General features: G+C 62.5%; 58 protein-coding genes, 1 tRNA gene and 1 pseudogene (2 of these 60 only partly in view). 34 read left to right on the top strand and 26 right to left on the bottom strand.

What is annotated here, in order from left to right; translation table 11 throughout:
* The 7 genes from HBJ55_RS00775 to HBJ55_RS00745 form a co-directional block, all read left to right on the top strand.
* Positions 1-734 carry the 3' end of an inactive transglutaminase family protein gene (locus HBJ55_RS00775; RefSeq protein ID WP_167110046.1) on the top strand. Its footprint begins 772 nt before the window's first position, so only the last 734 of its 1,506 coding nucleotides appear in the window; the start codon falls outside the window, past its left edge; the stop codon is at positions 732-734.
* A gap of 5 nt (positions 735-739) precedes the next feature.
* The gene (locus HBJ55_RS00770; RefSeq protein ID WP_167110044.1) at positions 740-1,735 is read left to right on the top strand and encodes an alpha-L-glutamate ligase-like protein; all 996 of its coding nucleotides are present in this window, start codon (positions 740-742) and stop codon (positions 1,733-1,735) included.
* A gap of 33 nt (positions 1,736-1,768) precedes the next feature.
* Entirely contained in the window at positions 1,769-2,221 is a 453-nt protein-coding gene (locus HBJ55_RS00765; protein ID WP_167110042.1) for a transcriptional repressor, read from the top strand.
* A 21-nt stretch (positions 2,222-2,242) separates the two neighbouring features.
* Positions 2,243-2,695 (top strand): phosphoribosyl-AMP cyclohydrolase, encoded by a 453-nt coding sequence (gene hisI / locus HBJ55_RS00760; RefSeq protein WP_167110039.1) that lies wholly within the window; start codon positions 2,243-2,245, stop codon positions 2,693-2,695.
* Between the two features lie 12 nt (positions 2,696-2,707).
* Entirely contained in the window at positions 2,708-3,049 is a 342-nt protein-coding gene (gene yidD / locus HBJ55_RS00755) for a membrane protein insertion efficiency factor YidD (RefSeq protein WP_240935935.1), read from the top strand.
* A gap of 138 nt (positions 3,050-3,187) precedes the next feature.
* Positions 3,188-3,769 carry a DJ-1/PfpI family protein gene (locus HBJ55_RS00750; RefSeq protein WP_167110037.1) on the top strand — a complete coding sequence of 194 codons (582 nt, stop codon included), beginning with the start codon at positions 3,188-3,190 and terminating at the stop codon, positions 3,767-3,769.
* A gap of 101 nt (positions 3,770-3,870) precedes the next feature.
* Entirely contained in the window at positions 3,871-4,278 is a 408-nt protein-coding gene (locus HBJ55_RS00745) for a ribbon-helix-helix domain-containing protein (RefSeq protein ID WP_167110035.1), read from the top strand.
* On the opposite strand, the gene HBJ55_RS00740 is transcribed toward HBJ55_RS00745, so the two are convergent.
* Positions 4,242-4,673: a SufE family protein gene (locus HBJ55_RS00740; protein ID WP_167110033.1), complete on the bottom strand. Its 432-nt coding sequence runs from the start codon at positions 4,671-4,673 to the stop codon at positions 4,242-4,244. The two genes, HBJ55_RS00745 and HBJ55_RS00740, sit on opposite strands and share 37 nt — an antisense overlap.
* Before the next feature lie 28 nt (positions 4,674-4,701).
* The gene (locus tag HBJ55_RS00735) at positions 4,702-5,832 is read right to left on the bottom strand and encodes a tyrosine-type recombinase/integrase (protein ID WP_167110118.1); all 1,131 of its coding nucleotides are present in this window, start codon (positions 5,830-5,832) and stop codon (positions 4,702-4,704) included.
* Positions 5,833-6,154: 322 nt separating this feature from the next.
* Here HBJ55_RS00735 and HBJ55_RS00730 point away from each other — a divergent pair, with 322 nt between their 5' ends.
* Positions 6,155-7,198 (top strand): DNA-binding protein, encoded by a 1,044-nt coding sequence (locus HBJ55_RS00730; RefSeq protein ID WP_167110031.1) that lies wholly within the window; start codon positions 6,155-6,157, stop codon positions 7,196-7,198.
* Between the two features lie 94 nt (positions 7,199-7,292).
* On the opposite strand, the gene nfuA is transcribed toward HBJ55_RS00730, so the two are convergent.
* Positions 7,293-7,883 (bottom strand): Fe-S biogenesis protein NfuA, encoded by a 591-nt coding sequence (gene nfuA / locus HBJ55_RS00725; RefSeq protein WP_167110029.1) that lies wholly within the window; start codon positions 7,881-7,883, stop codon positions 7,293-7,295.
* Positions 7,884-8,129: 246 nt separating this feature from the next.
* Between nfuA and metH the strand changes: the two genes are divergently transcribed.
* From metH to HBJ55_RS00705, 4 genes are all read left to right on the top strand, one after another.
* Positions 8,130-11,831 carry a methionine synthase gene (gene metH / locus HBJ55_RS00720; RefSeq protein ID WP_167110027.1) on the top strand — a complete coding sequence of 1,234 codons (3,702 nt, stop codon included), beginning with the start codon at positions 8,130-8,132 and terminating at the stop codon, positions 11,829-11,831.
* 62 nt (positions 11,832-11,893) lie between these two features.
* Positions 11,894-13,222, top strand: coding sequence for an MATE family efflux transporter (locus HBJ55_RS00715; protein WP_167110025.1), 1,329 nt, complete (start codon positions 11,894-11,896; stop codon positions 13,220-13,222).
* 137 nt (positions 13,223-13,359) lie between these two features.
* Positions 13,360-15,012: a nitrite/sulfite reductase gene (locus HBJ55_RS00710; protein ID WP_167110023.1), complete on the top strand. Its 1,653-nt coding sequence runs from the start codon at positions 13,360-13,362 to the stop codon at positions 15,010-15,012.
* The gene (locus tag HBJ55_RS00705; RefSeq protein WP_167110021.1) at positions 15,005-15,535 is read left to right on the top strand and encodes a DUF934 domain-containing protein; all 531 of its coding nucleotides are present in this window, start codon (positions 15,005-15,007) and stop codon (positions 15,533-15,535) included. Before HBJ55_RS00710 ends, HBJ55_RS00705 begins: the two co-directional genes overlap by 8 nt.
* A gap of 61 nt (positions 15,536-15,596) precedes the next feature.
* Here the strand turns inward: HBJ55_RS00705 and smrA are convergent, their stop codons facing one another.
* Positions 15,597-16,190 (bottom strand): DNA endonuclease SmrA, encoded by a 594-nt coding sequence (gene smrA, locus HBJ55_RS00700; RefSeq protein ID WP_167110019.1) that lies wholly within the window; start codon positions 16,188-16,190, stop codon positions 15,597-15,599.
* Positions 16,191-16,312: 122 nt separating this feature from the next.
* On the opposite strand from smrA, the gene HBJ55_RS00695 reads away from it, so the two are divergent.
* The 5 genes from HBJ55_RS00695 (at position 16,313) to pdxH (ending at position 19,030) form a co-directional block, all read left to right on the top strand.
* Complete coding sequence (locus HBJ55_RS00695) at positions 16,313-16,768, top strand: gamma-glutamylcyclotransferase family protein (RefSeq protein WP_167110016.1); 456 nt, start codon at positions 16,313-16,315, stop codon at positions 16,766-16,768.
* A 93-nt stretch (positions 16,769-16,861) separates the two neighbouring features.
* Positions 16,862-17,218, top strand: a complete 357-nt coding sequence (gene arsC / locus HBJ55_RS00690; protein WP_167110014.1) for an arsenate reductase (glutaredoxin) — start codon at positions 16,862-16,864, stop codon at positions 17,216-17,218.
* A gap of 30 nt (positions 17,219-17,248) precedes the next feature.
* A complete protein-coding gene (gene wrbA / locus HBJ55_RS00685) occupies positions 17,249-17,872 on the top strand; it encodes an NAD(P)H:quinone oxidoreductase (RefSeq protein ID WP_167110012.1) in 624 nt (207 codons plus the stop codon).
* A complete protein-coding gene (locus tag HBJ55_RS00680) occupies positions 17,869-18,270 on the top strand; it encodes a DUF2069 domain-containing protein (protein WP_167110010.1) in 402 nt (133 codons plus the stop codon). The genes wrbA and HBJ55_RS00680 overlap by 4 nt, the downstream gene beginning before the upstream one ends.
* 118 nt (positions 18,271-18,388) lie before the next feature.
* The gene (gene pdxH, locus HBJ55_RS00675) at positions 18,389-19,030 is read left to right on the top strand and encodes a pyridoxamine 5'-phosphate oxidase (RefSeq protein ID WP_167110008.1); all 642 of its coding nucleotides are present in this window, start codon (positions 18,389-18,391) and stop codon (positions 19,028-19,030) included.
* Between the two features lie 51 nt (positions 19,031-19,081).
* Here pdxH and HBJ55_RS00670 read toward each other — a convergent pair whose 3' ends face one another.
* On the bottom strand, positions 19,082-21,829 hold the full coding sequence (locus HBJ55_RS00670; protein ID WP_167110006.1) for a bifunctional acetate--CoA ligase family protein/GNAT family N-acetyltransferase: 2,748 nt from the start codon (positions 21,827-21,829) through the stop codon (positions 19,082-19,084).
* 108 nt (positions 21,830-21,937) lie between these two features.
* Here HBJ55_RS00670 and HBJ55_RS00665 point away from each other — a divergent pair, with 108 nt between their 5' ends.
* The 5 genes from HBJ55_RS00665 to HBJ55_RS00645 all read left to right on the top strand — a co-directional run bounded on the left by HBJ55_RS00665 (position 21,938) and on the right by HBJ55_RS00645 (position 25,727).
* On the top strand, positions 21,938-22,873 hold the full coding sequence (locus HBJ55_RS00665; RefSeq protein WP_167110004.1) for a histone deacetylase family protein: 936 nt from the start codon (positions 21,938-21,940) through the stop codon (positions 22,871-22,873).
* A gap of 113 nt (positions 22,874-22,986) precedes the next feature.
* The gene (locus HBJ55_RS00660) at positions 22,987-23,619 is read left to right on the top strand and encodes a helix-turn-helix domain-containing protein (protein WP_167110002.1); all 633 of its coding nucleotides are present in this window, start codon (positions 22,987-22,989) and stop codon (positions 23,617-23,619) included.
* A 68-nt stretch (positions 23,620-23,687) separates the two neighbouring features.
* A complete protein-coding gene (locus tag HBJ55_RS00655; protein ID WP_167110000.1) occupies positions 23,688-24,008 on the top strand; it encodes a DUF1244 domain-containing protein in 321 nt (106 codons plus the stop codon).
* Positions 24,005-24,526 carry a molybdenum cofactor biosynthesis protein B gene (moaB, locus tag HBJ55_RS00650; protein ID WP_167109998.1) on the top strand — a complete coding sequence of 174 codons (522 nt, stop codon included), beginning with the start codon at positions 24,005-24,007 and terminating at the stop codon, positions 24,524-24,526. The genes HBJ55_RS00655 and moaB overlap by 4 nt, the downstream gene beginning before the upstream one ends.
* Entirely contained in the window at positions 24,519-25,727 is a 1,209-nt protein-coding gene (locus tag HBJ55_RS00645; protein WP_167109996.1) for a molybdopterin molybdotransferase MoeA, read from the top strand. Before moaB ends, HBJ55_RS00645 begins: the two co-directional genes overlap by 8 nt.
* Before the next feature lie 9 nt (positions 25,728-25,736).
* On the opposite strand, the gene HBJ55_RS00640 is transcribed toward HBJ55_RS00645, so the two are convergent.
* From HBJ55_RS00640 to HBJ55_RS00610, 7 genes are all read right to left on the bottom strand, one after another.
* Positions 25,737-26,312: an acyl carrier protein phosphodiesterase gene (locus HBJ55_RS00640; protein WP_167109994.1), complete on the bottom strand. Its 576-nt coding sequence runs from the start codon at positions 26,310-26,312 to the stop codon at positions 25,737-25,739.
* A gap of 10 nt (positions 26,313-26,322) precedes the next feature.
* Positions 26,323-26,676 (bottom strand): TusE/DsrC/DsvC family sulfur relay protein, encoded by a 354-nt coding sequence (locus HBJ55_RS00635; protein ID WP_167109992.1) that lies wholly within the window; start codon positions 26,674-26,676, stop codon positions 26,323-26,325.
* Complete coding sequence (gene tusB / locus HBJ55_RS00630; protein ID WP_167109991.1) at positions 26,676-26,966, bottom strand: sulfurtransferase complex subunit TusB; 291 nt, start codon at positions 26,964-26,966, stop codon at positions 26,676-26,678. Before tusB ends, HBJ55_RS00635 begins: the two co-directional genes overlap by 1 nt.
* A 29-nt stretch (positions 26,967-26,995) precedes the next feature.
* Complete coding sequence (gene tusC, locus HBJ55_RS00625; RefSeq protein ID WP_167109989.1) at positions 26,996-27,373, bottom strand: sulfurtransferase complex subunit TusC; 378 nt, start codon at positions 27,371-27,373, stop codon at positions 26,996-26,998.
* A gap of 12 nt (positions 27,374-27,385) precedes the next feature.
* The gene (gene tusD / locus HBJ55_RS00620; protein ID WP_167109987.1) at positions 27,386-27,778 is read right to left on the bottom strand and encodes a sulfurtransferase complex subunit TusD; all 393 of its coding nucleotides are present in this window, start codon (positions 27,776-27,778) and stop codon (positions 27,386-27,388) included.
* 70 nt (positions 27,779-27,848) lie between these two features.
* On the bottom strand, positions 27,849-28,517 hold the full coding sequence (locus HBJ55_RS00615) for a Bax inhibitor-1/YccA family protein (protein ID WP_167109985.1): 669 nt from the start codon (positions 28,515-28,517) through the stop codon (positions 27,849-27,851).
* 110 nt (positions 28,518-28,627) lie between these two features.
* Positions 28,628-29,071 (bottom strand): NUDIX hydrolase, encoded by a 444-nt coding sequence (locus tag HBJ55_RS00610; protein WP_167109983.1) that lies wholly within the window; start codon positions 29,069-29,071, stop codon positions 28,628-28,630.
* 76 nt (positions 29,072-29,147) lie between these two features.
* Between HBJ55_RS00610 and HBJ55_RS00605 the strand changes: the two genes are divergently transcribed.
* A tRNA-Ser gene (locus HBJ55_RS00605) sits at positions 29,148-29,237 on the top strand.
* Positions 29,238-29,450: 213 nt separating this feature from the next.
* Positions 29,451-30,896, top strand: a complete 1,446-nt coding sequence (gene nhaD, locus HBJ55_RS00600; protein ID WP_167109981.1) for a sodium:proton antiporter NhaD — start codon at positions 29,451-29,453, stop codon at positions 30,894-30,896.
* A gap of 60 nt (positions 30,897-30,956) precedes the next feature.
* Here nhaD and HBJ55_RS00595 read toward each other — a convergent pair whose 3' ends face one another.
* The 4 genes from HBJ55_RS00595 to HBJ55_RS00585 form a co-directional block, all read right to left on the bottom strand.
* Positions 30,957-31,217 carry a hypothetical protein gene (locus tag HBJ55_RS00595; RefSeq protein WP_167109979.1) on the bottom strand — a complete coding sequence of 87 codons (261 nt, stop codon included), beginning with the start codon at positions 31,215-31,217 and terminating at the stop codon, positions 30,957-30,959.
* A gap of 130 nt (positions 31,218-31,347) precedes the next feature.
* The gene (locus HBJ55_RS22755) at positions 31,348-31,452 is read right to left on the bottom strand and encodes a small membrane protein YohP (protein WP_479688604.1); all 105 of its coding nucleotides are present in this window, start codon (positions 31,450-31,452) and stop codon (positions 31,348-31,350) included.
* 38 nt (positions 31,453-31,490) lie between these two features.
* Positions 31,491-31,697: a DUF2795 domain-containing protein gene (locus tag HBJ55_RS00590; RefSeq protein ID WP_167109977.1), complete on the bottom strand. Its 207-nt coding sequence runs from the start codon at positions 31,695-31,697 to the stop codon at positions 31,491-31,493.
* A gap of 156 nt (positions 31,698-31,853) precedes the next feature.
* Positions 31,854-33,560, bottom strand: a complete 1,707-nt coding sequence (locus HBJ55_RS00585) for a potassium/proton antiporter (RefSeq protein WP_167109975.1) — start codon at positions 33,558-33,560, stop codon at positions 31,854-31,856.
* A 141-nt stretch (positions 33,561-33,701) separates the two neighbouring features.
* On the opposite strand from HBJ55_RS00585, the gene HBJ55_RS00580 reads away from it, so the two are divergent.
* Entirely contained in the window at positions 33,702-34,970 is a 1,269-nt protein-coding gene (locus HBJ55_RS00580; protein WP_167109973.1) for an ABC transporter substrate-binding protein, read from the top strand.
* Between the two features lie 6 nt (positions 34,971-34,976).
* Here HBJ55_RS00580 and HBJ55_RS00575 read toward each other — a convergent pair whose 3' ends face one another.
* The 3 genes and pseudogenes from HBJ55_RS00575 to HBJ55_RS00565 form a co-directional block, all read right to left on the bottom strand.
* Positions 34,977-35,759 carry an alpha/beta fold hydrolase gene (locus HBJ55_RS00575; protein ID WP_167109970.1) on the bottom strand — a complete coding sequence of 261 codons (783 nt, stop codon included), beginning with the start codon at positions 35,757-35,759 and terminating at the stop codon, positions 34,977-34,979.
* Positions 35,760-35,808: 49 nt separating this feature from the next.
* A complete protein-coding gene (locus tag HBJ55_RS00570; RefSeq protein WP_167109968.1) occupies positions 35,809-36,480 on the bottom strand; it encodes a 7-cyano-7-deazaguanine/7-aminomethyl-7-deazaguanine transporter in 672 nt (223 codons plus the stop codon).
* Between the two features lie 206 nt (positions 36,481-36,686).
* A pseudogene (locus tag HBJ55_RS00565) lies at positions 36,687-38,621 on the bottom strand (propionyl-CoA synthetase); the annotation flags it as partial.
* Between the two features lie 341 nt (positions 38,622-38,962).
* Between HBJ55_RS00565 and HBJ55_RS00560 the strand changes: the two are divergent.
* Positions 38,963-39,283: an ArsR/SmtB family transcription factor gene (locus HBJ55_RS00560; protein ID WP_167110116.1), complete on the top strand. Its 321-nt coding sequence runs from the start codon at positions 38,963-38,965 to the stop codon at positions 39,281-39,283.
* A gap of 19 nt (positions 39,284-39,302) precedes the next feature.
* Here HBJ55_RS00560 and sohB read toward each other — a convergent pair whose 3' ends face one another.
* Positions 39,303-40,343, bottom strand: a complete 1,041-nt coding sequence (sohB, locus tag HBJ55_RS00555; RefSeq protein WP_167109964.1) for a protease SohB — start codon at positions 40,341-40,343, stop codon at positions 39,303-39,305.
* 144 nt (positions 40,344-40,487) lie between these two features.
* Between sohB and HBJ55_RS00550 the strand changes: the two genes are divergently transcribed.
* Positions 40,488-40,799, top strand: coding sequence for an SCP2 sterol-binding domain-containing protein (locus tag HBJ55_RS00550; protein ID WP_167109962.1), 312 nt, complete (start codon positions 40,488-40,490; stop codon positions 40,797-40,799).
* A gap of 46 nt (positions 40,800-40,845) precedes the next feature.
* Here HBJ55_RS00550 and nudC read toward each other — a convergent pair whose 3' ends face one another.
* Genes nudC through HBJ55_RS00530 form a run of 4 tightly spaced genes read right to left on the bottom strand, consistent with a single transcriptional unit; the run spans position 40,846 to position 43,670 of the window.
* Positions 40,846-41,640: an NAD(+) diphosphatase gene (nudC, locus tag HBJ55_RS00545; RefSeq protein WP_167110114.1), complete on the bottom strand. Its 795-nt coding sequence runs from the start codon at positions 41,638-41,640 to the stop codon at positions 40,846-40,848.
* Positions 41,627-42,391, bottom strand: coding sequence for a DNA polymerase III subunit epsilon (gene dnaQ, locus HBJ55_RS00540; protein ID WP_167109960.1), 765 nt, complete (start codon positions 42,389-42,391; stop codon positions 41,627-41,629). The genes nudC and dnaQ overlap by 14 nt, the downstream gene beginning before the upstream one ends.
* Positions 42,392-42,394: 3 nt before the next feature.
* Complete coding sequence (gene rnhA / locus HBJ55_RS00535) at positions 42,395-42,892, bottom strand: ribonuclease HI (RefSeq protein WP_240935929.1); 498 nt, start codon at positions 42,890-42,892, stop codon at positions 42,395-42,397.
* Positions 42,879-43,670 (bottom strand): class I SAM-dependent methyltransferase, encoded by a 792-nt coding sequence (locus HBJ55_RS00530; protein ID WP_167109955.1) that lies wholly within the window; start codon positions 43,668-43,670, stop codon positions 42,879-42,881. Before HBJ55_RS00530 ends, rnhA begins: the two co-directional genes overlap by 14 nt.
* Before the next feature lie 176 nt (positions 43,671-43,846).
* Here HBJ55_RS00530 and gloB point away from each other — a divergent pair, with 176 nt between their 5' ends.
* The 7 genes from gloB to HBJ55_RS00495 all read left to right on the top strand — a co-directional run bounded on the left by gloB (position 43,847) and on the right by HBJ55_RS00495 (position 53,448).
* Entirely contained in the window at positions 43,847-44,614 is a 768-nt protein-coding gene (gene gloB / locus HBJ55_RS00525) for a hydroxyacylglutathione hydrolase (protein ID WP_167109953.1), read from the top strand.
* 53 nt (positions 44,615-44,667) lie between these two features.
* Complete coding sequence (locus tag HBJ55_RS00520; protein WP_167109951.1) at positions 44,668-45,825, top strand: transglycosylase SLT domain-containing protein; 1,158 nt, start codon at positions 44,668-44,670, stop codon at positions 45,823-45,825.
* Positions 45,826-45,937: 112 nt separating this feature from the next.
* Positions 45,938-47,773, top strand: coding sequence for an extracellular solute-binding protein (locus HBJ55_RS00515; RefSeq protein ID WP_167109949.1), 1,836 nt, complete (start codon positions 45,938-45,940; stop codon positions 47,771-47,773).
* Positions 47,774-47,800: 27 nt separating this feature from the next.
* Positions 47,801-48,874 (top strand): microcin C ABC transporter permease YejB, encoded by a 1,074-nt coding sequence (locus HBJ55_RS00510; protein WP_167109947.1) that lies wholly within the window; start codon positions 47,801-47,803, stop codon positions 48,872-48,874.
* 4 nt (positions 48,875-48,878) lie between these two features.
* Positions 48,879-49,964 (top strand): ABC transporter permease, encoded by a 1,086-nt coding sequence (locus HBJ55_RS00505; RefSeq protein ID WP_167109945.1) that lies wholly within the window; start codon positions 48,879-48,881, stop codon positions 49,962-49,964.
* Positions 49,957-51,555, top strand: a complete 1,599-nt coding sequence (locus tag HBJ55_RS00500; protein WP_167109943.1) for an ABC transporter ATP-binding protein — start codon at positions 49,957-49,959, stop codon at positions 51,553-51,555. Before HBJ55_RS00505 ends, HBJ55_RS00500 begins: the two co-directional genes overlap by 8 nt.
* Positions 51,556-51,702: 147 nt before the next feature.
* Entirely contained in the window at positions 51,703-53,448 is a 1,746-nt protein-coding gene (locus tag HBJ55_RS00495) for a GGDEF domain-containing protein (protein WP_167109941.1), read from the top strand.
* Between the two features lies 1 nt (position 53,449).
* Here the strand turns inward: HBJ55_RS00495 and HBJ55_RS00490 are convergent, their stop codons facing one another.
* Both HBJ55_RS00490 and HBJ55_RS00485 read right to left on the bottom strand, forming a co-directional pair.
* Positions 53,450-54,151 (bottom strand): pseudouridine synthase, encoded by a 702-nt coding sequence (locus tag HBJ55_RS00490; protein WP_167109939.1) that lies wholly within the window; start codon positions 54,149-54,151, stop codon positions 53,450-53,452.
* Positions 54,151-54,753: the 3' portion of an amidohydrolase gene (locus tag HBJ55_RS00485; protein ID WP_167109937.1), read on the bottom strand. 213 nt of this gene lie beyond the right edge of the window; the window shows 603 of its 816 coding nt (coding positions 214-816); its start codon lies off the right edge, out of view; it ends in the stop codon at positions 54,151-54,153. The genes HBJ55_RS00490 and HBJ55_RS00485 overlap by 1 nt, the downstream gene beginning before the upstream one ends.

Genomic DNA, 54,753 nt, shown 5'->3' with positions numbered 1-54,753 from the left:
AGGTGCAGGGTGGTACCAACTCCCGGGTCACCTTCTCCATGCTGTCGCGCAGCCAGCCTGCAGCGGCCGCCGTACGCAGCCAGCTGGCTGACGATACCCTGCTCAACTTCTCGATACACAGCCTGCCGCTCGAGGAGCAGGCGCTGTTCCAGACCATCCTGTTGATTCCCATCGGCGCGCTGGTGGTCGTGTTCCTGCGCATTCTCGTCGGGATCAAGACCTCGGGTACCTTCATGCCCGTGCTGATTGCGCTGGCCTTCATCCAGACGACCCTTCCAACCGGACTGATCGGCTTCCTGCTGGTCGTTTCGGTAGGCCTGGTGATACGCAACTACCTCTCCTACCTCAACCTGCTTCTCGTAGCTCGAGTCTCGGCGGTGATCATCACGGTCATCGCCATCATTTCGATATTTTCGGTATTGTCCTATCGTTTTGGACTCAATGCAGGCCTGACGATCACCTTCTTCCCGATGATCATTCTGGCCTGGACCATCGAGCGCATGTCCATCCTGTGGGAGGAAGAGGGACCCAAGCAGGTCTTGATACAGGGTGGTGGAAGCCTCATTACGGCCGTACTGGCCTATCTCGCCATGAACAATCCCTGGATACGCCACATCACCTTCAACTTCCTGGGCGTACAGCTCATCATCATGGCGCTGATCCTGCTGTTGGGTAACTACACGGGGTACCGCCTGCTCGAGCTGCGGCGCTTCAAACCGGTCACCGAGGACTGAACACCATGTGGGCAAGGCCAAGCCAGCTTCTGCGACGCGGTATCATCGGCATGAACCGGCGCAACATACGCTACATCGGGCGCTACAACAGCCGGCGGCTCTATCCGTTGGTGGATGATAAGCTCAAGACCAAGCTGCTCGCCGAGCAGTACGGCATCACCACCCCGGCGCTGATCGGCACCGTGACCACCCAGTTCGAGGTCAAGCGGGTGGGCAACATGATCGCGGGGCACGACGGCTTTGCCATCAAGCCGGCCAAGGGCAGCGGTGGCAAGGGCATCCTGGTCATCGAGCGGGTCGACCACGACGGTTTCGTCAAGCCCAGCGGGGCCAAGCTGAGCCTCGAGGATCTGCATCGCCACATCTCCAATATCCTGTCGGGGCTATATTCCCTCGGCGGCGCTCCCGACGTGGCGATGATCGAGGCGCTGATCAACTTCGACGAGAAGCTCTCCGAGTATACCTACGAAGGCGTACCCGATATCCGCGTGATCGTTTTCCGCGGCTATCCGGTGATGGCCATGATGCGCCTCTCGACTGCTGCCTCCGACGGCAAGGCCAATCTGCACCAGGGCGCAGTGGGCGTGGGGCTCGACATTGCCACGGGAACTGCGGTGCGTGGCGTCCAGTTCGACCGTTCGCGACGCGACCACCCCGATACCGGTCACGAGCTGGCCAGCCTGCGCATTCCCGACTGGACGAATCTGCTCGAGCTGGCGGCGAGCTGCTACGAAATGACCGGGCTTGGCTACCTGGGTACCGACATGGTGATCGACCGCAACCGGGGCCCCATGCTGCTCGAGCTCAACGCCCGTCCGGGGCTTGCCATCCAGATGGCCAATGGCGAAGGACTGCGCTCGCGCCTCGATCTGGTGGAGAAGCAGTCCGACCGCTTGAGCGTCAAGGAGCGAGTCACCTTTGCCCAGCGTCACTTCGCCCGTCGTGGCGAGCTCAAGGACCTGCCCGAACCCGAGCTGGCCCCGACTTGTGTCAACACGTAGAATGAACGCTGTTCCTGAGACACCGGGTCACACATGACCGACGCTACTGCCCTGCTCGCGCAGGCCGAAAGACAATGCCAACTCCGCGGGGTGCGCTTTACCCCGATCCGCCGGCGCGTACTCGAGATGATTGCCGCGGCCAGCGGTGGCCTCAAGGCCTATGAGCTACTCGATCGCCTTGCCGTCGAGCATGCGGCTGCACGCCCGCCTACCGTCTATCGAGCCCTCGACTTCCTGATCGAACAGGGACTGGTGCATCGCATCGAGTCGCTGAATGCCTATGTAGCCTGCCCGTGCCCCGAGCACGCGCATGGCTTCCAGCTGTTGATCTGCCGCCACTGCGGGCGAGTCGAGGAGCTGCATCTGGATGACGTGAATGCCCAGCTCAGCGCCCAGGCACGTGACCTGGGGTTTCGCGTCGAACGCCAGACCATCGAGCTATTGGGTAGCTGTGACCTGTGCCTGAATGCGGCGGCGCGGGCCTGAGCCAGCCATAATGGAAATGCCATGACCGATACCTTCAAGCAACTCGAGCGTGCCGAGCTCGATGCCCGCCTGCCGCTCTCGCCGGTTCTCGATGCGGTGCGCTTCAACGATGATGGCTTGATTCCCGCCATCGCCCAGCAGCACGACAGCGGCGAAGTGTTGATGATGGCCTGGATGAACCGCGAGGCGCTGGAAGAGACCCTTTCAACCGGACGCGTCTGCTACTGGTCACGCTCGCGGGGCAAGCTGTGGCGCAAGGGGGAATCCTCCGGCCAGCAGCAGCACCTGCGCGGTGCATGCCTCGATTGCGATGGCGACACCCTGCTGCTTCAGGTCGAACAGACCGGGCCGGCCTGCCATACCGGTCGGCGCAGCTGTTTCTACGTGGCGCTGGAAGACGGTGAGGCGCGTATCGCCAGCGAGCCGCTGATCGATCCCGAAATCCTCTATCGCCAGCAGCCGGAGAGGCGCTAAAGCGTGCCTTGCCTGGCAGCTTGGATAGCAAGCCTGGGTCGGCTCCTGCGGCATACACTGGGGCTGGCGTTGATCGCCCTGGTCCGGCTCTACCAGATGGTGGTGAGCCCCTTGCTGGGGCCGCGCTGCCGTTACTGGCCTAGCTGTTCTCACTACGCCATGGAAGCCATTCAGGTCCACGGTCCGCTGCATGGTGGCTGGCTTGCCGCCAAACGTATCGTACGTTGCCACCCCGGCAGCGCCGGCGGTATCGATCCGGTGCCCGGGGGGCCGAGTGAGCGGCTGTGTCTGAACGATCCCGAGCTAGACGAGCACTTCCGCTGTCGCCATGGTCAGCATACCTCCGGGCACTGAAGTCGCCATGCCGGCGCTCCTCTCACAACGGGTCGCTTGCTGGCCGGTGTAGTAGCCCACTACCACCCTCCTCCGGTTTGCTTGTGCCAGACTGATCCGTGGCACACCTACCATAACGAGCCGATGAGGAGAAACGCCATGTCCGCCAAGCGTCTGCTCTTGCTGTGCGGCGATTTTGCCGAAGACTACGAGACCATGGTTCCGTTCCAGGCCCTGCAGGCAGTGGGCCACCGTGTTGACGCCGTCTGTCCCGACAAGCGGGCCGGCGAGAGCATTGCCACCGCCATTCACGACTTCGAGGGTGACCAGACCTATAGCGAAAAGCCGGGCCATCGATTCACCCTCAACGCGGATTTCGCCACCGTAAAGCCGGAGGAGTACGACGGCCTGGTGATTGCTGGCGGGCGCGCACCGGAGTACCTGCGCCTGAACGAAAAGGTCATCGAGCTGGTGCGTCACTTCTTCAGTGCCGACAAGCCGGTGGCGGCGATCTGTCACGCTGCGCAATTGCTGGCTGCCGCCCGGGTGCTGGAAGGCCGTACCTGCTCGGCCTACCCTGCCTGCCGCCCCGAGGTGGAGCTGGCCGGCGGTCGCTACGCCGACATCGCGGTGGACGATGCCGTGACTGACGGCAAGCTGGTCACCGCCCCGGCCTGGCCCGCCCATCCGGCATGGCTCGCCCAGTTCCTGGCCGTACTCGAGACACGCATCGAGCTCTAGCTAGCGTTCCGGTGGCAGACCACTTTCCGCGAGCGCCTTGCCCTGGTCCGCGCCCGGCGCCATGATAATGGCGTCGGGCAGGTAGCAAGGGAGGGAATGGCATGTGCAGGCTTTTCATCGGCGCCGAGCCGGGCCTCTGGGAGCCCCAGACGCGCTCAATGCGCCTCGATGGTATCTCGACCAGCGTACGCCTGGAGAGGTTCTTCTGGACGGTACTCGAGGAGATCGGCAGACGCGACGACCTCTCTCTCAGCCAGCTGGTAGCGAAGCTCTCCCGCGAGTGCGCCGAAGCCGGCCACGACCCCGCAAACTTCGCCTCCTTCCTGCGCGTTTGCTGCGGACGTTATCAGGCGCTGCAGATGGCGGGAGAGATCCCCACGGCACCGGACGTTGCCATTGCCAGCCTGGATGCCGAAGGCATTCTCATGCGGGAGCGTCAGCGCCAGGCGGCCACGCAACCCGCAGAGCGACGTCAGGTTGAAGGTGCCTCTTCCGCGGCAATTTCGTAGATCTTGCCGAGCATGGCGTGCAGACCATTGCTGCGCGTGGGGGAAAGATGCTTGTCGAGCCCCAGGTCTTCGAGGAAGTGCGGGCTGGTATCGCGAATCTCGCCGGCCGGACGGTCGTTGTAAATGCGCAGCAGCACTGCGATCAGGCCGGAGACGATAGCGGCATCCGACACCGCATCGAAGTGCAGCACCTCGCCATCGCGGCGATGGTGGATCCAGACGTTCGACTGGCAGCCCTGGATCTTGCGCTCGGGAGTTTTCCACTCCTCCGGAAACGCCGGCAGCTGCTTGCCCATGTCGATGATGTACTGGTAGCGATCCATCCAGTTGTCGAACATCTCGAACTCTTCCCGCAGGGCCTGCTGGGCCTGTTCGGCCGTGGCTTCGGTGGTCATGTCGTCTCCCTGGTTGGCTTGAACGCCATTATACCGGCTCCTCCACCCGACCGGGCAAGCCATGGGCGGACTGTTGGCGATGCCACTCCTCGTCTTCGGCATGCAGGTACTGGGCGGTGGTGTCCAGCCGCGAATGACGCGCGGTGCTGGCGAGGTAGCGCAGCTCTACGCCGGCCTGAGCCTGATGAGTGAGTGCAGTATGGCGCAGCCAGTGTGGCGTCGCTTCACGCAGCCGGGTCACCTGCGACATCGCCTTCTCTCCTGCCTCGGCTTCCAGGGCATCGGCCGCCTGGTGAAAGGCGTCGCGGATCAGGCGGTAGAGCTGGTTGTCGCCCAGGCCGCGCTGGCCATCCAGGCCGCGCAGTACGGCGCCCTCCTCGCCCGGGCGCGGGGCGGGTGCCAGGCCCAGCACTTCCCGCCAGTTGCCCAGCAGGACCAGCATGTCGTCGGGTACCGGGATACGTGCCGTCTTGCCGCCCTTGCCCACCACGCGCCACCACCAGCGGCCTTCGCGCCGGAAGAAGTCGCCCATCCTGGCGGCGGCCATCTCGCTGATTCGCGGCGCCAACAAGTAGGCGAAGCCGAAGATCATGATCCGCCGATGCCTCAGGTAGCGCTCGCGGGCACTGACGTTCACCTGCTGCGGTCGTGTCAGCCACTGCCATAGCCACTCCCAAAGCGTTCGTTCCAGATAGCGCTCGATGCCGGCCTGGCGATTGTCGAGTCGGCGGCGCTTGTCGCGCATCAGGCGAAACGGATTGTGATTGACCCATCCCGCTTCCACCAGCCAGGTGAACATGCCCTGCAGGATGATCAGGCTCTGCCGTCGGCTGGCCGGCGACAGCGGCCCGCGAAACGGTCGCCAGTCCGGCGCGTGGCGCGGCCGAGGCGGCCCCACCCAGAGCTGGCGCGGCGTAGGAGACGCCAGGAAAGCCTCGTAGGCATCCAGGTCGTGCCGACGCAGCTCACCGAGGCTGCGCCGTTGATGCTCCAGCCACAGCAGCAGGCGCTCTGCCTCGCGGCGGTAGGCACGTAGCGTCTGCGGGCTGGCGCGAAACTCGGCGAGCCACTGCGCCACCGCCTCGGCGTCGCTTCCGGCGGCAATGCGTGCTGTCCTGCTTGCCACGGGCAGTGCCAGATCATGTGCCGGAGCAGGCATGCTCGCTCCCTGCTGCTGGCCGGGGAGAATGGCGCCGCCGCCCTCCTCGCTGGGTGCCCTCATCTTGCCTCTCCCCGCTTTTTCGCTATCGAGTGGCTCGAGTCTCTCCTGTAGCGGTAATTTATTCAAGATAAGGCGGGTAATCTTGAATTTTATAAAATTATGTAATGTAAATTACGTAATATCTGTAACGTAATTTTCTTTCTGGATTGGACGAAAGTCGCTATGCTTAGTCATCTAGGCGGGCGCACTGCAACAGAAGAACAAGCGACGCCCTGCCGCGTGAGCAAGGATCAGCCGCCACACCACCAAGGAGATCGTCATGGCACGCAGCGGTGTGCAGTACGAGGATGTTCAGCAGGCCATCGAGACCCTGCTGGCCAAGGGGGATGCCCCCAGCGTCCAGAAGATTCGAGACGTGCTGGGAACCGGCAGTTTCACTACCATCAGCGATCACCTGCGCGAGTGGCGATTCCAGCGCGAGGCTAACCGTGACCTGCCCGCCTCGCACGCCATGCCGGAACCGGTGCTGAGGCTGGCGGAAAGCCTGTGGCAAAAGGCTCAGGAGTCAGCCGGCGAGGCCCTGGCAAGTTATCGCGAGGAGGCCGACCGACGCGTGGCCGAGACCGAGGCCGCCATACAGGAAGCGCGGCGCCAGGTAGAGGATGCCGAGCAGCGCGAAGCCGCCCTGTCGTCGCACTTGGCGGGGACGGAGCAGCGTCTCGAGCAGCGCAGTGCCGCCTTGGCACGGGTGGAAGCCGAGCGCGACCAGTGGCAGGAGCGCGCCCGCCAGTTGGAGGAGCGGCTAACCCGCTCCTTGCAGCAGCTCGACAAGCTGCAGAAGGAGAACGAGCAGCAGGGCCAGGCCCACCAGCAGGCGTTGGCCGACCGCGACGCTCAGCAGTTGGCGCGCCTGAATCAGGAAGAGCAACGCCACGAGGCGGCCGAGGCGCGCCTCATGAGCCTGCTCGACGAGTCTCGGCAGGAGCGGGTGTCGGCCGAGAAGCGGCATGACGCTACCGTCCAGCAGCTGGAGAAGCGCCAGGACAACCTGCAGCGACAGCTCCACGAGACCCAGGTTGCGCTGGGGCGCGAGGAGAAACAGCACCGCGAGACCCAATGGGCCAGAAGCCGGGCCGAGGAACGCATCGATACCCTGCGCCACGAGCAGTCGCTGCTGCAGGCGCGCATCGATGACCAGAAGCGTCATATCGACGAGCAGGCGGCACGCCTGCGCACACTCGATGCCGAGCTGATGCGGCGTATCTGGCAACCGGGTGAGGATGGCGTGGTGTCGCGCTCCACGGAGGGCGGAGTTGAAACGCAGGAAGGCTCCGCAGCGGAGCCTTCCGAGAGCATTCGCTGAAGCTTCCCGGCCGCGCCCTGGAGCGCGGCCGGGAAGCTCTCGATAGTATGTATCCGACAGTATCAGCGAAGCGTGAGAGGCTGCTGAAGAGAGATCAGCGGTAGTAGGCGTTGGTGGTGTCGGTGTGGTCGGTTACGTCACGAATGCCGGCAAGCTCCGGGATGCGCTCCATCAGGGTTCTTTCCACACCCTCCTTGAGGGTCAGGTCGACTGCTGCACAACCCTGGCAACCACCGCCGAAGGCGAGCACCGCCACCTGATCCGCGGTCAACTCGACCAGCTTGATTTCGCCGCCGTGGGCGGCAAGCCCTGGGTTGATCTCGCTGTAGAGAATATAATTGACGCGATCCTCGATCGGGCTATCGGCGTTGACCTTGGGCATCTTGGCGTTGGGCGCCTTGATGGTCAGCTGGCCGCCCATGCGGTCGGCATTGAAGTCGACCACCGCTTCCTCGAGGAAGGGAATGCTGTTCTTGTCGATCAGCGCCGTAATCTTCTCGAGTTCCAGGCGCTCGTCGCTGGGCTCTTCCTCGCCAGGCCGGCAATAGGCCAGGCAGGTCTCGGCATAAGGCGTACCCGGCTGGGTGATGAAGATGCGCACCGCGATCCCTTCGACGTTCTGCTTCTCGAGCAGCTCGGCGAGGTAGTCCTGGGCGCTGTCGGTAATCCGGATGATCTCACTCATGGTGTTCTCGCTGGTCGGGCCTGGCCTCGTCGGGCCGGCCGTATGTGACATACCATTATGGTATGCAAAAGCATGCCGCGAGACAATCCCGACTATTTTGCTCGGTTTTTGACCAGCCCTGCCCTCAAGCGGCTGGTTTTGCTACCATGTCGGGCTGACACGACCGACCCTGCCCAGTAGCCGAGAAGAATCAGCAGGGCGGCATAGACTCATAGACGTGACTTTCGCTGGAGACCGACCCAACCCATGGCCGCCCTACCCTCTGCACTGACCGCCACCCTCACCGAACGGCTCGGCGAGCGCATCCTCATGCTGGATGGCGGCATGGGTACCATGTTGCAGAATGCCCGACTCGACGAAGACGATTTCCGCGGCGAGCGCTTCCGCGACTGGCCCTCCGAGCTCAAGGGCAACAACGACCTGCTGGCGCTGACCTGCCCCGATCTGGTGGCGCGCATCCATCGCGACTACCTCGAAGCCGGCGCCGACATCGTCGAGACCAACACCTTCAACAGTACCCGCCTCTCGCAGGCCGACTATGGCATGGAGGAACTGGTACCCGAACTCAATCGAGAATCAGCACGCCTGGCGCGTGAAGTGTGCGACGCCGTGGCGGCCGAAACCGGCGTGCCGCGCTATGTGGCCGGCGTGCTGGGGCCGACTTCGCGTACTGCCTCGCTGTCCCCCGACGTCAACGACCCGGCCAAGCGAAACGTCACCTTCGACCAGTTGCGCGACAACTACTACGAGGCCGCCGAAGCGCTGATCGAGGGCGGCGCCGACCTGATCCTGATCGAGACCATCTTCGACACGCTCAATGCCAAGGCCGCCATCTTCGCCCTCGAGACGCTGTTCGATGACCGTGGCGAGCGGTTGCCGGTGATGATTTCCGGCACCATTACTGATGCCTCCGGCCGCACCCTCTCGGGCCAGACCACCGAGGCGTTCTGGAATTCGGTGCGTCATGCCCGGCCGCTCTCCATCGGCCTGAACTGTGCGCTGGGTGCCGAGGAGCTTCGCCCCTATCTGGAAGAGCTCTCGACCAAGGCCGACACCTTCGTCTCCGCGCACCCCAACGCCGGGCTGCCCAATGAATTCGGCGAGTACGACCAGACGCCGGAAGAGATGGCCGCCATCGTTGCCGAGTTCGCCGAGAGCGGCCTGGTCAACATCATCGGTGGCTGCTGCGGCTCGACGCCCGAACACATCGCTGCGATTCACGCCGCCATCCAGGGCCTGGCGCCGCGCCAGGTGCCCGAGCGCCCCCGTGCGTGTCGTCTGTCGGGTCTGGAGCCGTTCAACATCGAGAAGGACTCGCTGTTCGTCAACGTCGGCGAGCGCACCAACGTCACCGGCTCGGCGCGCTTCAAGCGCCTGATCGTCGATGAAGACTACACCACGGCGCTGGAGGTGGCGCTGGAGCAGGTGGAGAACGGCGCGCAGGTCATCGACATCAACATGGACGAGGGCATGCTCGAGTCCCAGGAAGCGATGGTGCGCTTCCTCAACCTGATCGCCGGAGAGCCCGACATCGCCCGCGTGCCGATCATGATCGACTCCTCCAAGTGGGAGATCATCGAGGCCGGGCTCAAGTGCGTGCAGGGCAAGGCGGTGGTCAACTCCATCTCGCTCAAGGAGGGCGAGGCGGCCTTCCGCGAGCAGGCGACGCTGTGCCGCCGCTATGGTGCCGCCGTGGTGGTGATGGCGTTCGACGAGGCCGGCCAGGCCGACACCTTCGCGCGCAAGACGGAGATCTGTCAGCGCGCCTATGAGCTGCTGGTGGAGGAGATCGGCTTCCCGCCGGAAGATATTATCTTCGATCCCAATATCTTCGCCATTGCCACCGGCATCGAGGAGCACGACAACTACGCCGTCGACTTCATCGAAGCCACACGCTGGATCCGGGAGCACCTGCCCCATGCCATGGTGTCGGGCGGCGTCTCCAACGTATCGTTCTCGTTTCGCGGCAACGACCCGGTGCGCGAGGCGATCCATTCGGTATTTCTCTACCACGCCATCCGCGCCGGACTGACCATGGGCATCGTCAACGCCGGTCAGTTGGCGGTCTACGACAGCCTGCCGGCCGAACTGCGCGAAGCGGTCGAGGATGTAGTGCTCAATCGTCGCAGCGACGGTACCGAGCGACTGGTCGACCTGGCCGACAAGTACAAGGGTGACGGTAGCGGCGCGGCCAAGAAGGAAGACCTCGAGTGGCGCAGCTGGCCGGTGGAAAAGCGCATCGAGCATGCCCTGGTCAAAGGCATAACGACATTTATAGAGGAAGATACCGAGCTTGCCCGTCAGCGCGCCGCGCGTCCCATCGAGGTGATCGAAGGGCCGTTGATGGATGGCATGAACGTGGTCGGCGACCTGTTCGGTGCCGGCAAGATGTTCCTGCCCCAGGTGGTAAAGTCGGCGCGCGTCATGAAGCAGGCGGTGGCTTACCTCATTCCCTACATCGAAGCCGAGAAGAGCGAAGGTACCCAGGCCAAGGGCAAGATCGTCATGGCCACGGTCAAGGGCGATGTGCACGATATCGGCAAGAACATCGTCGGCGTTGTCCTGCAATGCAACAACTACGACGTTGTGGACCTCGGCGTGATGGTGCCGGCCGAAAAGATCCTGCAGACGGCCCGCCAGGAGAACGCCGACATCATTGGCCTGTCGGGCCTGATCACCCCTTCGCTGGACGAAATGGTGCACGTGGCCAAGGAGATGAAGCGCCAGGGGTTCACGCTGCCGCTGCTGATCGGCGGTGCCACCACCTCCAAGGCACATACCGCGGTGAAGGTCGAGCCCCAGTACGACGAGCCGGTCATCTACGTGACCGATGCCTCGCGTGCGGTAGGCGTGGCTGGCAAGCTGCTCTCGCCGGCGCTCAAGCCTGCCTATACGGCCGAGATCAAGGCCGAGTACGAACAGGCGCGGGACCGTAATGCCAAGCGTCGACCCAAGGCCGCCGACCTGAGCTACGCCGAAGCCCGCCAGCGCAAGCTGCCCATCGATTGGGACGGCTATACCCCACCCAGGCCCACCCTTGCCGGACTCAAGATATTCGACGGCTACGATATCGAGGAACTGGTCGAGCGCATCGACTGGACGCCCTTCTTCATGAGCTGGGAACTGGCGGGTAAATATCCCAAGATCCTCGACGATGCGGTGGTCGGCGAGGCGGCGCGCAGCCTGTTCGTCGATGCCCAGCAGATGCTGCGCAAGCTGATCGACGAGAAACACATCGAGGCGCGCGGTGTAATCGGCCTGTGGCCGGCCAACAGCGTCGACGACGATGTCATCGAGGTGTATGCCGACGAAGCGCGCACCCAGGTCATCGAGCGGCTGCACCACATTCGTCAGCAGACCACCAAGAACCGCGACGGCGTGTGCTATAGCCTGGCGGATTTCATTGCGCCCAAGGAGAGCGGCAAACCCGACTGGATCGGTGGTTTCGCCGTAACCACCGGGCACGGTGTCGAGGCCTTGGCCGAGCGCTACAAGGCAGCCGGAGACGATTACAGCGCGATCATGGTCCAGGCGCTTACCGACCGCCTGGCCGAGGCTTTCGCCGAGCGCATGCACGAGCGCGTGCGCAAGGAGTACTGGGGCTATGTACCCGACGAGACGCTGGACAACGACGCCCTGATCGCCGAGAAGTACCAGGGCATCCGACCGGCGCCGGGCTACCCCGCCTGCCCCGACCATACCGAGAAGCGCACGCTGTTCCGCTTGCTCGAGGCCACCGAGAATGCCGGCATCGAGCTGACCGAGAACTTCGCCATGTGGCCGGCCGCGGCGGTATCGGGTTGGTACTTCTCTCATCCGCAGTCGAAGTACTTCTCCACCGGCAAGATCACCCGCGATCAGGTCGAGGCATTGGCCGAGCGCAAGGGCATGTCGCTTGTGGAACTGGAGCGCTGGCTGTCCCCGGTTCTCTCCTATGACCCCGCCTGATACCAGCGCCAAGCGCGCCTACGCCTGTGGCGTGGGCGCCTGCCGAAACCAGCGATAGACGGATGCTACCCGACTCGATCCGCCGCCGGCGTATTCTGAGCCTCGCCGTGCCGATCATTGCCGCGATGTTGACCCAGAGTCTGATCAATCTGATCGATGCGGCCCTGGTCGGCTCGCTCGGCGAAGTACCCCTGGCCGGCGTAGGTATCGGCGGCTATGCCATGTTCCTGATTACCGCGCTGGTGTTCGGGCTCTCTTCGGGCGTGCAGGCGCAAACAGCCTGGCGACATGGCGAGCAAGCCTGGCAGCAGCGTGCCCTGCCGCTCAATGCGGGGTTGGTCATTGCGCTGTTGATATCGCTGCCCGTCACCCTGCTCTGCCTGTGGCAGGCGCCACGGCTGATGGAGCTACTCAATCCCGATGTGGAAGTGAATGCCGTGGCAGTGGATTACTTCCGCTGGCGGGTGCTGTCGCTCGTTGCCGTGGCGATGATCTTCTGCTTTCGCGGCTACTGGAACGGCATCGAACAGAGTGGTTTCTACCTGCGCATCATGCTGATGATGCACGTCGTCAACGTGGCGGCCAGCATCGGCCTGATCTTCGGCCACCTGGGTCTGCCGGCCATGGGAGCGGCTGGTGCCGGTGCGGGAACCACCCTTTCGCTGTTCGCGGGCCTCGGGCTCTGGGTACTGCTCAGCTTCCGCCGCGCCGTGCCCAGTGGGTTTCTTACCGGCCTGCCCCAGCGCCCTGCGCTCTTGACCACTCTGCGCCTGGCAGCGCCGCACTCCTTTCAACAGCTCTGGTTCGCCGCAGGTTACGCAGTGCTGTTCTGGATCCTGGGCCGAATCGACACGGCCAGCGTCGCTGTGGGCCACGTGCTGGTGAACCTGTCATTGCTGTTGATATTGCCCGGTGTGGGGCTGGGCATGGCCGCGATGAGTCTAGTGGGCCAATCGCTCGGTCAGCAGGCCCATGGGGAGGCGCACCGCTGGGGTTGGGACGTGGTACGCCTGGCCTGGCTATGCCTGGCCGCACTGGCGTTGCCCCTGGCGGCGTTTCCCGACCAGGTGCTGGGTCTTTTCCTGCATGATCGAGAACTGATAGCCTTGGCTCGCCTTCCGTTGCAGCTCACCGCGGTCATGATCGTACTCGATGCGGCCGCCCTGGTACTGGGCCAGGCCCTGCTTGGCGCCGGCGCCAATCGCACCGTGATGACCACCACGCTGACTCTGCAATGGCTGGTTTTCCTGCCGTTGGCCTGGTGGGTCGGCGTAGTCATGGAGACGGGGCTACTGGGCATCTGGTGGGTACAGCTCGGCTATCGCTGCCTGAATTCACTCTGGTTCGCGATGATCTGGCAGCGCCGCCAGTGGCTGCGGCTACAAGTCTGAGCGGCGCAGAGCCGACTTGACGCTTTATATGCTTTTACGTATAAAAAATATAAATATTTATTCTTTCATAGAATATGCCAGGGGCGTTATGGTGCCCCCTGACGCTTCGCCAATCCCCTAGCAGCAGGACCGGCTGAATGTATCGCTACGACACACATGATCAGACTCTGGTCAATGAACGCGTCGCCCAGTTTCGCGACCAGATGAACCGCTATCTGGCCGGCCGGATCAGCGACGAAGAATTTCTGCCGCTGCGCGTGCAGAACGGGCTCTATGTCCAGCGTTACGCGCCCATGCTGCGCATCGCCATTCCCTACGGCATGCTGGCTTCCTATCAGCTGCGCAAGCTGGGTGACCTGGCGCGCGACTTCGACCGCGGCTACGGGCACTTCACCACCCGTACCAATCTGCAGTTGAACTGGCCGAAGCTGGAAACGGTGCCCGACATGCTGGCCGAGCTTGCCAGCGTGCAGATGCACGCGATCCAGACCAGCGGTAACGACATCCGCAACACCTCTACCGACCAGTTCGCCGGCATTGCCGAGGATGAGGAAGTCGATCCGCGCCCTTGGTGCGAGCTGATTCGTCAGTGGTCGACCTTCCACCCCGAATTCACCTACCTGCCGCGCAAGTTCAAGATTGCGGTGACGGGAGCTGCCGAAGATCGTGCCGCCATCCAGGTTCATGATGTGGGCCTGCGCCTGTGGCGCGACGACCAGGGCGAGGTGCGTGTCAAGGTGCTGGCCGGGGGCGGCCTTGGGCGCACACCGATGATCGGCGAGGTAGTACGCGACGACCTGCCGTGGCAGCACCTGTTGACCTACCTGGAGGCGCTGGTACGCGTCTACAACCAGTTCGGCCGCCGCGACAACAAGTTCAAGGCGCGCATCAAGATCCTGGTCAAGGCGCTGGGCGTCGAAGAGTTCCGTCGCAGGGTCGACGCCGAATGGGCGCACCTCAAGGATGGGCCGCAGACGCTGACTCGCGAAGCGGTCGAGGCGATGCACTCGCACTTCGTCGATCCGGAGCGTCGCGCCGTAAGCGAGGAGTCGATTGCCGACTTCGAGCGCCTGCGCGTCGAGAATCGCGCCTTCGCCCGCTTCGTGACCAATAACGTGCACGGCCACAAGGTGCCGGGCTACAAGGCGGTCACGCTGTCGCTCAAGCGTAGCGGCCACTCCCCGGGCGATTTGACCTGGGAGCAAATGCATCAGGTCGCCGATTTGGCCGACGAATTCAGCCATGGAGAGATCCGCGTCACCCACGAGCAGAACCTGGTGCTGGCCGACGTGGCGGTGGATCGTCTGGAAGAGCTCTGGCAGCGCCTGCAGGAACTCGGCCTGGCCAACCCGACCGTGGGGACCCTGGCCGACCTGATCTGCTGCCCTGGTGGCGACTATTGCGCCCTGGCCAACGCCAAGTCGATTCCGGTCGCTCAGGCCATCCAGGAGCGCTTCGAGGACATCGATTATCTCTACGACTTGGGGCCGCTGGATCTCAACATCTCCGGCTGCATGAACGCCTGCGGCCATCACCATGTCGGCCATATCGGTATTCTCGGCGTCGACAAGAAGGGCGAGGAGTGGTACCAGATCTCGCTCGGCGGTGCCCAGGGCAACGAATCGTCGCTGGGCAAGATCCTGGGCCCCTCGTTCGATCGCGAGAGCGTGCCCGAGGTCATCGACAAGGTGCTGCAGGTCTACGTCGGCGAGCGTGCCGAGGGCGAGACCTTCATCGAGACGTATCGCCGTATCGGCCTCAAGCCTTTCAAGGAGCGGGTATATGCCTGATCAGAACGCCTCCGTACGCCCCTTCATCCGTGGCGGCAAGCCGGCCGAGGACCGCTGGGAGCTGGTTCGAGACGAGGAGGCGGCACTGCCCGACTCCCCTGCCATCGTGCCCCTTTCACGCTGGCAGGCGTCGGAGCGTGGCCATGAACTGGCACCCTGGCTGTCGAGCGACACCGAGCTGACACCGGAACTGGCCGAGGAGCTGTCTGGCGCACCATTGATCGCCATCGACTTCCCCAAGTTCACCGATGGCCGTGGCTATAGCCTGGCGCGGCTGTTACGCGAGCGTTATGGCTACGACGGCGAGATTCGTGCCATTGGCGACGTGCTCGTCGACCAGGTCTTCTTCCTCAGCCGCTGTGGGTTCGACGCCCTGTCGCTGCGCGAGGACCAGTGGCTGGAAGATGCCCTGCAGGCGCTGAATGCCTTCAGCCGTGCCTATCAGCCGGCCGTCGACGTGGCCGAACCTCTGTTTCGCCAGCGCATGCGTGAAGCCTTGGAACGTGAACCGGCCCTGGCTTAGCCTGGGCCTCCGCTCGGTGCTAAAAAAAGCCGGCCACGTGCCGGCTTTTTGCCGTTGCGGATCAGCCGCGCCGCTTCTGCTGGCGCTCGCGGTTGTCCGCCTTCGCCCTTTCGCTCTTGCGCAACATGACCCAGGTCGCGCCCAACCCGCCGTCGGCCTGCTGGGCCGACACGTAAGCCTGTACCTGGTCGAACTGAGCGAGCCATTTGACCAGGTAGGAACGCAGCACGTTGGCTGGGCTGTCGATCTCCGAGCCACGACCATGCACGATCAGCACCGAGCGCAGGTCGTGGGCATAGGCCTCGTGGATGAAAGGCGGCAGCGCTCGCCGGCATTCGGCCAGCGGGCGGCGCAGCAGGTGCAGGCGCGACTGGGCTGCATAACCGCCGTGGCGCAGACGGTCGACGACGCCCTGCTGAATGCCGTCACGACGGAACTCGATAGGGTCGAACGGTGGCAACAACTCGACGAAGTCGTCCGACAGGAAGCTGTCCTGACCGAGATCCGCTTGAGCGCTCTCGCGCCGCGCCAACTGTGCCTCGGTGGGGGGCGAGCGGCGCGAACCTGGATCGGCTCGATTGACGCTCCTGCGCAGCGGCTTCACGTCTCCCATCAATGCCCTGAAGTCCTTATCGTCGTGCGCTGACTGAGTCATGGGCATCCTCCACTGTATCGAGCCTTGCTTTGCATCCTAACAGAGCTTCGAGCCCACGTTGAACCGGACAGCTCTCCCTCTGCCATGGCAGGATAGCTGGCACGAAAACTCAAGGAGTGCGCATGCGCCCTCGCTCTCTCTATGTCGTGATGAGCCTGTTCGCCGCCCTGCTGGCCGTGTTGGGCTGGCTCTGGCTCACCATGCTGAGCCCGTTCACTTATGAGCGTCCTGATCACTTGCCTCACATTGAAAAGGGCGAGCATGTCGTGTTCGTCTATGGCACGTTGCGCCTTGCGCCGATCCGCTGGGTGGTGATGGGGCGCGCTGGAGAAACCGAGCCGGCTTCTATCGAGGGGTTTCGCCGCGAAGGGCTGGACCTGACCGAGGCCTCGGGCGGGCGAGTCGAGGGCGAGGCCATCGTGGTCGATGCCGACGAGCTGAAGCGTCTGGACCGTTACGAGCGCCTGGGAATTCGCTACGAACGCGTGCCCATGCGTCTCGATGATGGCCGCATGGCCTGGGTGTATCGACGCATGAGCGAACTGCAGCGCCCCTCTAGCGCTGGCGCAACCAACTGATCGACACGGACCATTGTGGATGGCTGCGGTTGTGGCCGACACGGCGCCCCTTCTACAATATGGGCCAGCCTTCCAAGGATCGAGGAGTCTCGCATGGCCATTACGCTCTATCACAACCCCCGCTGTTCCAAGTCGCGCCAGGCCTTGGCGTTACTGGAGGAACACGGTGTCGAGGTGGCGGTGCGGCGCTATCTCGACGAACCGCTGAATGAGGAAGAGCTTCGCGACCTGATGGGGCGACTCGACGCCGACGGCGAACGTCTGGTACGCACCCAGGAGCCGGAGTGGCAGGAGGTCGAGGATACCAACCTGCAGGACCAGGAGCAGGTAATCGCGGCCATCGTCCGCCATCCCAAGCTGATGGAGCGGCCCATCGCCGACGACGGTAAGCGCGCCGTGATCGGTCGCCCCCCCGAGGATGTGCTCGCCTTGCTCCACGCGAATGATTGACCGCCTGCCCCATTTCGAGCTGGAGCCATGATGCGCGACTCTCTGCCCTATGTGCTGATCCTGTATTATTCCCGACACGGCGCCACGCGCAGCATGGCCGAGCAATTGGCAGCCGGTGTCGAGTCCTGTCCCGGCATCGAGGCGCGTTTGCGCACCGTGCCGCCGGTCTCGCCCACCTGCGAAGCCGTCGACCCAGAGATCCCTGCCGAGGGGGCTATCTACGCCGACCTCGAGGATTTGCGTCACTGTGCCGGCCTGGCACTGGGCAGCCCGACCCGCTTCGGCAACATGGCCGCGCCACTCAAGCACTACATCGATTCCACCAGCGCCTTGTGGCTCAACGGGGCGCTGGTGGACAAGCCGGCAACGGCTTTCACCTCGACCTCCAGCCTGCATGGTGGACAGGAGACCACGCTGGTTTCCATGCTGCTGCCGCTACTGCATCACGGCATGGTCTATGCCGGTCTGCCCTACAGTGAAACCGATCTGATGACCACCACCGTCGGCGGTACTCCCTACGGTGCGAGCCATGTCGCGGGGCAGCGAAGCGACCAGCCGTTGGCCGATGCCGAGCGCCGTCTGGTGCGCGCGCAGGGCAAGCGCCTGGGGCGTCTGGCGCTGGCGCTCGGCTGCCTGAGAGATGAGGCCTCATGAGGCGCTGGGTCGAGGAACTCGAGTCGCGTCACGGATTGGGCCTGCTCACCGAGCGCAGTCGTCGGCTGGTTCTCGTCAGTTACGTACTGCTGGTGGCCCTGCTGGTCTGGAACGGCCTGGCGATGGAGGCCGGCACCAATCCGCTGACGCCGATCGTCATTCGCACCCTGCCGCTCATACTCTTCCTGCCTTCGATTGTGGGGAAGCGAGCCAGGGGGCATGCCTGGCTGTCCTTCGTCAGTCTGCTGTACTTCGTTCAAGGCGTGATGCTGGCCACGCTGCCAGGCCAAGGGTTGCTGGGCGTTGCCGAGTCCTTGGCAGCTCTGGCGCTATTCACCGGCTGCATGTTCTACGCCCGTTTTCGCAGTCGTCAGGTGAAGATGGGGCACGGAGAGTGAAGCGCGAGGGCATGCCCGCCGAGTACGGATGTCGTAATAAGTGATGCTGGTCAAGCCGCGGGTGTTGTGCTGCTGCCCCTCAGCGGCGACCATGAACAAAAAGGACGAGGAGTACGCCATGACACGCAACATTGCCGACATCCGACGCGACTACGAGGGAGGCAGGCTAGAGGAAGGCATGGTGCCCGCAGAGCCCATGGTGCTGTTCGACGAGTGGCTGACGCTGGCGCTGGATGCCGAGGGCGAAGACGGCAACGTGATGACCCTGGCAACCGTCGACAGCCAAGGCCTGCCCCATGCGCGGATCGTGCTGTTGAAGGGCTACGACGAGCGTGGCCTGGTGTTCTACACCAACTACCACAGCCACAAGGGCAGTGAACTGACCAACGTGCCATATGCCGCGCTGGTGTTCTGGTGGCCTTCCCTGGGGCGCCAAATCCGCGTTGAGGGCCGGGTGGAGCCGGTGAGTGACGAGGAGTCGGATGCCTACTTCAACAGCCGCCCCCGTGCCAGCCAACTGGGCGCCTGGGTCGCGACTCAGAGTGTGGTGATTCCCGACCGCCACTGGATCGAGGAGCGTCAGCACCGCTTCGAGCAAGCCTACGAGGGTCAGGATATCCCGCGGCCCGGGCATTGGGGCGGGTACCGTGTGACCCCCGACATGATCGAGTTCTGGCAGGGGCAGCCGAGCCGGCTTCACGACCGCATCCGCTACGAGTTTCGTGACGAAGCCTGGCGCTCCTTCCGCCTGGCACCCTGACCGGTTGAGCTCGAGCGATAGGAAACCCTGATTAATGCATCGGGGTTTCCGCTAGTCCGGCAAGCTCTCCAACCGATGCCGCTGCCATTCGCTCTGCGGCTCGTTGAGGCGCAGTACTGCATCCACCACCTGCTCCTCCATGTTGTAGCGGCAGCGGAAGCCCAAGTGCTTCATCAGTGCCCGCATGGGGTGGTTGTCGACCATGATCTTGCCGATCATCTCCAGCGTGCCCACGCTCTTGCAGTAGCCGATCATCTTCCTCATCAACAGGCTGCCGAGCCCCTGCCCTGCCATGTCGTCGCGCACGATGATGGAGAACTCGGTGCGGATGTTATCGGGATCGTTCCACACCCGTACCACGCCGAGCATCTCCTTGCTGCCATCCTCTTGCTGGTGTTCGGCGATGAAAGCCATCTGTCGGTCGTAGTTGATATGGGACAGGATCGACAGGTCGCGCTGGCTGAGGTCGGATTTGTTGTGGAAATAGCGAAAGCGAATGCTCTCCTCCGACAGCTGGCTGTGAAAATTGGTGATTAGCGGTGCGTCCTCGGCGCGGATGGGGCGCACCTCGACCCGCATGCCGTTGCTCAAGGTCACCCACTCGCGCAACTCCTCTGGGTACGGCATGATCGCGAAGCGTGCCGGTGAGCCGAGGTCGAGGGCGAAATCCACCGCCAGCATGCCGTCGCGATTGAGCAGCAAGGGGTTCAGCTCCAGCCCGCGCAGCTCGAGCAGGTCCGTGGCCACTTGCGATAGCTTGACCAGTAGCTGGCACAGTCTTTCCAAGTCGCGTTCGGGGTCGCTCGAGTGCTCGCGAATCAACCGTGCGGCGTGGGTGCGACCGACCACATCGGCGGCCAGGGTCATGTTCAGTGGCGGTAGCGCCACTTGACGGTCCGCGAGGATATTGACCTTGTAGCCGCCGATGCCGAACACGATGAGCGGGCCGAACACCGAGTCGCGGGTGATGCCGGCGCAGATCTGCATCGACTGCTTGCCGCGCTGCATGGGCTGCAGGCAGTACTCGCGAATCTTCACCGGAGGAAACTTTTCGTGCACCTTGTCGCCGAGCCGGCTGAGCCCTTGAGCCACCTGACTCGGTTCGTGCAGGTCCTGCAGCAGCCCCGCCGAGATGCGATGCGGGTGCTTGCGGTAGCGGAACGGACGGCAGTTGCCGTCGTGCACTATCTTCAGCGCCCAGGGACCTTCGAGCTCTTCCGCGGCGGCAGCGGCCTCCTCCGGTGTATGCACATAGCGGCTAGGGGCCACGGGTATGCCGTAGGCCTCGAGTACCTGGGCGGCCTCGGAGTGCGACAAGGTCTCGCGCCCTTCGGCCCTGGCCTGTTCGATGAGCGTATGGCAGCGGCTGCGGATGTCTGCGGTGGTACTGAACGGCAAGCTGGGAGGGGTCTCCTGCAGCAGCGCCTGCACGCGCTGGTAGTCGACCATATGCATGAATGCCTTGACCGCTTTTTCCGGTGAGACATAGGTCGGAATACCCGCCATGCTGCATTCGTGGCGCGCATAGAGCGCCCCCTCAAGCCCCATCCAACTGGTCAGCAGGTTGCGCTTGAAGCGCTTACGATTGGCAATGAGTGCCTGGGCAGTGATCTTCGAGGGCGCCAGGCGAGTGGGGGCATGCACTACCAGCACGGCGTCGACGCTGGGGTCCCCCGTGACGATCTCCAGCGCTTCGACGAAGCGCTCCGGCGAGGCGTTTCCGCCCAGGTCCACCGGGTTCTCGCCAGGCTTGCTCATGTCGAACTCACCCTGCCGTAACGCTTGGCGTGTCTCCGCACTGAAGCTCGCCAAGCTTCCTCCGGCGCTGATCAATTTGTCGATGGCCAGCATGGCGGGTCCCAGGCCGTTTGAGACGATGGCCAGGCGGTCGCCCTTGAGCGGTCGCATCTGCGACAGTGTCATCAGCGCATCGAACAGTTCGTCGGAATCGTTGACTCGTACCACACCGGCACGCGAGAAGGCGGCATCGAAGACCACGTCGCGGTTGGCGATGCCCGGGGTCGGTGGCATGTCGGAAAGGTCGGACTGCGGCGTGCGACCGCTCTTGATCGCCAGTACCAGGCGGTGACGAGAGGCGTCGCGCAGGGCGGTCATGAAGTGCTGGGCATCCTGAATGCGCTCCAGATGAAGCAGAATGGCCTGGGTCGGGGCGTACTGGTTGATGTAGTCGATCAGGTCGGGAAGCATGACGTCGACACTGTCTCCCACCGTGATCAGGTGCGAGAAACCGATACCGCGTCCCGCTGCCCAATCGATCATGGCATTACCGAGCATGCCCGACTGCCCCAGGTAGGCGACCTTGCCCGCCTTGACCGGCTGGCTGGAGTAGGAGGCGTTGATGTGTCGTCCCGGTACGATCAGGCCCATGCACTCCGGCCCCAGCACGCGTATGCCCGACTCGCGCGCGGACAGCAGCATGCGCTCGCGGATCGAGCCCTTGTCTCCTTCGGCCTCGTCGAGGTGGGCCCCGCCCGACAGTACCAGTGCCGCCTTGACGCCAATCCGCCCCAGGCGCGAGATCACCTTGGGCAGGGTCGCGGCCGGCGTACAGACGACGGCGAGATCGGGTGTCTCGGGCAGTTCGCTGATCCGTGAGACACAGGCTTGCCCAAAAACCGTCTCGTAGCCTTTGCGATTGACCGCCCACAGCTGCCCGGTAAAGCCGGCTTCCTGCAGGTTGCGAATCACAATGCCGCCGATGGAGTGGGGTTTTTCCGAGGCGCCGATCACGGCGATGGTTCGAGGTTCGAAGAAGTGGCGCAGGAATCGGGTGCTCAAGACGTCACCTCACCAAAGTTGTATATGCCTCCTTGTGTACGACTTATTGACACTGTTGTGCAAGGGCCTGCGCGCATTAAGGTGACTTCAGTCACTCTGGAGTTCCATATGATCACAGCGTTCATCTCGCACCCCGATTGTGACCTTCACCATATGGGCCCCGAGCACCCCGAAAGCCCCCTGAGACTCGAAGCCATACGCGCCCGTCTGGCCCTGAGCGGGTTGCTGCAGCAGACCATGCAATCGGAAGCCCGCCCTGCCAGCGAGGAGGAGCTTGGCCGCGTGCATCCCCTGCGCCACCTGCGTGCGCTCGACAAGTGCGTTCCCCAGTCGGGCATCGTGACGCTGGACAGCGATACCATGATGAATCCCGACAGCCTGGATGCCGCCCGCGTGGCGGCGGGCGCAGTGATCCGAGGCGTCGACCAGGTCTATCGCGGCCAGGCCGACAATGTATTCTGCGCCGTTCGCCCGCCCGGGCATCATGCCGAAGCTACCGACGCCATGGGCTTCTGCTTCTACAACAACGTCGCTGTCGGCGCGGCGCATGCACGAACACGCTACGGGGCGCGACGTATTGCCATCCTCGACTTCGATGTGCATCAGTGCAACGGCACCATCGATATCTTCAAGGACGATCCGGACATACTGATCTGCTCCAGCTTCCAGTTCCCCTTCTACCCCTGGCGCTATCTGCGCAGCGAGTGGCAGAACGTGATCAATACACCGCTGGAGGCCGGTACCGGTAGCGCCGCCTTCCGTCGTGCGATCGAGAACGACTGGCTGCCGGCGCTGCACGCCTTCAAGCCCGAGCTGGTATTGGTTTCGGCCGGCTTTGATGCGCATCGTGAGGATCCTCTGGCCGAGCTATGCCTGGAGGACGAAGATTATTACTGGATCACCCGGCTGGCCTTGGATATCGCCGCGCTGTATGCCGACAATCGCCTGGTATCGGTGCTAGAAGGCGGCTACGACTTGGACTCCCTGGGGCGCAGTGCCGAGGCGCACGTCAAGGCGCTGCTCGGCCTGCCCTTCGAGGCTTGAACCAGCACTGAGCTGTGTCGGGAACACGCACAACGGTGGCGCCTCCCGGCCGGTGCGCGAGGTACTTCTGTGGTACGCTTCAGGAAACTCTGTTTCCTATAGTGAACTTCTCAATGCCCACCAACACCGACCAGCAGGCCGCGCTGCGTATCGCCTCGGGACGCAAACCATTCGTCGAACCGTTGCGTCTCGGCGAACGGCTCAAGGAAATCCGCCTGGCCAACCAGTGGACGCTGGAGGACGTCAGCCAGCGTACCGGCCTGGCCCGATCCACGCTCTCCAAGATCGAGAACGATCAGATCTCGCCGACGTTCACCGCGGTGCAGAAACTGATCAATGGCCTGGACATCGACCTGCCCCAGTTGCTCACACCGCCCAAGGTGCAGCCGCGCACTATGGGTCGCCGTGACCTGACCCGCCAGGGCGAGGGGCAGCGCCACCCGACGCCGACCTACGAGCACGAGCTACTCAGCTGCGAACTGGCCCAGAAGCGCATGATTCCCTTCAAGACCATCGTGCGGGCGCGCAGCTTCGACGAGTTCAGTGAATGGGTACGCCATGACGGCGAGGAGTTCCTGATGGTGCTGGAAGGCGAAATCCATCTCTATACCGAGTTCTACGAGCCACTGCAGCTATCGCGTGGCGACAGCATCTATTTCGACAGCGACATGGGCCACGCCCTGGTGTCGGTGAGCGATGAAGACGCCGTGGTACTCTCGGTCTGCACGCGTGGCGATACGGCCTGACCGGCGGGGGCGTCAGGCCCGGTGCCATTTTTTGTTATCCTGAGGCGACTCAACCAGGAGCCAACGACATGCAGCATCTCGACGACGCCACACGCACCCAGCTCGAGGCCGCCGCCTTCCGTCGCCTGCTTCAGCATCTGGATGCCAACAAGGATGTGCAGAACATCGACCTGATGATTCTTGCCGATTTCTGTCGCAACTGTCTTTCCAAGTGGCTGGTGGCCGCTGCCGACGAGCGAGGGGCAGAACTCGACTACGAGGCCGCGCGCGAATACGTCTATGGCATGCCTTACCCGGAGTGGAAGGAGAAATACCAGCAGGAGGCCACGCCGGAGCAGCAGGCCGCCTTCGAGGCACGGCAGGCACGCAGGCGGGAGTCGCAATCATGAGCGAAGCGATGATTCCGCTCAATATCGCGGTGCTGACCATTTCCGACACGCGGGATTTCAACAGCGACCGTAGCGGCGCCCTGCTCGCCGAGCGTCTCAGCGAGGCGGGGCATCAACTGGCCGAGCGGCGCATCGTCATCGATGACGTGTACCGCATTCGCGCCACGGTTTCCGAATGGATCGCCGATCCTGACATCCAGGTGATCCTGACCACCGGCGGTACCGGGTTCACCGGCCGGGATTCCACTCCGGAAGCGGTGTCGGTGCTGCTGGACAAGCGCATCGAAGGCTTTGGCGAGCAGTTCCGCCAGCTCTCCTGGCAAGAGGTCGGCAGCTCGACCATCCAGAGCCGCTGTCTCGGTGGCCTGGCCAATGCCACCGTCGTGTTCTGCCTCCCGGGTTCGAGCGGCGCCTGCCGCACGGCATGGGACGGCCTGCTCGCCGAGCAGCTCGACAGCCGGCACAAGCCGTGCAACTTTGCCAACCTGGTCATCCCCGAGCGAGGCCAGCATGTCTGAACTGCAGTCCATCGAGGCGGCCCTTGCCGCCCTGCTGAAGGATGTCACCCCGGTGCAAGCGGAAAACCTGCCCTGCGAGAAGGCCGGGCGGCGTGTTCTGGCTGACGAGGTCATCGCACGGCTCGACGTGCCGCCGTTCGACAACAGCGCGATGGACGGTTATGCGCTGCATCATGACGATGCCGGCAAGCGCCTGCCGATCGCCCAGCGTATCGCTGCGGGAATACAAGCGCAGCCCCTCGCCAGAGGTACCTGTGCACGAATCTTTACCGGCGCCCCGTTGCCACCCGGCGCTGACTGCGTAGTGATGCAGGAGAAAGTCGAAGTCATCGATGACGAGGCTTCGTTACCGTCGCAGGTGCCGGAGAGCAACAACGTACGCCATCGTGGTAGCGACGTGACGGCCGGCGGTGTGCTGCTCGAACGCGGGCAACGCCTGGATGCCGCAGCTCTGGGGCACTTGGCGAGCCAGGGTATCGTCGAGGTGTCGGTGCGCCGACGGCCGCGGGTCGCCCTGCTCACCAGCGGTGACGAGATCGTCGAGCCGGGCCAGCCGCTGGCTGCGGGGCAGATCTACAACAGCAACCGGCCCATGCTGCGAGATCTGCTGGAGAGGTTCGGTGCCGAGATCGCCTTCATCGCCACGATGCCCGACGACGCCGATGGCACCCGGGCCATGCTGGCGCTCGCTGCTGAGCAGGTCGACGTGGTGGTGACGACTGGTGGGGTCAGCGTGGGGGAAGAAGACCATGTCAAGGCGGCCATCGAGGCGATCGGCCGACTCGACCTGTGGCGCCTGGCGCTCAAGCCCGGCAAGCCCTTGGCATTGGGGCGACTTTCGGCCAGCGACGGGCGAGAAGTCCGCTTCGTCGGCCTGCCTGGCAATCCCGTTTCCAGCTTCGTTGCCGCCTGGCTCTTCCTGCGCCCGCTGATGGGCGCCCTGCTCGCCTGCCCGAGCCTGGCCAGCATGCCGACGCTGCCTGCGAGGGCTGCCTTCTCCACTCGAACCGGGCCTCGGCGGCACTATATGCGCGTCCAACTGAACATGGAACCGGGTGGTATCACGGCCCACGCCTTTCCCGACCAAGGTTCCGGCGTGCTCTCCTCTTGTGTGAATGCCGATGCACTGGCGGCGATTCCGGCGGATTCCCATATCAAGGAAGGAGATTCGATCAACTGCCTCTGGCTCAGAGTCGACTGAACGGCTGAGTCATCGATCGAGGGGGAGGACTTCGAGTTCGTCGGCAACCGCCGGCCACAATTGCTGGAAGTCCCGCTCGAGACCGTCATAATCCTCTTTCAGCCACGGCACCAAGGCCGCCAAGCGATTCGGCCCGGATAGGCGCTGGCCTATGCCGCGCACTGCATCGCAGGTGAAGTCGAAATCGGCATAGCGATGCAGCCAGTCCTGGGCGACCAGCGCCGGTACCATGCGTTCCAGACGAGCCGGAGCGGGATGGCGACCAAGTACCCGGTAGCTGCGTAGTACCAGATGGGATTCGTGCCTGTCGAGTGCGAGCTCCCGTGCCACGAAGTGATCCCATACCAGGTCGAGGGCGATGCCGGCGTAGCGGCGATACGCTTCGGGCGCACGCCTACGTGCCGCCAGTACCGCAGGATGGACATCGACGTAGGCATCGACCCGGCGATGATGTCGAATGCCGCTGGCGACCTCCTCGGACCACGCCGACAAGTCGCTGCCCTTCACCCCGTCGGCAATCAGGTTGCCATAGAGGAAGTCATCGCTACCGCCGCGGGCAAGCCAGGCATGGGCCAGAAAGTTCATGTCGCGGCCATCAGAGACAATTGGCGGGCTTCGGCAACCCGGCAAGGCGAGCCGCCACCTTGGCGGGACTGTCGGGAAAGAGTTTCATCAGGTGGACGGAACGGCCCTTCTCCTGCCCCAGTGCCTGGCCCACTGCCTTGACCAGCGGTCGCATGGCCGGTGACGCCTGGTAGCGCGAGTAGAAGTCGCGGATCACTTCGATCACCTCCCAGTGCTCCTCAGACAGCACGCGCCCCTCCTCGGCGGCGAGAGCTTCGGCCACGGCTGGCGTCCAGGCCGCGAGGTCGATGAGGTAGCCCTCGGGGTCGAGCGCAACATGCTGACTGTCGACGTTCAGGTAACGATCGATCTCGGTGGAAGCCATCAGAACCAGCTCACTGTCTTGTCGGCCTCTTCGGTCAGGGTGACGAAGCCATCCACGTCGACGACCTGAACGCTGGCGTCGCACTGGCCCAGGAGCCCCCGCGCGTTCAGATCTTCGCGCAGGGCGAAAAGACGCCCGTCTATGGCCTGGAAGTGGCGAACCTGCGCCGTCATGGCCCCCAGCACGCCATCTTCGATCAGCAGCAGTCGATCCTCACTTCCCATGGCAACGAGAGCATCGCGGTAGGCCAGGCTCGAACTGGGCGGTCGATTGAGAATATGCAGGATCATGGGCGTCCTCGCGGAGGCATCGTAGCCATTCAGAATGTCAGGACCAGCCGATGCCCGGCGATCAGTTGCGGGATCGAACTGGCATCGACCCCCGCGGCAGGGAGCAGCAGGTCCTGCTGGGTGAGCCCGAATCGCTCGAGCGCCTCCAGATCGAAGTGCAGCGACTCGATATCATACATCTCCAGCATGTCCAGGGTGGCCGCGGTACCCTTCTGTCCCAAGGGGCCACTCTGCTGCCCTCTGGCCAGGGCCAGCACGCCATCGCTTTGGAACAGCAGCGTCACCGACTGCCCGAAAGCCGCAGCTACCAACGCGGCATCGAGACCCTCGCGCAGCCAACTGCTGCCATGCGGCACTTGGCGCAGGATAACCAATAGATCGCCGGTGACAGGTAGGTGTGATCGCATCGCTCGTTCTCCTCAGGGGGCGAAGGTCACCAGGCGGTCGACCGCTCGTCCCAGGTCGATCAGTTGACCGAGCCCCGTGAGCTCGAAGGGAGATTCGACGCTATGACCTGCCTTGCCATGACGGTCGGCTTCCCGTGCGTCGAGCAGTCCACGGCGCAGCGCGGCAGCAATGCAGACCTGCAATCGGGTGCCATGTTCGGCATTGAGCGAGCACCAAGCATCGTACAGGTGGGGTTCGTCCTGAGGCGGTGCGACAAGGCGTGCCGCATTGTAGACACCATCATGATAGAAGAAGACACTCTCCAGTCGGTGCCCTTTCGCGATCAGTGCCGCGGCAAAGCGCAGTGCGGAATGGGACGCCTGGCTGCTGTAGGGCGCTCCCTCGACGAGTAGACCATAGCGCATGGCGGTTCCTGCCCTCTCAAACACGCAGGCCCCGCATCGGCGGGGCCTGGCGGTACCTGACCTGTTGGTTTCAGTCGCTGCTCATGATACCGAGCAGCGACAGCAGGCTGATGAAGAGGTTATAGATCGAGACGTACAGCGTGATGGTGGCGAGGATGTAGTTGGTCTCACCGGCACGGTGCACGATCTCACTGGTCTGGAAGAGGATGGCGGCCGAAGCGAACAGCACGAAACCTGCCGATACCATCAACATCAGGGTGGGGATCTGGAACACCAGACCTGCCACCATGGCAAGGATCAGCACGATGGCGCCTGCCATCAGGAAGTTGCCAAGGAAACTGAAATCCTTCTTGGAAATCAGCGCCACGGCGGAGAGACCGATGAAGGTCAGCCCGGTCATGGCGAGCGCGTTCATGATCAGCGCAGCGCCGTTGGGTAGAGCGAGGTAGGCGCTGAGGATCGGGCCGAGCGTGAAGCCCATGAAGCCGGTGAAGGCGAAGGTGGCCAACAGGCCGGTTGCCGAATTGGCGGTTTTGTGGACCAGGAACATCAAGCCGTATGCGCCGATGAAGAACACGAAGATGTTCATTCGCTCGACGCCCATGGCCATGGCGGCACCCGCTGTGACGGCGGAGAACAGCAGTGTCATCGCCAGTAGCGCATAGGTATTGCGCAGTACCTTGTTGGCACTGACGGCCTGGGACGATTGCTGGGCCACGTGTGTTTCGTGATAGGCCATTGATCCAGAGCTCCCTGTGATTGATCTTGGTTTGATCTCTGCAGTTGACCAAGGATGCCGTCGGTTGGTTCCCGGCGCAAGTCCTTAGTTCTACAAGACTCAACGAACCTTCATCGCCTCTTGGTGTCGGCAAGCAGATTGGTGGCAATGCGCCTTGCGCTGGCGCAGAGGCTTGCTTCGCTGCTTACCTGAGTGGCATCGAGCCAGTGGATCTGGTTGGCATCGTCCCCGGCGACCGCGGCGCCTCCGACCCAGCGGCAGGTCACTACGACAATGACGAAGTGGCTAAGCAGACAGCCCTGGTCGTCATGCTGGAACTGATCGATGGCAGTCAGTACTCGCTCTGAATCGGCAATGATGCCGGTCTCCTCGTGCAGCTCCCGCAAAGCAGCTTCCAGCAGCGGCTCGCCGGGTTCCACCCGCCCACCCGGAAGCGCGAGCATGCCGGCATTGGGCGGGTTGCGTCGCTGTACCATGAGCACTCTTCCCTGGTGCACCACGGCCGCGGCCACGGCTGGGGTCGGCCTCACTTCCGGGTTTACATGGCTCGACATACGCACTCCTTGGCAGTACCTGGCTACCAGCCCTTGACCTCATGAGCATAACTGGTAATATTCGCCCCCGTGAGCCGGAGGGATGGCAGAGCGGTTGAATGCACCGGTCTTGAAAACCGGCGTAGGTGAGAGCCTACCCAGGGTTCGAATCCCTGTCCCTCCGCCACCCTGCTTTCTTGAAAACCCTTGCTGCGGCAAGGGTTTTTTATTGACCAAAGTCTAGCTACCAGCCTACCTCATACCCCTTCTGGCTAGCTGTTGCACCGCAACAGGGCATGATAAAATTCAGCCGCTTTTTTTCACCTCTCCCTGAAAACCTTAACAAACAGGACTACCATCCATGCCAACCGGCTGTTGTTCAAAACCCAGGCTACGGAAAATGCTCCGTTGGCCGAGTGCTCTATTGCTCGTTTTCGGCATCCTGCTGTTCAGCCCCGCCGCGCTGGCGGTGACAGGCAGTATGGATCTGACTAACTCGACCGTGGGCTACATAGCCGTGGCTATCTTCGTACTCGCCTATATGCTGGTCATGGGCGAGGAAAAGTTGCACATGCGCAAGTCCAAGCCGGTATTGGTGGCCGCTGGCTTGATCTGGTTCATGATCGGCTGGGTCTACGTACAGTCCGGCATGCCCAACGAAGCCGAGCACGCCTTTCGCGAGACGCTGCTCGAATTCGCCGAGCTGATGCTGTTCCTGCTGGTCGCGATGACCTACATCAACGCCATGGACGAGCGCCGCGTCTTCGATGCGCTGCGCTCCTGGATGATTCGCAAGGGATTCAGCTACAAGCAGTTGTTCTGGCTGACCGGTGGCCTTGCCTTCGTGATCTCGCCGATCGCCGACAACCTCACCACCGCCATGCTGATGTGCGCCGTAGTCACCAAGGTGGCGGAAGGCGACAGGCGCTTCATCAACCTGGCCTGTATCAATATCGTCGTAGCAGCCAATGCCGGCGGTGCATTCAGTCCTTTTGGTGACATTACCACCCTGATGGTCTGGCAGGCCGGCATCGTACAGTTCTACGAGTTTTTCACTCTACTGGTACCCTCGCTGGTGAATTTCCTGATTCCCGCCATTTTGATGACTTTCTTCATCAACAACCGCAAGCCGGAAGGTGTCTATGAAGACGTCTGGCTCAAGCGCGGTGCGCGGCGCATCGTCCTGTTGTTCCTGCTTACCATTACTACCGCCGTGGCCTGTCATACCCTGCTGCACCTGCCGCCGGTGCTCGGCATGATGACTGGGCTTGGCTATCTGCAGTTCTTCGGTTACTTCCTGCGCATGACCTTGCCGCGCTCGTTGGAGAAGAAGCGAATCCGCTACACCCAGCGTGGCGACGAGCGCAAGCTGCGGCAATTGGGTAGTGTGGTGCCCTTCGATGTCTTCAATCGCGTGGCCCGCTCCGAGTGGGATACCCTGCTGTTCTTCTACGGTGTTGTGGTTGCCGTCGGCGGCCTGGGTTTCCTGGGGTACCTAGGCATGTTGTCCGAGGCCCTCTATGTCGGTTGGGATGCTACCTGGGCCAATATCGCGCTGGGCGTGGTTTCCGCCGTGGTCGACAACATTCCCGTGATGTTTGCCGTACTGACCATGGAACCCGAGATGTCGCACGGACACTGGCTCCTGATCACACTCACTGCGGGCGTAGGCGGCAGTCTGCTGTCGATCGGCTCGGCCGCGGGCGTCGCGCTGATGGGCCAGGCGCGCGGCAACTATACCTTCCTTGGGCACCTGCGTTGGGCGCCGGTCATCGCGCTGGGTTATGCCGCCAGCGTTGCCGCTCACCTATGGATTAACGCAGGAAGCTTTGCCATCTCCGGCTGATGGGCTTCGGTTTGCATCCCTTTGGCGCCCGGCTTCGGCCGGGTGCACTTCTTTGTGGCGTCATCTGCCCATCATCATGATGCTGGCTGGCGCAAAGAAGATCACATAGCCGATGAACAGTCCTACAATTACACCTTGCTGACTGTGTATTCGTCCCAGCAATGCGCCGATAAAGGCCAGCGCCGTCGGTACCAGCATGCCGCCAAAGGCCAAGAAGATGTCATGATTGGCTGCGGGGGGCCAACGCAGGATCATGAATAGAAAAGTGCCAACCACGTGCCCCGCCAGTAGAACGAGCCACTGTCGACGCGTAAACAACATCGCAAGCTCCAGTTATGTGTTCTGCTACCGTATTTACATACTAGCGAAAGGAAGCCTGGTCTTGCGAAGGCAGGAGGGAAAGGCCTCTCCTGTAGAGACGGGGCAGCCACGCTGCCCCGAACAGGACCGCTCAAAAGATGAGCATCAGCAGGCCGATGACGACGGCCAAACCGATGAGAAAGATGATCCCGACGGTACTTGCCAGAAACTTGAGCATGTCAAGACGCTCCTTCATTACCGATGTTTCCTACCTCGAGAGGTAGAAGTGAAAGCCTACTCGACTTCGCCGACTCCCTTGGTCACATCGGCCATGCTCTCGTACTTCTGATTGGGTAATTGCCGAATGACTTCCATGACCTCCTCTTCCGCCCCATTGGCCTGAGCCTGCGCCACGAGGTCGTCGCGCCCTGCGGGAAAATCTACCCCTTGAAGATGATGCGTGATATTGGCAGGTGAGCGTCCTCCGAGTCCTCGCGTCATGAGTACCTCCGTCAAATCCTGTTGAGCGTGATGGTACTGAAGAAGGTAGCTGCCACCTTTGCGGGCGACAAGCGAGGCGGCAGGCATATTGCCCGACCTGACCATAAGCGAACGCTGCGACACCGATCGTTGCAACGAATTGCCTCGCGTTTTGGGCTAATAGAGGCGTAGGCCGACTCGTGTGACGCGATTGCCGTCCATTTCGCTGATGACCCAATGAATGCCATGCCAGTCGATATCGTCCCCTACCACTGGGTGCCCGCCAACTCGCAGCGAGACGAATTCGGCGAGCGTCATATCGCTCTCTCCGGGGCTGAGCGTCAAGCCGTAAACGCTAGCGATATCCTTCATCAGGGCGTCGCCATCAAAGGTGAATGTGCCGAAGAAGGCGCGTTCCCGCTTGAGCTTGGCATCGCCACTGAACAGTCGATTGAGTGCCGGCAGGTCTCCACTGCGTCCGATGACGCAAATCACGTCGCCCGGCTTGAGCCGGGTACTGCCCTTGGGATGCAGCATGGCGTGCTGGCGGAAAAGCGCCGAGATCACGGCTCCGGAAGGAAAGCGCAGCAGGCGAATTGGAACGTCGTCGAGGTCCTGATTATCCACGTTGTAGACGAACATCTCGTAATCGTTTTCGGGCAGGATTCCCAGCGGTCCCCGATGGTTCGGGGTGACCCCCACGGGGATTTCCACCTTCGTCCAGCGTGCCATCAAAGGCAAGGTTCCGCCCTGGATCAGCAGGGACAGCAACACCACGGCAAAGGCGACGTTGAAATAGAGCGCGGCATTCTCCACTCCGCCGATGACCGGAAAGATAGCGAGCACGATGGGGACCGCACCGCGTAACCCCACCCAGGAAAGAAAGCCGATCTCACGCCAGCGAAAGCGGAAAAAGGGCTTCACCGTGATCAGCACTGCCAGAGGACGTGCAACGAAGATCAAGACCAGCGCCACCAGTGAGGCTGGCAGGGCGAATTCGAGCAGCCCGGACGGGTTGACCAGCAGTCCCAGTATCAGGAACAGGCCGATCTGGCTCAGCCAAGCCAGGCCGTCGTGGACGGGAAGAATGAAATTGAGGTGCCGGCCCGGCTGGTTGCCGATCATCAGCCCGGTCAGATAGATCGCCAGGAAGCCGCTTCCTCCAAGAAAACTGGTCATGCCGAAGACGCAGAATCCCAAGCCCAGAGCCAGCAGTGAATAGAGTCCGGGAGCCAGATCAAGCCAGCGCAGCAGCTTGGCGCTCAGCCAGCCGCCGCCTAGGCCGATCAGCGTGGCGAGACCGAATTGCAATGCCATGAACATCAGGGTCTCGAGGGGCCCGCGAATGTCGCCGACCAGTAGCTCGACCAGTAGCAGGGTCAGAAAGATCGCCATGGGATCGTTGGTACCGGATTCGATCTCGAGTGTGGCGCTGACACGCTCGTTCAGATGTACGCCACGCCCGCTGAGCATCGAGAACACCGCTGCGGCATCCGTCGAACCGACGATGGCGCCGACCAGCAGACCCTGTACCAAGGTAAGGTCGAAAACCCACATGGCGAACAGCCCCACTACGCCACTCGTGACGAACACGCCCAGCGTGGCCAGTGACAGGGCGGGCTTGAAGCCGACGCGGAAGGTCTTGAGCCGGGTCCTCAGGCCGCCGTCTAGCAGGATCATGGCCAGCGCAAGATGGCCAATCAAAAAAGCCAGCGAGTAGTCGTCGAACTGGATGCCCAGTATCCCCTCTTCGCCTGCCAGCATCCCCAGGCCCAGGAAGATCAGCAGGAGGGGCAGTCCCACCATCGAAGAGATACGGCTGGCCACGACGCTGAGGGCGATCAGAAAACCGGAAAGCAGGAAAAGGGTATTGATGGTGTCCATGCATGACCTCGAGCTGGAATGGCTCCATTATGCCACGGGTGCCCGGGGGCGAGCAGGCAGCACCGCGGCTAGCCATGGCTGGCACGACAACGATAAACTAACTGCTTACGGAACCTTACGTTTTCCCTGGAGATCCCATCCATGGCCAAGCCCTACCGAAGCTGCATGGCTCGCGCCTTGGCTGGAACGATTTCAATACTGGCGCTGGCGCTTTCCCTGCAGCTCGTGGCTGAAACCGCCAGGGACAGCGTACCGCTCCCCGCGCCTCCGCTGCAGCTCGAACCTATCGTCAAGGTGCCTCCCTTACTGCTGCGGGACACCGAGACCTTGGCGCCAAGCGAAGCCACGCCGATCATCGAGGTGCCACCGGCAATCGAGGTCTCGGGAGGCCTCGATCACCAGCCGCTGAACGAGCCTCACATTGAGCCAGAGCATCAAGCAGAGCCGGCGCTGGATGTGCCCTCGGTGGTGAGCGAACCTGCCGAGCCCATCGTGCCGCCGCCCATGACCCGTCTGACCGTCACCCTCGACTGGTATCTCAACCCTCAGCATGCCTCCTTGCTGGTGGCACGCGAAAAAGGCATGTTCGCGCGCCGTGGCCTGGACGTAGCGCTGGCAATACCGGCGGATCCCAGCGTGCCTGCCAAGCTGCTGGCTGCTGGACGCACCGACCTGGCGCTCGGACGCCAGCCTCAACTCCACTTGCTGGCCGCTAAAGGGGTGCCGCTGGTACGCGTGGCCACTTTGGTAGCGGCTCCCGTTTCGGGCCTGGTGATGAACACCAGCCTGGAGGGCGAATCCCGCGAGCCCCCTCTCGAGGGGCTGCGCATCGGTTTCACCGATGTCGACGGGCGCGATGTGCTGCTGGCGGGAATGCTCAAGGAACTATTGGGCGTGACCAATGGCCTGGAACTGGTTGGGCTCGTGGACGTTGGCTACTCGGCCCTCGATGTCATGCGGGAACAGCGAATCGATGGAATGGTGGTGAACCATCGCTACCTGCTCCCCCGACAACTGGCCGATGAGGGCGTGACGACGAGAGTGCTGCCGAGCGAAGCAAATGGACTGCCCGTCCATGATGGATTGATCCTGATGGCCAATCGAGACCAGCTCAATGGCAAGCGTGATGCCGTACGCAGGCTGGTATCGGCCTTGGAAGAGGCCGCCCTTTGGATCGTCAACCATCCGCAGGAGGCCTGGCAGCTGCTGGAGAGGGCCGAACCTGCACTTGCTGATCACACCAGCCAAGATGCCTGGGCGGACATTTTCCCGCGCCTGGCTCTGCAGCCTGCGGCCGTGGACCGTGGCCGCTATCTGCGCTTCGAACAGTATCTTCTCGATGCGGGCGTCATTGAGGCCATTACGCCGCTTGAGCTGCTCGCCATCGACATCGGTACGGCTGCCCCCTGATGTCCTTCAGTCGGCCAGCGAATTCAGGAAATCGTTGACTGCCGACTGGAACGCTTCGGGCTGCTCGGCGTGCAGCCAATGGCCGGCCTCTTCTAGAGTCACCAGGCGCGAATTGGGCAGCGCCTCGCGCAGACCCGGCAGGGCAGAGTCCGGTACGTAGTTCGATCGTCCTCCCCGTAGCACCAGAGCCGGTCCCTCGAAGGCACCCTCCCCGGCCGGTGCTCGCATGATGTCGCGGTAGCCAGCCTCGATCTGGTCGAGGCCGACTCGCAATACCAGCCCACCACTTTCCCCACGCTCGAGATTGGTGGCCAGAAACAGCCGTGTGGCACGCTCGTCGACATGCTCGGCCAACAGTTCATCGGCTTCGCGCCGATTCGCAGGGTTGCCACGCTGGAGGTGCCTGAGCCCGGCGAATACGGCGTCATGGCCATGGCCGTAGGCCTGTGGTGCGATATCCGCGACTATCAGCGATGCCACACGCTCGGGCGTCAGCCGCGCCAGGCTGATGACGACCTTGCCGCCCATGGAGTGGCCGAGCAGGTGCGCCTTCTCGATATGCAAGCGTTCCATGAGTGCCAGCAGGTCTTCGGCCATCTCGCGGTAGCTCATGCCTTCGGCATGGGGCGAGCGGCCGTGGTTACGCAAGTCGACCGCCACCACGCGCCGCCGATCCTGCCACTGCTTGACGTGTGAACGCCAATTGTCGGCACTGCCCAGCAGGCCGTGGACCACCATCAGGGGGGTGCCCTCTCCGCCGGTATCCTGATAGTTGAGTTCGACGCTCATTCTTATCTCCCCGTGGTTATTGGCTTGGCAGTGCCAGGATACTTTCCGCTCAAGAGCGCTGAGGCGTCAGGTCCTGCTGCCCGGTGAACTCCACTAGCCTGCGACTCAGCCAGGCCAGCAGCACGCCATATAGCGGCAGGAAGAACAGCAGGCTGATACCGAGCTTGATCACGTAGTCCACCGTAGCGATTTCAACCCAGTTCGCCGCCATGAAGGGATCGGGACTGCGATAGAACGCCATGGCGAAGAACGCCGCCGTATCGGCAAGGTTGCCCAGTACGGTGGAAACCGCCGGCGCTATCCACCATGCCTGCAGGGTTCGCAGACGATCGAAGACTTGCACGTCGAGCAGTTGGCCCAGCACGTAGGCCATGAAACTTGCCAACGCGATACGGGCCACGAACAGGTTCCACTCTCCCAGTGCTTCGAAGCCGACGAAACTACCGCGCGGAAAGACGACCGAGACGATATAGGAGATGACCAGCGCCGGCAGCATGACCCGCAAGATGATGGCCCGGGCCGGCTCCTTGCCGAACAGCCTCACCGTAAGGTCGGTGGCAAGGAAGATGAAGGGAAAGCTGAATGCCCCCCAGGTGGTGTGTAACCCGAATAGAGTAAAAGGCAACTGCACGAGATAGTTGCTGGCGGCAATCACCAGGATATGGAACGACACCAGCAATAGCAGGCAGCGGCGCTGCTGCGCTTGCGACAATACGAACATGGGCGAATCCTTTTTGGCGGCCTTGGCGTGGCCATGTCGACTGGCGAGGGGTGAGGGAACCCTCGCCGGTGTCCGACATAATCGGGCACCGGAATGAGGCGGAAATTATACGTGTCACTCAAGGCGCTGGCCAATACGCAATCATGGGCCATCAACAAGCGCGCCGCCCGGTGGGCAGCGCGGCGCAGCTCCTGATTCGGCCCTGCTCAGACCTGTCGAGCCTCGTGGGCGGAGCCGACGTCACGTATCCTCATGGCTTCATGCACGTCCTGGAGGCTGGCCGGATCGTCGATAGTCGAAGGCACGCCGTACTCCTTGCCGTCGGCAATGTTGCGCAGCAGCTTGCGCAGGATCTTGCCGGAACGGGTCTTGGGCAGCCGGTTGACTACCAGGACCTGCTTGAAGCAGGCGACTGGACCGATCTTCTCACGCACCAGCGCGATCAGCTCGTTCTCGAGCGTGACCTCGTCGCCGTCGAAGCCGTCCTTGGGTATCACCAGGCCGACTGGAATCTGCCCCTTGAGCGCATCGTGGATGCCGATGACGGCACATTCGGCCACCGCCTTGTGCGCGCCGACCACCTCTTCCATTTCTCCAGTCGAAAGCCGGTGCCCGGCCACGTTGATGACGTCATCGGTGCGGCCCATGATGAACAGATAGCCATCCTGGTCGAAGTAGCCGCCGTCGCCGGTCAGGTAATAGCCCGGGAAAGCCGCCATGTAGGCACTGTGGAAGCGTTTCGGGTCGCCCCATATCCCCACCAGGCACCCCGGCGGCATGGGCTGCTTGATTACCACGCTGCCTTGCTCCATCGGCCCGGCCTGTTCGCCCTCGCGGTTGAGAATCTGCACGTTGAAGCCGGGTACCGGCACGGTGGCGCTGCCGGCCTTGGTGGCCATTGGCTCCAGCCCCTGCAGGTTGGCGGCGATCGGCCAGCCGGTCTCGGTCTGCCACCAGTGGTCGATCACTGGCACCTCGAGCATGTCGTCGAGCCAGTGGAAGGTCGGCGGGTCGAGGCGCTCTCCGGCCAGGTAGAGCGCCTTCAGGCAGGAGATGTCGTACTGTTGCAACAGCTTGCCGTCAGGATCCTCCTTCTTGATCGCACGAAAAGCCGTCGGTGCAGTGAAGAAGCTCTTGACACGGTACTGGCTGACGAGTCGCCAGAAGGCGCCGGCATCAGGCGTCTTGACCGGCTTGCCCTCGTAGACGACCGTGGTACAGCCGCGCAGCAGCGGCGCATAGACGATATAGGAGTGGCCCACTACCCAGCCAACGTCCGATGCAGAGAAGAACACGTCGCCCGGCGCCACGTCGTAGATGGTTTCCATGGAGTAGTGCAGCGCCACAGCGTAGCCCGCCGTGTCGCGGACCACACCCTTGGGCTTGCCCGTGGTGCCCGAGGTATACAGCACGTACAAGGGATCGCTGCCCCTGACCGGCACGCAATCGGCCGGGGTGGCACTCTTCAGCAGCTCTGCCCAGTCGTGGTCGCACGGACCGAGTTCGGCACGCTGCTGCTCACGCTGCAGGTAGATACAAGCGGCGGGCTTGTGCTCGCTCTGCTCGATAGCCGCCTGAATGTTGGGCTGGTAGGGAATTACCCGGTCGATCTCGATGCCGCAGGAGGCTGCCACAACGACCTTCGGCTGAGCATCGTCGATGCGCACGGCGAGTTCATGCGGGGCGAAGCCGCCGAAGACCACGGAGTGCACGGCTCCCAGACGCGCGCAGGCGTACATCGCCACCAGGGCCTCCGGGACCATGGGCATGTAGATGACGACCCGGTCGCCCTTCCCTACCCCGAGACCCTTCAAGGCGCCAGCGAACAGTGCCACCTCGTCGCGCATTTCACGATAGGTCAGGGTGCGCTTGCCGCCCGTGACCGGCGAATCCCAATAGACGGCCGGCTGGTCGCCACGTCCCTGTGCGACATGGTGATCCAGCGCTGCATGACAGATGTTCATCTCACCATCCGTGTACCAACGAGCGTGACCCTGCTCGTCATAGTCGAGAATGGCACGGGGTGGCGTGAACCATGGGATTCGCTGTGCCTGCTCGGCCCAGAAGGCTTCCGGCTGGTCGATCGAACGTTGAAATTCGGAGTTATAGGTTGTCATCGTCCTGTCCGGCATCGCTGAAAACTTAGATTGTTGACACTTTAGGGTTTTTTCCCGAAATTTCCTTCATACTATTGGCTAATTCTGGCTGAAAGGCTGAGACAAGGCACATTTTGTGCGAATGATTGTTGACAATTAGAGCCTGATGCTGATGCGAAGAGTTACTAAGTTGATTCTTCGTTTGACAGCCGCAGTGTCACTATCAATGATGACTAAATCAGCAAGGCATGACCAAACTTGGGCACTGCCGGATCGCACCGTCTGCGACAGGTGGTTTGCGCTTCCTGTCGTGGGCCGAGGTAGCCGCCCGAAGCCGCCTGTCCGGAGCCAGCTTTTTACTCGGACAGCAATACGGGGAGATCATCATGAGCACCTCGAACAACGCTGCATCTCGCCTTCTCCAGGCCGGCAATCCGGCCATCGACCAGGCCACCGCACTGCTGAAGGCACTGGCAAACGATAACCGGTTGCGCATCCTGTGTTTGCTGGATGGATCCGAGCTGTCGGTCACCGAACTCAACCAACGGCTGGCCTTGAGCCAGTCGGCCTTGTCCCAGCATCTGGCGATTTTGAGGCGGGAAGGTCTGGTCTCGACGCGTCGAGCATCACAGACCATCTACTACTCGCTGCAGGGGGAGCAAGCGCGCCAGATGATTGGAGCGCTCGTACAGCTGCAGGAAGCGTGACGAAGCCCGGGGTACCGGTTCAGCGCTTTTCCCAACGACTTGCATCGAGTCGTTCCAATAGGCGTTCGACACCTCCTTCCACGCCTTCCCTGACGGCCATGCCGAGCCGTTTGCCCAGTGGATGCCGAGCTTCCAGGCGAACGCTGACCACACGTGCCTCCTCCATCCGTGCCATCAGATAGGCCTCACTGGTACCCAGGGCGTCCACCAGTCCTTTTTCGAGTGCATCGCGCCCATACCACACCTCGCCCGTCGCTACCGCCTCGATGTCGAGCGTTGGGCGGCGCTCGGTCACGTGCTGCTTGAACAGATCGTGTATGTGCTCCAGGTCCGATTGGAACTTCTCCCGTCCCTCCTCGGTGTTCTCCCCGAATACGGTAAGGGTTCGCTTGTACTCGCCAGCGGTATGTAGCTCGATATCGACGTCATGACGCTTGAGCAGGCGATGAACGTTGGGCAGTTGGGCCACAACACCGATCGAGCCCAGAACGGCAAACGGCGCGGCGCGCAGATGGTCCGCGGCGCATGCCATGAGATAGCCACCGCTGGCTGCCACCTTGTCCACGCATATCGTGGTGCTGAGTCCTGCTTCTCGTAGTCGGTCTACCTGAGCGGCCGCCAGCCCATAGCCGTGCACGAGACCTCCCGCAGACTCCAGGCGAATCACGACCTCGTCCCCATCGCTCGCTGCCGCCGTGACAGCAGAGATTTCTTCGGCGAAACGCCCTACTCCCGTGGCCTTGAGATCACCAACAAAATCCAGTACCCATACCGTACCGCGTGGCTCGCCAGCCTGTTTGCGGCCAGCTCGGGTGCGGCTCTTGTCATCGCGCCGGAAGGCCTTGACCAGGCGTTTGCGTGCGTTCGGCTCGGTAGCGGCCAGTGCCAGGCGGCGTCGGCGGTATTCGTGACGAGCGTTCAGTTCCTCGACCCGCAGCCGAACGCGCTCACTCGCCTCGCTCTTGATGCGTGTAATCACGATGACCGCGACCACGACCAGCAGTGTCAGGATCGACGTCTGCACGACGAAGCGTCCCATGTCCATCAGCCATTCATTCACGTCGCCACTCCGTTTTGCGTTGTGCGCCCAATCGTGACTCCAGGCAGCATCACTGACAATGGGCTTGATTGAAACAATCGTTTGAAATAATCTCTGCCAGAAGAGTCCCGCTAACCACTGATTACCCGTAAAGGAAATGTCCCCATGTCCACTTCGACATTAGACAAACTGCAAGAGCGCTTCGACCCCCAGGCTGCCCAGGGCATGGACGACGTCTTCCAGTTTCACTTCAGCGACAACGGTAGTCACTATCTGGTAGTGAAGGATGGCACCCTGGCGATCGAGGAAGGCGAACATGACGACCCTTCCGTATCGCTCTCCATGAGCAGCGACACGTTGAAAGGTATCATGACCGGAGAAGTCAATGGCATGACGGCTTTCATGACCGGCAAGCTCAAGGCCACAGGCAACGTGATGCTGGCTACCAAACTGACGAGCCTGTTCCCGAATCGCTGAAAGCAGCGTTGCTGAATCGCTATGGGCCGCCTTCAGGCGGCCCATTTCATTGCAGCCTGCTCAATTGGCCGATGCCGTCGGCCACCTCGGCAAGGTGGGTCTCGATCAATGCCCGCGAAATGGAATATGGCGGCGGCAACTGCGGTAGTCCTTTCGGGTGGAACCAGGCGGCGTCGGCGATCTCGATACCGTCGATACGGATGCGCCGACTGGCCGCTTCGGCAAAGAAGCCCAGCATCAGCGCATGTGGGAAGGGCCAGGCCTGACTACGGTAGTAGCGTATCCGCCCTACAGTGATGCCCACCTCTTCGTACACTTCACGATGCACCGCTTCTTCGGCAGATTCTCCCGGTTCGATGAAGCCCGCCAGGGTGGAGTAGCGCCCGGGCGGAAAGCGCGGGCTGCGAGCCAGCAGCATGGCATCGCCATGGGTAACCAGGGTAATGATGCACGGCGAGATACGAGGGTAGTTGCGGTGTCCGCACTGGTTGCAGTGCATGGCGAATTCGGCATCGAGCCGGGCCGCAGGCGCACCGCAACGGCCGCAGAAGCGATGGTCGCGCAACCAGGCCGCCACTTGTAAGGCCGTGGAAATCAGGGGAAACCAGGATTCGGGAAGGCGGGAAAGCCATTGACGTCCATCGGGCCAGTGCTCAGCGGCATGCTCTTCCACCGAAAGGCCGATCGGTTCGTCGTGCCAGTAGGCCAGCGGCTGCGCGTTCTCGGGCCAAGGCTGCGCCAGTTGGAGAGGGGTGTCATCAGGGCCCGGGGCAATGCGCCCCGAGGCGACCCGAATCAGCCGCCCATGGCTGGCTTCAAGCGGCAGCTCACGGCGCAGCATCGTGGCTCCCATGATGCTGGCTCGCCAACATATCCCACTGGCAGCTTCCTGCCGCCTGGCGAATCTGCTCGAGCTTGGCCTGATGCGCCGCGAGCTCAGCTTGGCCAGGGCGCAACACGCGTAGGGTGCCGGCGGCAAGCGACATGCGGCGGATCGACAAACCGCTGGCCATGGCCTGGTTGTCACTCCGCTCTTCGGCATCCAGTGACAGCGCCGTCTGGCCGCCAGTCATGGCCAGGTAGACGTCGGCCAGAATCTCGGCATCGAGCAGTGCTCCGTGCAGCACGCGACGACCGTTGTCGATCTCGTAGCGCTTGCACAGTGCGTCGAGGCTGTTGCGCTGCCCGGGGTGACGCTCACGGGCCAGTTGCAAGGTATCGAGGATGCGGCAGTGCTCTGCCACCGGCCCTAGGCGTGGCTCACCGCGCACACCCAGCAGCAGCGTGAACTCATTGTCGATGAAGCCGACGTCGAATGCTGCGTTGTGGATCACCAGTTCCGCGCCGCGAATGAATTCCCAGAAGGCATCGGCGACCTCGGCGAATACCGGTTTGTCGATGAGGAATTCGTTGGTGATGCCGTGCACTCCAATGGCCTCGGCCTCGACCTCACGCTGCGGGTTGATGTACTGATGGTAGGTGTTGCCTGTCAGGCGCCGGTTGACGAGCTCCACGGCACCTATCTCGATCAGACGGTGGCCCTCACGGGGGTCGATGCCGGTGGTTTCGGTATCCAGAACGATCTGACGCATGATTTAGGACTCAGGTTGGGTGGCTTGCGACTTGCCACGGGTCCAGTGGGCATCAATGGCGGCGTTGGCCAGCGCATCGGCACGCTCGTTACCGGGGTGGCCGCTGTGCCCCTTGACCCAGTGCCACTCGATACGATGGCGATGGGTCTCCTCGAGCAGCTCCCGCCACAGTTCGGCGTTCTTGACCGGCTGCTTGCTTGCCGTCTTCCAGTTGCGCTTCATCCAGCCGTGTATCCACTCGGTAATGCCGCGGCGCAAGTATTCGGAATCGGTCCACAGCTCCACGTCACAGGCCTGCTTGAGTGCTCGCAGCGCCATGATCGCTGCCATCAGCTCCATCCGGTTGTTGGTAGTGGTCGCTTCGAAGCCGTTCAGGGTCTTCTCATGTCGGCCACTGCAGAGCACAGCCCCCCACCCACCCGGCCCGGGATTGCCGCGACAGGCTCCGTCGGTATGTATGATGACTTTGGGCAATGGCTTGTCGGGGTCACTGGCACTCAACTTCGGTGGTCCTTCTGCTCGGTTCCGGTGCGGTACTGCCGACACGCGTGGCATGACCCAGCGCACCACCGCCCAAGGAGCCCTGCAGCCTCAACCTGGGACGCTGGCTCTGAGCGAGTCGGCTTCGGCGGCGGGCGTGAATGATGTAGCTATCACCCAGCGGCACGTTGTGGCGCCGCCCCAGCGTTTCCAGAACGGCATTGTTAGGTGGGCTGCCGGGCAGGTGAAAGCCGCAGTAGTCTACCCGCTCGACGCGGAAGTCGACAAATGCGAGCCACTCGCCCAGCTTGGACGGCGTGCGCCAATGTCCACGCCAAGGCAGGCGGCTGCGGCGCCCCGGCGAGAATCGCGCGAGACCGCCCAGGCCCAGCGGCATCCAGCCAAGCACGATCAGGCAGCCATCGTCAGCGGTGACCCGGGCCGCCTCCTGCAGCAGCCGATGAGGCTCGTCGACGACCTCCAGCAGATGGTGGACGATGACGAGGTGAAGGCATTCATCGGGCAGCGCGAGCGCATCCAGGGGGCACACCAGGGCGGAAGCGGTTTCGGATAGTTCGGTCGTCGGTGCCCAGCGTATGTTATGACGGATGGGCGACATGTCGGTGAGCGAAGGTCCAATGCCGAGCTCCAGGCTGTGACCACCGTGCAGGCTTTCGCAGATCGGCCCCAGGCAGGCTCGCTCGGCACGCCAATGGGCCTGACCGTCCTCGCTGGACCAGTAGCGGCGCCCTTCTCGACACAACCGTGCCAGGGCAAGCGCTTCATGCGGGTTTGACATTACTGACCATTACCTCCATGATCACCGGTTTTGCAGGCCATTTCTGGCTTTTTGCCGTGCTCGGCCCTTATCGAGCGAACATCCGCGGTGGCGCCCTGCTGTGCCGCCAGGGGCGAGGAACGGACCAACGAGCGCCACTCACTTCGGTTGACGACGCGACGAAGGACAGACCGCCTATGCTGAGCGTGACACCGATTCCCGCTTTAAGCGACAACTATATCTGGCTCATGCGCCAGGATACGAGCCCCGACGTCTGTGTCGTGGACCCAGGCGACGCGGAGCCGGTCATTCGTGTCCTCGAGCAAGAAGGGCTCACTCTCGGCACTATTCTCGTTACCCATCATCACCCCGATCATACCGGCGGGCTGACGGAACTCATCGATCGCTACTCGCCGCAGGTAATCGGACCCGACAATCCAGGCATTGACGGCCTGACGAAACGCGTCGGGAAAGGCGATACCTGTCGTGTCATGGGGCGGCGCTTCGATGTCCATGAGGTGCCGGGGCATACCCTGGATCATATCGCGTTCTTCACCGCCGGCATCCCGCCCCTGCTGTTCTGCGGCGACACGCTGTTTTCCGCAGGCTGTGGCCGCCTCTTCGAAGGCACTCCCGAGCAGATGTACCGTTCGCTGCAGATCCTGACCGGATTGCCAGACGACACGCTGGTGTTCGCTGCTCATGAGTATACCTTGGCCAACCTCAAGTTTGCCCGGGCGGCCGACCCGCACAACCGGGATGTCGCCGATGCCATTGTCGAGGCCCAGCGCGCCCGCGATCTCGACCGCCCCACCCTGCCGAGCCATCTGGCCCGGGAGAAGCGCATCAACCCCTTCTTGCGCTGCGACGAACCGGACATACGCGCCACGGCTGCACAGTATGGCAATACCGATACCGACCAGGCCACTTTCACCACCCTGCGTGCCTGGAAAGACAGTTTCTAGAATCGACGCATCCCATGGGCAGCGTGAACCACACCTGCCCTGAAGGAGAACGCATGACCTACCGAACGACGCGGCAGTGGACATTGGCCCTTGCCGGTGGTATCGCCTTGATCGGTGCGCTGTCGGCGACCAGCCCGACACTACTGGCAAGCCCGCATCCCGGCGCTGCGCCGGCCCACTCCTCCCACCATTTCTGGGACGACCTGAACCTCGAGTATCTCCCCGGCGATGCATGGGAGCGGTTGCGCGACAACTTGGAATGGCATGATCGCCGCCATGATGCCAGGGTGCAGGAGTGGATCGATCACTACCGTGCCAACCCTGGCAATATTGCCGAGATCATCGAGCGCGCCCGGCCTTGGATGGCCTGGATCAACGAACAGGTCGAACTGCGGGGCCTGCCGGGCGAGATCGGCTTGATCCCTTTCGTGGAGAGCTCCTACGACCCCTTGGCACGTAGTCATCGAGGTGCCGCCGGCCTGTGGCAGTTCATGCCCGGTACCGCCGATGCCCTGGGCCTGCATCGCCACAATGGTTACGACGCCCGCCTCGACGTCGTCGCCTCGACCCAAGCGGCGCTGGATTATATCGAGCTGCAGGCCGAGCAGTGGTACGAGGGGGACATCGAGCTCTCGCTTGCGGCTTACAATGCCGGCGCCGGGACGGTGAACCGGGCTCGACACGCCGCGGCGGCAAGCGGTGCGCCCAGTGATTACTGGCATCTGCAATTGCCCAGCGAGACGATGAACTACCTGCCCAAGCTCAATGCCATCGCTGCCATCATCGATGATCCCGAGGCTCATGGCATCACACTTCCCGAGATAGACGACGCACCCGCTTTTGCCAAAGTACCGGTCACCGCACCTATCAACCTGGCGCAGTTGGCCAATACGACTGGCGTGAACCATACCGAACTCGCTGCACTGAATCCCGGGCTGACCAATGGCACTGCCAGCCCCGCCACGGTCGACGAAGTACTGGTGCCCATCGAACAGGAAGAGGCCATACTGGCGGAGCTTAGGGCTCCGGCTCAGTCGACTCCCCACGAAGGCGCACAGTACCTCGTCCAGCGTGGCGACAGCCTCTCTGCCATTGCCGGCCGCCATGGCATCAGCGTGGCCGAACTGCGCCGGCACAACGGTCTCAGCGGCGATGTCATCCACACCGGCCAGCAGCTCGAGATTCCACGTCGCAGCCTTGCGGCACGTTGAAACCGGCAGCGACCATCCGTCGCATATCGAGGTTTACAAGCGACGGATGGCCTGACACCTTATGGCGGTAACGCCCGGGATGCCGGGCCAGCCTCCACCAAGGATGTCATTGATGCGGTTCGTCTTGCGTTCCACTCTCGTCTGTTGCCTATTGCTTGGCTGGGGAGCGCCATCGTTCGCCGACGAAGCGGACGAGGTGCCGACGGTGCATGGGCTGGCCCTTTACGATGAGCCGGCTCTGCCCGCCGACTTCAGTCACTTTCCTTATGTCGACCCGGACGCCCCCAAGGGCGGCAGCATGACCCAAGCCGCGGTGGGCAGCAGCTTCGATTCGACCAATCCCTTCATCATCCGCGGCACGCCGGCGATCGGCGTCGGCGAGATCTACGATACCTTACTGGTGCAGAACCTCGACGAGCCGTTCAGCGCTTACGGCCTGCTGGCCGAGGGTATTCGCCTCGATCCGGATCGCTATTGGATAGAATTCGACCTGCGCCCCGAGGCGCGCTTTCACGACGGCGAACCGGTGACTGCCGAGGATGTGGTCTATAGCTTCCATCTGCTGCGCGATGAGGGCAATCCCTTCTACCGCGGCTACTACGCCGACGTGGAGAGCGTCGAGGCGCTCGATCGCCACACCGTGCGCTTCGAGTTCTCCTCCAACCACTCCCGTGAACTGCCGCTGATCGTCGGCCAACTACCGATCCTGCCCAAGCACTACTGGGAGGAGCGCGATTTCTCCAGCCCCACACTGGCCCGACATCCCGGCTCAGGGCCCTATCGCATCGGCGAGGTGGACCCCGGCCGCCGCATCGTCTACGAGCGCGTAGAGGACTACTGGGGCCAAGAACTGCCGGTCAACGTGGGACGGCACAATATCGACCACCTGATCTACGATTACTATCGTGACCGCGACATCGCCTGGGAGGCGTTCAAGGCCGGCGTAATGGACTACCGCACCGATGCCCGCGCAGCGACCTGGGCCATCGGCTATGACTTCCCGGCCTATCGTGAGGGGTTGGTTAAGCGTATCACCGTGCCGGATGGCCAGCCGTCGCGCATGCAGGCCTTCGTGTTCAATCTGCGGCGAGACAAGTTCCAGGATCTGAGGGTGCGCGAAGCGCTCAACCTCACTTTCGATTTTCCCTGGCTCAATGCCAACCTCTTCTATGATACCTATCGCCGCACCGAGAGCTACTTTCAGAACTCGGACATGGCGGCCGAGGGTCTGCCGAGCGACGCGGAGCTCGAGCTGCTCGAGCCCTTTCGCGACGAGCTACCGCAGCGGGTCTTCGACGAACCACTGCCCATCGCCCATCCCCAGAATCTTCGCGAGCGCCTGCGGCTTGCCTACGACCTGCTGATCGAGGCGGGCTACGAGGTGCGCGACGGCACCCTGGTCGATGCCGAGAGCGGTCGCCCGCTCACGGTCGAGGTGATGCTCTACGACAGCGGCATGGAGCGCGTCGTGCAGCCAATGCTGCGCAACATGTCGAGACTGGGTATCCACGGCAGCCTGCGCATCGTGGATATCAACCAGTACCTCAACCGGGTGCGCGGTTTCGATTTTGACATCATCGTCGGTCAGTTCCCGCAGTCCAACAGTCCTGGCAACGAGCAGCGCGAATACTGGACCAGTGAATTCGCCAACAGCCCACAGAGCCGCAACCTGATGGGACTGGAAGATCCTGCCGTTGACGATCTGGTCGAACGGCTGATCCGTGCCGATAGTCGTGAGGAACTGAATACCGTGGCGCGTGCGCTGGACCGAGTTCTGCGCTGGAGTTTCATCACCATTCCGCAGTACCACTCCGGCGAGACACGAATCGCCGTCTGGGACAAATTCGGTTATCCGCAGCCCTTCCCGAAGTACGGGCTCGATCTCGCCGCCTGGTGGGTCGATGCCGAACGTGAAGCAGAGATCAACCAGCGCCTGCGCCGCCGCTAGGCCGCCGCCCCATGAGGATGACCTGACGTGAGCCGCTACATCCTGCGCCGACTGCTGCTGATGATTCCCACTCTGGTGGGGATCATGCTGCTCAACTTCATCATCGTGCAGGCCGCCCCGGGAGGGCCGATCGACCAGATGCTGGCCCGCTTCGAAGGTGTGGACAGCATGGTCAGCACGCGCATGGACGCCGGCGGCGGCGATGTGGTGGTACGCGACGAGTCGCGTGGCGCACGCGGCATCGATCCGCGCTTCATCGAGCAACTCGAACAACAGTTCGGTTTCGACAAGCCGGCTCACGAGCGCTTCCTGGGCATGATGCGTGACTACGCCACCTTCGATTTTGGCAACAGCTTCTTTCGCGATCGGCCGGTCGTCGAGCTGATGATCGAGCGATTGCCGGTCTCGGTCTCGCTGGGGCTCTGGACCACCCTGCTGGTTTACCTGATCTCGATACCGCTGGGCATACGCAAGGCACTGCACCACGGCTCGCGTTTCGACGTTTGGACGTCAGGACTGGTCATCGTCGGCTACGCCATTCCCGGGTTCCTGTTCGCCATCCTGTTGATCGTGCTTTTTGCCGGCGGCAGCTACTGGGACCTTTTCCCCCTGCGAGGGCTGACCTCGCCGGATTTCGGTGAGCTTTCCACCTGGGGCAAGGTCAAGGACTACTTCTGGCATATCACCCTGCCGGTTACGGCCATGACCATCGGCAGCTTTGCCACCCTGACCATGCTGACCAAGAACAGCTTCCTCGACGAGATTCACAAACAATACGTGCTGACAGCACGAGCCAAGGGCGCCAGCGACAGCCGTACGCTCTATGGCCACGTGTTCCGCAATGCCATGCTGATCATCATTGCCGGCCTGCCCGGCGCCTTGGTGACGATATTCTTCACCGGTTCGCTACTGATCGAGGTGATTTTCTCGCTGGAGGGGCTCGGGCTACTCGGCTTCGAGGCGGTGATGCAGCGCGACTATCCGGTAATCTTCGGCACGCTGTTCCTGTATACGCTGATCGGGTTGATCCTCAAGCTGGTTTCCGATCTCACCTACGTGTGGGTAGATCCGCGCATCGATTTCGAGACACGGGAGTCCTGAGCCGATGGCATTTGCGTTCACTTCAAAGCTCTCCCCCATCGCGCGTCGTCGCATCGAAGTCTTTCGCCGCAACCGGCGTGCCAGGGTCTCACTATGGATCTTCCTTGCGCTGTTCGTGGTGAGCCTGGGCGCCGAGCTGATCGCCAACGACAAGCCCATCGTCATGCACTACGACGGCGAGTGGTACGTGCCGCTATTGGTGGATTACCCCGAGACGGAATTCGGCGGTTTTCTGCCCACCCGCACCGATTATCACGACCCCTTCATTCGCGAGCAGCTCGAGAAGGACGCTTCGACCATATGGCCGTTGATTCCCTTCTCCTACCAGACACTGGACATGCAGATGATGCGTCCATCCCCCTCGCCTCCTGATTCGCGGCACTGGCTGGGCACGGACGATCAAGGCCGCGACGTACTGGCGCGCGTGATATACGGTTTTCGCCTGTCGGTGTTCTTCGCCCTGGTGCTGACCGGGAGTTCGCTGGTAATGGGCGTGATCATCGGCGGCATTCAGGGATACTTCGGTGGCAAGACCGATCTGATCGGGCAACGCCTGACCGAGATCTGGTCCGGGTTGCCGGTACTGTTCCTGCTGATTATCCTGGCCAGCTTTGTTCAGCCCGGCTTCTGGTGGCTATTGGGGATCATGCTGTTGTTCTCGTGGCTTGGCCTGGTGGACGTGGTGCGCGCCGAGTTCCTGCGTGCCCGCAACCTCGAGTACGTGCGTGCCGCCAAGGCCATGGGGCTGCCGTCACGGCTGATCATGTGGCGTCACGTGCTGCCCAACGCCATGGTGGCCACCCTCACCTTCATCCCGTTCCTGTTCACCGGAGCCATCACCACGCTGACGGCACTCGACTTCCTCGGTTTCGGTCTCCCGCCAGGCTCGCCCTCGCTGGGTGAACTGGTGGCCCAAGGCAAGAACAATCTGCATGCGCCCTGGCTTGGCATTACTGCCTTCGTCAGCCTGTCACTGATGCTCTCGCTGCTGGTCTTCATCGGTGAAGGGCTGCGTGACGCTTTCGATCCACGACATATTCAGCACGCATCCAGCGCCACGCCGCTGACCAGGACCCAGCCCAATGCATGACACTCGTTCCCAACCCTTGCTGCGCCTCGACAAGCTCTCGATTGCCTTCGATGGCAAACCGGTCCTGCGCGAACTGACTTTGGAAGTGCGGCGCGGCGAAACCCTGGCACTGGTCGGTGAATCAGGCTCCGGCAAGTCAGTCTCGGCCCTCGGCACCATGAACCTGCTGCCAGACAATGCCCAGGTTACTGGTGGGCGCTGGTTGGGTGACACCGACCTCACCACCCTCAAGAAACGGGAATGGCAGGCACTGCGAGGCGGTCGCGTTGGCTTCGTGTTCCAGGAGCCGATGACCTCGCTCAACCCATTGCATACCGTGGCCAAGCAGATTGGCGAGACGCTGCGCCTGCATCAAGGGCTGTCGGGGCGCGCCGCCCGGGAGCGAACTCGGCAACTGCTCGAACAGGTCAAGCTGCCGCGTCCCGATGAGCTGCTCGATGCCTGGCCGCACCAGCTCTCGGGCGGTCAGCGTCAGCGCGTCATGATCGCCATGGCCATCGCCAACGATCCTGAGCTGCTGATCGCCGATGAGCCTACCACGGCGCTCGACGTCACCGTGCAGCAGGAGATCCTGGCCCTGCTCGCCGAGCTGCGCGACCGGCATGGCATGGGCATGCTCTTCATTACGCACGACCTCAACCTGGTGCGGCGCCACGCCGACCGCATCTGCGTGCTCTATGACGGTATCGAGCAGGAGACGGGCCCCGTCGGCGAGGTCTTTGCCGCACCACGCAGTGCCTATACGCGAACGCTACTGGATGCCGAGCCGGCCGGGCGGCCGGCGCCCGTCTCCTCAACCCAGGCGTTGCTCGAGGCACGCGGGGTTGCAGTAAGCTTCCAGCGGCCCAAGCGCCTGTTCGCCAGGCGTCCTCCCGCCTTCGAAGCGGTGAAGCCGATCGACTTGCACCTGGCACCGGGTGAGACACTGGGAATCGTCGGAGAATCCGGCTCCGGCAAGACCACCCTCGCCATGGCACTGCTGAGGCTAGTGGAGAGTCGCGGCGAGATCGAACTCGACGGTGAACGGCTCGACCGCCTTACCGGCAATGCCCTGCGCAAGCGTAGGCGCCGCATCCAGGTAGTCTTCCAGGATCCCTATGGTTCGTTGTCGCCACGCATGCCGGTATCCGACATCATCAGCGAAGGCCTGCGTTTCCACTACCCTGAGCTTGCCGACGACGAAGTGAAGAAACGCGTCCAAGCCGCCATCCTGGAGGTGGGCCTGCCCGCAGACTGTGCGGCACGCTATCCGCATGAGTTTTCCGGCGGCCAGCGCCAGCGTATCGCCGTAGCCCGAGCGCTGATTCTGGAACCAGCGCTTGTGGTGCTCGATGAGCCCACCTCGGCATTGGATCGCACAGTGCAGAAGCAGCTCGTCGAACTGCTGCGCGACCTTCAGGCTCGCCGAGGATTGAGTTTTCTCTTCATCAGCCATGACCTGGCCGTGGTGCGTGCCATGGCCCATCGCGTGTTGGTGTTGAAGGATGGTGAACTGGTGGAACAAGGGGACTGCCAAACACTGCTTTCCGCCCCTACCAGCGACTACACACGAGCATTGGTCAATGCAGCAGGCCTTGCTGCTCAGAGTTAATTATGTAGAGGGTAAAACAAGTTTTTCCGCTAAAAAAAGATAACGGTATAAATCATTGAAGGACCTAAGAATGCCGAACGCGCTCTGCAGTCGCCTTTACCTTATACTTGGGCCTCGTGCCCGTCATGGATAGTGGTAACGCCTCACATGAGCTGTCTTGTCCACCTGCTGCGGCTATCCGCGCTACTGGTGTTGTTCACGTTACCTGTCGTAGCGACTGCATCGCCCGTGGATCTCGAAGCGGGCTGGGAATATCGCTGGGGGGACTCACCTCGGCTCGACGACGGCACACCGGCGTGGCTCGTCGAATCAGGAACGGCGGCTAACTGGCAACCCATCGACTTCCCCTCCAACCCACCCGGCCGCGAAGGGAATCGACATGTGTGGTTTCGAATCACCCTGCCCGAGGGTAATTGGCGTGACCCGATTCTTTATATCTACAGCATCGACCTGATTGCCCAAGCCTATCTGGATACCGAACTGATCTACCAACACGGTACTTTCGACGCTCGTGGCGAAGGACCTTTCATCGGCTGGCCCTGGCATGCGATCAGCCTGCCCGAGAACTTCGCCGGTCGCCAGCTCACCTTCCGGGTCTACTCCAACTACACCGATATCGGACTGTGGGGTGAAGTCCGTCTGATGGACCGTCCCGAGTTCTTCGCCATGATCATGAATCGCTCGGCAACCGACCTGATGGTCAGCGCCTTCTGCCTATTGCTTGCACTCTTGGCCGGAGGCTTTGCGATGATTCACCAGCGCCGCCAGACTTTTGTCGGTATTGGGCTCTTTTCGCTCGCCTCGGGCGTGATGATCCTGGCCGAGACCCAGGCCAGCCAGCTGCTGATGGCGACCCCGCTGTTATGGAACTATCTGGCGGCGGCTGGGTACTACGCACTTCCGGTGGGCATCGGCCTCTTGCTCGAATCCTGGTTCTCGAACCATCATTCGCGCTGGATTCGGCGCCTGTGGCAACTTCACCTTGGCTACCTGACGCTGGCTCTGGGCCTGGCCCTGAGTGGCGTCATCAACCTCTCCAGCACCTTTCCACCTTACGATGCTCTCTTGGCCATCAGCTTGCCGGTGCTGTTCGTCCTCATCGCCACACGCCTCAAGCAGCTCAACGGAGAGCAGCGGCTGATCATCGCGGCCTATGGCCTGTTCGCCTTGTTGTTGCTGCTCGACATGGCGGTTGCCCATGGCCTGCTGCCGTGGCAACGAATTCCGGTCAGCCTGGGTGCACTGGGCTTCAGTCTCGCCATAGTGGCGATTTCACTGCGCCACTACGCCCTTACTCAGCGAGAACTGGTCGAGCTGAACCAGCACCTCGAACGACAGGTTGCCGATCGCACACAGGATCTGCAGCACATGGTCGAACAGCTGCGGGCATTCTCCTATCAAGACCCTCTGACCGGCTTGAAGAACCGCCGTCACTTCGACGAGTTCTTCGCTCATGAGGCGGCCATCGCCCGGCGCGGCTCGACGTTGACCCTGGTTATGCTCGATATCGATCATTTCAAGCATTTCAATGACCTGTACGGGCACGAGGCCGGCGACGCGGTACTGGTGGATTCGGCACGGCTGATCGGCGAACACTTCCGCGAGGCCGACGTTGTCTGCCGCCTGGGTGGCGAGGAGTTTGTCGTGGTAATGCCTGGCGCCACGGCACAGCAGGCCAGCGAAGCGGTCGAGCGATTACTGGACTCCATGCGTCGGCAACGCTTTCTTCATGGCGGCGAAGTGCTCGGCTGCGTCAGCCTCTCCTGCGGCATCGCCAACTATCCGGCACATGCCGACGACCCGATCGAATTGATTCGCCTGGCCGATCAGGCACTCTACCGGGCCAAACATCGTGGCCGAGACCGTAGCGAAACCTATGAGCCGTCCACCTGACTCAAGTAAACATCGCCACCTCATCGTCGCTCAACTCGCGCCACTCCCCCACAGCTAGATTCCCTAGCGACAGCGGCCCCACCGATTCGCGATGCAGCATCGTGACGTGATTGCCGATGGCGGCAAACATGCGCTTGACCTGATGATAACGTCCTTCGTACAGGGTCAGCTCGGCCTCGTAGCTGCTCCGCATCACCAGTTCTGCAGGTAGCGTCGGTTTATCCTCCCCCTCGAGCAGCATTCCCTCGGCGAAGTGCTGGGCGGCGGCGGCCAATGCCTCGTCTGCGAGCGGTTCGGCCAAGGTGGCGAGATAAACCTTGGCGCAGCGCTTGCGCGGTGAGCTCACCCGGTGCGACCACTGGCCATCGTCGGTTAGCAGCACCAACCCGGTGGTATCGACGTCGAGCCGCCCCACCGTCTGCAGGCGCTCGGCCTTGGGCAGATCGATGAGGTCGACGGCGCGAGGATAGAGCCCGCGCCGGGCGCTGCACTCAACGTCGGCTGGTTTGTTGAGCATCACGTAGCGCAGGCCGACCAAAGCCAGCGGCTGCCCGTCCCACTCCACTCGGTCGGTCACTTCCACTTGGCTGGCTGGTTGCTTGATGACCACTCCGTTGACGCTGACTTCACCGCGATGCAGCGCCTTCTTGGCCAGACTGCGAGTCAGTTGCGTGGTTTCCGCCAGAAAGCGGTCAAGGCGCATCAGTACCCGACTCCGACGGCTAGCGTGAAATGGTCGGCGTCGCGCCAGGCGGGAAATTTCTCGCGGAAGGCATCGAGGTCGGCGCGGGAAAGCGTTCCGGTCTTGATGAATACGGTATCGCGCGGCTCGTCGATGATCGCTTCGCCTTTGTAATCCACCAGCATGGAGTCACCGGAGTAGCGCATCCCATTGGCATCCTCGCCGACGCGGTTGACGCCGATGACTGGGCACAGGTTCTCGATCGCCCGTGCTTGCAGCAGGATTCGCCATGGATGTCGCCGTGGCGCCGGCCAGTTGGCGACGCACAGCAGAGCATCGTACTCGAAGTGCTCGTCGGGCCCTGGGCTCTGGCGCATCCATACCGGGAAACGCAGGTCGTAGCAGACGCTGAGCAGGATGCGGAATCCCTTCAGCGTCACGATTACCCGGTCGTGGCCCATGGAGTAGCGTTCATGCTCGCCGGCCATGCGGAACAGGTGCCGCTTGTCGTAGCAGACCCGGCTGCCGTCCGGTCTCGCCCAGATCAGGCGGTTGTAGTAGCGGCCATCCTCGACGATCGCCACACTACCGGTCACGACGCACTTGCGCTTGCATGCCTGTTC

The organism is Billgrantia bachuensis (assembly GCF_011742165.1).
Lineage (GTDB): Bacteria > Pseudomonadota > Gammaproteobacteria > Pseudomonadales > Halomonadaceae > Halomonas > Halomonas bachuensis.
This window is presented reverse-complemented; position numbering and strand designations above follow the sequence as displayed.

Coding starts and splice junctions, on each gene's coding strand:
- HBJ55_RS00770 (WP_167110044.1), top strand. CDS start 740: ATGTGGGCAAGGCCAAGCCAGCTTCTGCGACGCGGTATCATCGGCATG.
- HBJ55_RS00765 (WP_167110042.1), top strand. CDS start 1,769: ATGACCGACGCTACTGCCCTGCTCGCGCAGGCCGAAAGACAATGCCAA.
- hisI (WP_167110039.1), top strand. CDS start 2,243: ATGACCGATACCTTCAAGCAACTCGAGCGTGCCGAGCTCGATGCCCGC.
- HBJ55_RS00750 (WP_167110037.1), top strand. CDS start 3,188: ATGTCCGCCAAGCGTCTGCTCTTGCTGTGCGGCGATTTTGCCGAAGAC.
- HBJ55_RS00745 (WP_167110035.1), top strand. CDS start 3,871: ATGTGCAGGCTTTTCATCGGCGCCGAGCCGGGCCTCTGGGAGCCCCAG.
- HBJ55_RS00740 (WP_167110033.1), bottom strand. CDS start 4,673: ATGACCACCGAAGCCACGGCCGAACAGGCCCAGCAGGCCCTGCGGGAA.
- HBJ55_RS00735 (WP_167110118.1), bottom strand. CDS start 5,832: ATGCCTGCTCCGGCACATGATCTGGCACTGCCCGTGGCAAGCAGGACA.
- HBJ55_RS00730 (WP_167110031.1), top strand. CDS start 6,155: ATGGCACGCAGCGGTGTGCAGTACGAGGATGTTCAGCAGGCCATCGAG.
- nfuA (WP_167110029.1), bottom strand. CDS start 7,883: ATGAGTGAGATCATCCGGATTACCGACAGCGCCCAGGACTACCTCGCC.
- metH (WP_167110027.1), top strand. CDS start 8,130: ATGGCCGCCCTACCCTCTGCACTGACCGCCACCCTCACCGAACGGCTC.
- HBJ55_RS00715 (WP_167110025.1), top strand. CDS start 11,894: ATGCTACCCGACTCGATCCGCCGCCGGCGTATTCTGAGCCTCGCCGTG.
- HBJ55_RS00710 (WP_167110023.1), top strand. CDS start 13,360: ATGTATCGCTACGACACACATGATCAGACTCTGGTCAATGAACGCGTC.
- HBJ55_RS00705 (WP_167110021.1), top strand. CDS start 15,005: ATGCCTGATCAGAACGCCTCCGTACGCCCCTTCATCCGTGGCGGCAAG.
- smrA (WP_167110019.1), bottom strand. CDS start 16,190: ATGACTCAGTCAGCGCACGACGATAAGGACTTCAGGGCATTGATGGGA.
- HBJ55_RS00695 (WP_167110016.1), top strand. CDS start 16,313: ATGCGCCCTCGCTCTCTCTATGTCGTGATGAGCCTGTTCGCCGCCCTG.
- arsC (WP_167110014.1), top strand. CDS start 16,862: ATGGCCATTACGCTCTATCACAACCCCCGCTGTTCCAAGTCGCGCCAG.
- wrbA (WP_167110012.1), top strand. CDS start 17,249: ATGCGCGACTCTCTGCCCTATGTGCTGATCCTGTATTATTCCCGACAC.
- HBJ55_RS00680 (WP_167110010.1), top strand. CDS start 17,869: ATGAGGCGCTGGGTCGAGGAACTCGAGTCGCGTCACGGATTGGGCCTG.
- pdxH (WP_167110008.1), top strand. CDS start 18,389: ATGACACGCAACATTGCCGACATCCGACGCGACTACGAGGGAGGCAGG.
- HBJ55_RS00665 (WP_167110004.1), top strand. CDS start 21,938: ATGATCACAGCGTTCATCTCGCACCCCGATTGTGACCTTCACCATATG.
- HBJ55_RS00660 (WP_167110002.1), top strand. CDS start 22,987: ATGCCCACCAACACCGACCAGCAGGCCGCGCTGCGTATCGCCTCGGGA.
- HBJ55_RS00655 (WP_167110000.1), top strand. CDS start 23,688: ATGCAGCATCTCGACGACGCCACACGCACCCAGCTCGAGGCCGCCGCC.
- moaB (WP_167109998.1), top strand. CDS start 24,005: ATGAGCGAAGCGATGATTCCGCTCAATATCGCGGTGCTGACCATTTCC.
- HBJ55_RS00645 (WP_167109996.1), top strand. CDS start 24,519: ATGTCTGAACTGCAGTCCATCGAGGCGGCCCTTGCCGCCCTGCTGAAG.
- HBJ55_RS00640 (WP_167109994.1), bottom strand. CDS start 26,312: ATGAACTTTCTGGCCCATGCCTGGCTTGCCCGCGGCGGTAGCGATGAC.
- HBJ55_RS00635 (WP_167109992.1), bottom strand. CDS start 26,676: ATGGCTTCCACCGAGATCGATCGTTACCTGAACGTCGACAGTCAGCAT.
- tusB (WP_167109991.1), bottom strand. CDS start 26,966: ATGATCCTGCATATTCTCAATCGACCGCCCAGTTCGAGCCTGGCCTAC.
- tusC (WP_167109989.1), bottom strand. CDS start 27,373: ATGCGATCACACCTACCTGTCACCGGCGATCTATTGGTTATCCTGCGC.
- tusD (WP_167109987.1), bottom strand. CDS start 27,778: ATGCGCTATGGTCTACTCGTCGAGGGAGCGCCCTACAGCAGCCAGGCG.
- HBJ55_RS00615 (WP_167109985.1), bottom strand. CDS start 28,517: ATGGCCTATCACGAAACACACGTGGCCCAGCAATCGTCCCAGGCCGTC.
- HBJ55_RS00610 (WP_167109983.1), bottom strand. CDS start 29,071: ATGTCGAGCCATGTAAACCCGGAAGTGAGGCCGACCCCAGCCGTGGCC.
- nhaD (WP_167109981.1), top strand. CDS start 29,451: ATGCTCCGTTGGCCGAGTGCTCTATTGCTCGTTTTCGGCATCCTGCTG.
- HBJ55_RS00595 (WP_167109979.1), bottom strand. CDS start 31,217: ATGTTGTTTACGCGTCGACAGTGGCTCGTTCTACTGGCGGGGCACGTG.
- HBJ55_RS22755 (WP_479688604.1), bottom strand. CDS start 31,452: ATGAAGGAGCGTCTTGACATGCTCAAGTTTCTGGCAAGTACCGTCGGG.
- HBJ55_RS00590 (WP_167109977.1), bottom strand. CDS start 31,697: ATGACGCGAGGACTCGGAGGACGCTCACCTGCCAATATCACGCATCAT.
- HBJ55_RS00585 (WP_167109975.1), bottom strand. CDS start 33,560: ATGGACACCATCAATACCCTTTTCCTGCTTTCCGGTTTTCTGATCGCC.
- HBJ55_RS00580 (WP_167109973.1), top strand. CDS start 33,702: ATGGCCAAGCCCTACCGAAGCTGCATGGCTCGCGCCTTGGCTGGAACG.
- HBJ55_RS00575 (WP_167109970.1), bottom strand. CDS start 35,759: ATGAGCGTCGAACTCAACTATCAGGATACCGGCGGAGAGGGCACCCCC.
- HBJ55_RS00570 (WP_167109968.1), bottom strand. CDS start 36,480: ATGTTCGTATTGTCGCAAGCGCAGCAGCGCCGCTGCCTGCTATTGCTG.
- HBJ55_RS00560 (WP_167110116.1), top strand. CDS start 38,963: ATGAGCACCTCGAACAACGCTGCATCTCGCCTTCTCCAGGCCGGCAAT.
- HBJ55_RS00550 (WP_167109962.1), top strand. CDS start 40,488: ATGTCCACTTCGACATTAGACAAACTGCAAGAGCGCTTCGACCCCCAG.
- nudC (WP_167110114.1), bottom strand. CDS start 41,640: ATGCTGCGCCGTGAGCTGCCGCTTGAAGCCAGCCATGGGCGGCTGATT.
- dnaQ (WP_167109960.1), bottom strand. CDS start 42,391: ATGCGTCAGATCGTTCTGGATACCGAAACCACCGGCATCGACCCCCGT.
- HBJ55_RS00530 (WP_167109955.1), bottom strand. CDS start 43,670: ATGTCAAACCCGCATGAAGCGCTTGCCCTGGCACGGTTGTGTCGAGAA.
- gloB (WP_167109953.1), top strand. CDS start 43,847: ATGCTGAGCGTGACACCGATTCCCGCTTTAAGCGACAACTATATCTGG.
- HBJ55_RS00520 (WP_167109951.1), top strand. CDS start 44,668: ATGACCTACCGAACGACGCGGCAGTGGACATTGGCCCTTGCCGGTGGT.
- HBJ55_RS00515 (WP_167109949.1), top strand. CDS start 45,938: ATGCGGTTCGTCTTGCGTTCCACTCTCGTCTGTTGCCTATTGCTTGGC.
- HBJ55_RS00505 (WP_167109945.1), top strand. CDS start 48,879: ATGGCATTTGCGTTCACTTCAAAGCTCTCCCCCATCGCGCGTCGTCGC.
- HBJ55_RS00500 (WP_167109943.1), top strand. CDS start 49,957: ATGCATGACACTCGTTCCCAACCCTTGCTGCGCCTCGACAAGCTCTCG.
- HBJ55_RS00495 (WP_167109941.1), top strand. CDS start 51,703: ATGAGCTGTCTTGTCCACCTGCTGCGGCTATCCGCGCTACTGGTGTTG.
- HBJ55_RS00490 (WP_167109939.1), bottom strand. CDS start 54,151: ATGCGCCTTGACCGCTTTCTGGCGGAAACCACGCAACTGACTCGCAGT.